Here is a 57,671-nt window from a genome sequence, read left to right as displayed (position 1 = left end):
TTCCAGCCCCAAATGTTGCCAACAAACCTTTAGCACTTGAGATAATTCATAAAAGGCATTTTTACGTCTTTCTTCAACAGTTTTTATCCACACGGCTCTCCCCGCTTGTACCATGCAAGAAGATGGTTTTAATTAATTCAACCGAGAACAGATTTGGAATAAGAGAATCTTACGTTATTCGAGATCCTTATTCAGTATAAAATAATTAAATTATTTTTATAAATCAAAGTGTTATTCAGAAAAACATTCATCACACACTCGAGAACAAAAAACACCTCATACGTAAAGTTTTATATGCGCTCCACCGCTCAACATGATAATATCACGACACAATTAAGATAAAAAAATAACAAGGAAAAACCTTGCAAACTCAGAAAAGAGAGGAGAAAAATGAAAAGATGTGGAGAGCGCTCAATTCCTCACACATCCAGCAAAACCGTCCTAGCAAAACTGTCTCACAACTTAACTAATGTTATAATATTCTCAAATCAAAAGAAATTTTTTAAAAATAGTTTGAGAAAAACATTTGAGTATGAAACGATAATAATTCTATTCAGAATGTTTTTCTCTTTATTAAAACAGAGAACGTAATTTCCAAACAAATGTTTCCTCCTAATTTTTCCGAAATTAGCCGCAACACTTAAAGACGATCTTAGTGTGATGAAACATTTATTTGTGATAAACGCAAAAAAACACCCAAAGATAGATTTAATCTCATATTTTAAATACATGTAACCAAAACATTAAAAAATTAGCAGTAACACGTAACAACTCATTGGGAGGCAATACTATCTACAATTGAAAGCACTTTTGAGCTGAACAAATGACAGTATAGCATACGTTTACACAAAGAGTACTGATCGTAAACGACTAATTCTTGAAGCCATAAAAAGACTCTCTAAAAGTTAGAGAGAGCCTAAAAACGCAATAGAATCAAGAACTAAAAAATTCCTTATTTATTGAACTGTATGTTTTTAATTAATGCCAAACATAAGTTCCATATATGCTTGTCTGGCATGTTGGCAATTTTTAGATTTCTCCATAGAAGATTGATCCAGCTTTTCACATTTTTTTGCCCACTCTTCGAGTAATGTTTTATCTTTCTTAAATTCCGCTACGCTGTAGTTTTTTTCGCAACCAGCAACGACAAGTCCAGTACAAAGCAGCAATGCTGTAATAATAACTTTATTCATGATTTAATTTCCTTCCTTTTTCTCTTCAGTTTTTTTCTCGTCATCATGTACAAAGCTTGAACCAGGCCAATCTCGGGCATGAACTTCACGATACGCTTTATCTGCGTTTTTACAATTTTGAGAATCTAAATCCTCTGATATCATGCATTTCATTGCCCATTGCTCGAGTAATTTGGGATCCTTCTTAAATTCCGCTACGCTATAAGTTTTTTCACAACCAGAAACGACAAGTCCAGCACAAACCAGCAATGCTGTAATAATGGCTTTATTCATCAATAAATTCCCCTTTTTCAAATTTACAAAGTTTAGGACACAATTTAGGGCCTTAAAAAAAGTTCTACATATGCTTGTCGAAGGTTTTTACAATTTTGAGAGGATTTGAGCGGTGAATCATCGTTCTCACATTTCTTTGCCCATTCCTCGTATAATTTTTCATTTGTTTTAAATTCTTTTACACTATAAGTTTTTTCACAACCAGTAACAGCAAGTCCAGTACAAAGCAGCAATGCTGTAATAATGACTTTATTCATAATTTAATTCCCTTCCTTTTTATCTTCAGTTTTTTCTTGGTCGTCCTTTCCAGAGCCAAAAATTCCCCATTTTTTACGAGTTTCTAATTCAGCTTGTTCTGCGTTTTTACAATTTTTTGAATCAAAACTTCCTGCAATAAAACATTTCTCTAACCACTGATTGAGTAATTTGGGATCTTTCTTAAATTCCGTTACGCTGTAAGTTTTTTCGCAACCAGCAACGAAAAGTCCAGTACAAACCAGCAATGCTATAATAATGGCTTTATTCATCAATAAATTCCCCTTTTTCAAATTTACAAAGTTTAGGACATAATTTAGCACCCGATTAAAATTGTACATTCGGTTCATTGTGCATTTTCAAAAATTTTAAAATCCACTTCTGTACGCGAATATTTTATTAACAATATCTTTGGGTTCACATCCCCTCCTATATTGTGACCTTGCGTCTACTTTCCTTTGCAAATACGTACACTTCCAACGCAAACATGTTAAATCATGAAAACTGCCTTTCATTTATCAGACTTGCATTTGTAACATTATCTGCACGGCAGCTCTTTGTATTTGAAGTGTTAAAACTTCAGCAAAAATTCTGATATCTTGACATTCTCAAAAAGCTTTTTAATCATTTCTTTTCCTTCAAGAACCTTTTGGTAACGAGAAGCAGCACGATATCTTACCCAAAATTCGTCATGCCTATACCCATTGCAAATTCCCTGCAAACGAAAGAATACAGCTTTTAATCAACTAATTGCGCTCTTATCATTTCTAAACCACCGGAAAAGAAAGAAAGCTTTAAGTCCCCCTGTACTTTTTAAAAGCCAATAGAAATGCTAAAAAAGCGATCTTATACATTCCAATTGAAGAAAAAAGCCTATTGCCTTGCGTACCATTACAACTGGCATTAAATATTTAAGACTATAAAATCATATAAATGTAAGAAATATTTTCTATAATATACTCAATGACTTCTTTTGTTTATTAGGAAAAATTATAGCGCGTCAATATCAGTAAATTTTACTTATTTTTATCCCCCCCTTTATAAACAATGAATATAATTTAATAAAACGGATTGCTGCATAACAGAAAAAAATAATCAAGGCTACTCTTAATTACATTATTTACGCATGTATTAAGTACAATAAACAAAAAAATAACCTGATGTTTAAAATCATTATCAAGATAATTTTTATGGAAGAATAAACTTATCTACTCATCTAGCGGATAAGATCACAAGTAGTATGATGATTATCACATTTATAGGGAAAAGTTTGAAACGGAGAATTTTTCGCAAACTCATAGCTCTTTCATGCGATGATACAGAACCTTATGAAAAACAACTTGAATGAAGCAACCATCGTGAAAAAGGAAGAGCACTTTTATTATTAACTTCGTATAAAAACAATCGATATCATCTCTAGAAAAAGCATTCAAAGCAACGAAATTATCGTATCATTTTTTACACTTTTCCGTATTTTTGTGAAAGCAATTCGCGGACCTCATCAGCTATTTTAGTTCCACGACTTGCACAACTGACCTTAATCAACCGATGCAAACTTTCTGGTATATCAATCGTGAGGCGCTTCATACCTCCACTCATGCTCCCTTTGTGGCTTCCTACCCATGCATCCGCTGTTAAAGGGATTGATTTATTCGTTGGTTTTGTGCCGATTTTAATTTTTTTATTCATCGTGCTAACTCCTTGATTTCCGCTGCAACCGCTTCAATCTCTGCTGCTGCTGGTCCTTGCTTATCAACTTCATAAACCGCCTTCCCCTGTGCTGCTGCTTCTGCAAAAATCACACGCTGCGCAACGCTAGAAGAAAGAACATGTACGGGGTATATGCCAAGAGCTTCGTTCACATCACGCCCTATCGCTGTATTGACGATTTTACGATTAATAACAAAAGCAGATTTGAGATTTTCTTTATAAACACGTGCTTCGTCAATCAGCTTTACAATTCCATCCGCTGCCCAAATATCATAGGGACTAGGCAAAACAGGGATAAGCACCAAATCCGAAGCCATAAGAGCACTACGAGCAAGATCAGTTACACGCGGAGGACCATCGATAATAATATGATCATAACCATGACCAATCTGTGTAATCTCTTTGTGAACCGTTGCACGCGGTAAACCAATAACCGAAAACAAAGGTGCATCTTCACGCGCAGCAGCCCAATCCAATGCGCTTCCCTGTGGGTCAACATCAATAAGCAATACCCGTGTACCAGTACGTGCAAAACTGGCAGCAAGATTAACACTCAACGTCGTTTTTCCGACACCTCCCTTTTGATTCAAAAGTCCAATGATCATCCATTACGCCTTTCAGTATTATCGTTTTTACGATTATACTGAAAGTAATAAAAGAAACAAGCATCCAATACGTGCAAAATAATCATTTCTCCCATTTTCAGGATAAATAATAATAGCCCGCAATTTTTTATAATATTCTTTAACATGAGCAAAACATTATGAAGATGATATTCTTGAAAATAACAAAATAAATTTAAAAGAGGCATGCTCTTCCCCCCACCCTAAAACGAAGATTCTTAAATCCATGTCGATCTGTAAACAATGCGCTGTAAATGATCCAGCTTCTTATTTTGCACCGGCCTTTTGGGATTCTCCCTTCATGCAATCCACTTAATGCAACTCTACAAACAAGCTCCACTCTGAATATACAACAAACTATAAGGAGAATTCATTGTTTTGCACGTTGAATGAGAGAGCCGAAATCAGGAAGATTCTCTCATTTCATGCCTCTTATATTAAATTAATCAAAATCATATCTCTTGTACGTACAAGCAGGGCTGGCGTGTGGGTAAAAACTGTACAAGAAAGGATTTAAAATGCTTCTTATGCAGAATCTCAAGTACCAAGAACTATTACAATATTGGAGGTTGGCAAATATAACAATGGTACCGACTTCCTTCTTCATAAGCGTAAAAAGGGTGGTGATCCATGAATTTTATACTCTTTGACGCTCGACAGAGTAAAATGGGCTTAAGAGAAATAAGGGTACCTCTAGCAAGCGCGTAAACAAACAACACAATGAAATGTCTATGCTGAGTAAACACTATAGATTATCCATAAAGACCAAACATCCGTCTTTTATAAGATCGCATAACGAACATGTTGCGGAGTGAGATATTTTGCATCTTACAGCTCATTTTTCCCAAATAGATCTTCTCGACAAAAAGAATATTTTTGTTAAGATGCCACTGAAAAACTTACCTTCATTATGTTCTTTCTATATACCAGACCAGAGGGTATCGTGAAGATCGTGCAATTGGGAATAAACAAAAATGAATTTACAACAAATTGAACCTGATATTTTTATCAGCGCCCAACTTAGCATAGAAAATATCAAAACATTGGCACAAGCTGGTTTTAAAACAATTATCTGTAACCGCCCCGATCACGAAGAGCTCCATCAACCTGACTTTTCTAGCATTAAAACGGTCGCAAATGAATATGGCATAAAAGCCTATCACATTCCCATTTCTCCTCCAACTATAGAAAAGTCAGCTGTTGAAGCCATGCAAACAATTTTAAAAACAGCCTCTCTGCCTCTTCTTGCCTATTGTCATCACGGATCACGCTCGCTGCATCTTTATCGTTTAGCGCGTCTTTAAACAGAGGGTTCGCACATTTCCTACGCACCTTAAAAGACGAAAATTCTTAAATACGCATCGATTTGTAAAAAACAATCTGTCAATAATCTTTGTTTTGCGCCTTTCCTTTGGCTTGCCACTTCATAAAACTCTACAAGCAAGCTTTGCTCCTCAATATACAACAAGCATACACACCCGAAGCCATAAAAATGCGTGAAAATTCATATGATGATCGAAGAAAATTATTTTCACCTCACCTTTTATCACTGCTCCACCTTCTTTTTCTCTTCCTTTACCAATACGAGCTCATTCGTACGCCACAGACACCTAAAACGACAGTAAAACCACTAAGAAAACCCATATTCCGAATAAACGGCATGCAGAGTATTTTATAAAAAAGCCGTAAGCCATAATCTATGATTAACTGCGACATATTGATTTATAACAATTAATTATTTTGCACGTTGAGTGATAAATCCTAATACCGTAAGATTCTCTCAAGTCTATTTATAGTGAATCAATCAAAAGCGTGTTTCTTGCATGTCACAAGCAAGAAATATTCGTGTGAAATAAAACGAGTTAAGAACAAACTCTCATAAACGCTCTCAAATAGCCAAGACTGTACAACACTAAAGGCTTGTCAATATAACGGATGGTGTCGGATTGCTCTTTTATTAGGCATAAAGATGATAGCGCTCAACGGAGCTTTCAAGATACCATTCATGAGAGCCATCATGAAAATGAATATGAGAAGCGTTGAGAGATATTTCTTTAAAAGAAGTGCATAAATTAGCAAAACAAGGATATTCCAGCATTTTATTTTACCTGTAGGGCGTGATATCCTATTCAAAGAACAACAAAAGCCTGAAGCTGTTATTTTCATGATTTAAGAGATATTGCTCTGAACCCTTTTGAAAGTAGCAAAGCCTAATTTAAAAAAGACTGTCATCTGGACTGATTTTCCCCTTTATAACTTCATATTTTTCCCCAATAAGGCTGTAAACCGGTTTCAGAGATTATCCAAATGAATATAGCAATAGACTCTCCCCATCTGGTATACAAAAGCTGTAACAGCAGAGAGAGCACTAAAGCGTTTTAATCTTTGTCTCAAACATACTGCTCGCGTTGAGGAACACTAAAGAAAAAGTTTTATAAGAAAAACAATACGATACAGTCACGAATAGACCGAACATAGATTGGAAAGATGTTCTAACTTTTATCCAATATTTCTATCAAAAAACAACAAAACATTATTGGCTTTGTATTTTCATATCCTTACAAGACTGTCTTTCCTTTTCATTATGGGCGTTACATTTGTGAAAGACAAAGGAAATATATGGATAGTTTTTAACTTGAAAATCTGAAAGATTGACGTGTTACGACAACAAAATTGTGCCTTTATCCATCAAAAGCATTAGAAATTTTGAAACAATACACCTGCTTTCTCGCAATGATTTCTTTTATCTACAATCAATCGCAGTCTCCTTAATATGCATTCCCCATCACAATATACAAGAGAAACGAAACTTAAAGCATTTTCCAGCAGCTTCATTCTCGTTTACGTGATTGGTCAGCACGAAAACTGCTGCTGACCACTAATCTTCTTCACAAGACTCGACAAACAAAACTTTTTTAAAAATATTCATTACATAATACAAAATATCACATGCGTAAGGTTACACGAACCAACTCTCATCATAAACGATGATACAGCATAAATGACATAATAAGCCAAATTAGAAAAAAGAAACAATAACCTTTTAAAATAAAAAAAGTCATCAATTAAATTTTATCAAACTATAAGCTTAAAATCGCAAGAAATTTTAAAAACAGCCTTTCTCCTTCTTCACGTCTATTATTGCTAAATAGGCTGGTTGCTTATTCTTTACTGCATCTTTTATGACGAGTTTTAACGGATCAGAAAGAAACAAGCAGTAAAGTTTTGAATGACAACAAAAACCATAACGTTAACTTTGAAAAAAATGATGCCAAAATCAGATCTTCAGATATTCGATTCTCCCTCTCAACAACGGAAAAAACATATATTCCACGATGTTTTGGAATATATCTTTGTGATTATAATCACTTTAAGTGCTATTTTTACAGCTCTTCTCTCTTTTTCAGATCAGTTTAGGACATATTTTTAAAAGTAAGCAGCCTATCCAACGTTGATAATGGTTGTACTGTCTTTAAAATTTCTTTTGCTTTTTTTTCATCACGATGCATTTGCGCAATCAAAGGTTCAAGCCCATCAAATTTTTCTTGTCCTCGCAAAAACTGGAAAAAAGAAACGATACAGCTTTCCCCATAAAGGTCGTCGTTAAAGTCAAACAAATAGGTTTCCAAAAGGGGCGCCCCATCCTTAACAACCGTTGGACGACAACCAAAGCTTGCAACACCATCATACAAAACACCGTTCGCACGACGCAAACGTACCGCATAAACACCATGAGCCAAACGAACTTGGGGAGGCAACATTTGATTAGCGGTAGGAAATCCCAAAAGACGTCCAAGTTTTTCACCTTGAATAATATTGGAGCGTATCCGATAGTGATACCCTAACAAATGGGCTGCTTTGTCCACTTCCCCTTGTGAGAGAAGTTGCCGAATAAAACTCGAGGAAATGATCAAAGATTGTGACTCTTGAGGACGAGCAACGCAAGGAACTTGCACAACCTCAAATCCATATTTCTCTCCTCTTTGGCAAAGAAGATGTACATTTCCACTTTTCTGATGACCAAATTGAAAATTTTCGCCTGTCACCACAACTGAAACATCAAAAACTTCCTTTAAAAACGACTTAATAAATTCGTCCGCTGAAAGAGCGGCAAACTGTGCATCAAAGGGCTGTTCAATCACGCCGTCAAAACCAAGGGTTTTAAAAATTTCAGCTTTTTCAGCTGCCTCTGTCAAACGATAGACAGGAGCTGAATGTTGAAAAAAACTTCTTGGATGGGGTTCAAAAGTTAAAACAACAGCTGGTTTCTTTTTTATACGCGCGAAATCAAGTGCTTTTTGCAACACCACCTGATGCCCACAATGAACACCATCAAAATTTCCAAGTGCCAACACTGCTCCCCGCCAAGCCGAGGGAAACATATGAATTCCCTGAAGACGCAAAAAATTAGTCATTACTGAAGTGCCCACATGATTGCTTGTGGTTTATAACCATGATGTTCAAGAAAAGAATGCAAAGCTTGCTTATCAACCACACCCTTTTGCGTATAATCATAATGATGAATCCCCCCCATAATATAAAGGGCATCAAGACCAAAGTGAGCCGCCCCCTTAATATCCGTTAAAAGACCATCACCAATAGCTAAAACTTGACTTTTTTCTACTGTTCCCCGTATTTTTTGAAGTTTTTCAAAGGCACATTCATAAATAGGCGCGTGAGGTTTTCCAGCAATGCGCACTTCCCCCCCTAATTGTTGATAAAGACGAGCCAATGCACCAGCGCACCAAAATTCTTTATTTCCATAATGGACAATCACATCTGGGTTCGCACAAATAAAAGGTAAATTCCGCGACCGCATGCGACGAAACATCTCCTCATAAGCAGAGGGTTCTTCGTCAAAATCTTCAAGAAAACCGCTACAGACGACAACAGAAGCCTCCCATTCTTCAACAAATTCACACTCTAACCCTTCAAACAGCACCAAATCACGTTGTGAACCAATGAAAAAAACTTTACGTGGAGCAGTCTGAATGAGATCGCGCGTTACATCCCCTGAAGTGATAATGGCATCATAATAGTCGCTATGAACATTCATGCTTTGTAATTGAGCAGCAACATCTTCCCGTAGCCGAGGAGAATTAGTTAATAAAATGACAGTTTTTCCCATTTGTCGGATTTTATACAACGCCTTCAACGCTGGTTCAAATGCATGTACACCGTTATGCACAACACCCCACACATCACAAAAAACAGCATCATAATGCGCTATAATAGTCTCAATATGGGTAAGTTCATTCATGGAGCACCTATCTCTATTTGTCATTTAAAGCTGTCTTTTACTTCAAAACTACTTACCGAAAGATAATACTTGTGTCATCTGCTTTCTCAAACCATATCCCAACTTTTTATCGTCTATAGAGATCATAAGAAATGATAAAATAACTAAGTTATCATTAAGTTGTGCAAAATTCTAAAATGCTTGATAGCAAAAGCTTATCATTCCCCAATGCTATTTTTCTCATAAAAATTTTAATTCTAACAACAACGACGTTGATAGAGTTTTTTATCTAAAATACTCAAATTCTTCACTGAGAAAATAAACGTATCCCCCTCTTAAAAACATGCATCATGAGAAAGCCCAATATATTTTCTCATTTCAAATTTGTTTATATTGAATCAATCAAAACCTATTCGCTTACATATTATAAGCAGAGAGCGTACAGATAAAAACACGTGAAGAAAGAAAAAATAGCTCTTAGGCTCCCTTTCAAAGGCAAAAACTGTCGTAATATTTTGAACTGGCAGAGAGTATGTGCCGTCCGAGCATCTTTTTTTCAGTAAAGATAGCAATATAGCTTTTATCCCATTCATAGAGGCTTTTACGCTACATACTTTACGAAGCACCATTGTAAAATAGGCGCTAACATTGAGAAATATCTTCTAAAACAAACATGTGAATATACAACAATAAGATCTATAATGTTTTGAGTTTATTTTGCATGAGGGCTCTTTACTCATAAAAGCTTTCCCCTATCATCATGATATCTCAGACGCATCAAAACAAGTCATTTTGATTATTGGTTAAGGACAGCACCGTAAGCGGTGACTTGAGCTTAAAAACCAAGGTTTACCTTCGTAAAATGCATATCTGATGTCATGAGTTGAGTAAGCAAACCTTAAAACTTTGAAAGGCAAACAACCTCCTATTTTAAAAAATCTATCCGTCTCAAGAAAAACTATTTTTATTGCCAATCTCCTAAAATTACTTTATGAATCGAAAAATGTTTTGATCGCATACGCAACGATCAAAAGGGGTCTTGAAAACCCGAAACCCTAGCGTAAAAATAAACCCACTATGTGGGTATCCCGGAATTCCGGGAGATTTTGCTATGTCCAGGTGCTCCAAGCACTAAAAGCAAAATGCTGACTAGGGTTCAGTGTTTTCAAGCTCCCGGAATACCAATGCGAGGGCGCTCGCACCTGGAGGGGGAAAATGCAAGCTCAAAATCTTAATATTGATCTTTTTGTAGGCAAAAAAATTCGCTTTAGGCGAAAAGTGCTAAAAATGTCTCAAAAAACATTAGGGCATCATTTAGGTGTCACTTTTCAACAAATCCAAAAGTATGAAAAAGGCTTAAATCGCGTGAGCGCAGAACGTTTAAAGGAAATTTCCGATATTTTGAATGTTCCACTTGCCTTTTTTTACACTGATATCATCAAAAAAGACAACGCCTCGTACCATTATGATGAAATCGCCTCGAGCAAAGAGGAATATTTGCTTTTAAAAAGTTTTAGAGTCCTCACATCTGTCAAGCAGAAAGCGATTTTAAACTTAATTTGTGATCAAAATTAAAACGCTTTAAAGCATAGCTATAAAGTGCTACACACCCTATTCTTGTCTTTCTCCCCACACCCCAAAAGGATGCCCCCCTCCTCAAACCGATTGATAAACGATCCGCCTTTTCAAAAATAGCTCCTTCTCAGCTTCCCATTTCATATGGTTCCTTTCACAAAATTATATAAACAAGCCCTCCCTTGAATATTCATCACACTCTCTTATCAAAACACCCCATGTATAAAGTTTTATGTCTTATATCACCACACCCGCAAACAATAGCGTTTTACAGCACAACAGAATAAGTATTTATCTGTATTTAAAGAGTGGCCCCCTTTTCGCTATGGACGCTCTATTTATTTTAAATGATGTACATTTAATATACCTGCTATTAAAGACTTAGTATCTGTTATAGAGTCTTAAAGGCATATTTTCCCTCTAAAATCTCAATGCTACACCAACTCTATCATAAGGCAAAACATTGATTTATAAAGACAATTTATTATTTTACATGTTGAATGAGAATCCAGAATATCGTAAGATTCTTTCATTTCAGACTTGTTCCATGTTGAATCAACCAAAACTATATCTCTTGCAGGTTACAAGTGGGAAGAGGCGTATGGATAAAAACTATTAAGTAAGAATTAAAAATGCCTCAAACGAACCGTCTCAATTACCAAGAGCTGTAAGCAACACCCACAAGCTGACAAACTGTGTGATGGTGCAAGGCTTACTCCGTTATGAAGCGTAAAGATGGGGGGCTCAATGGATTTACCGTTATACCCTTTACGAACAGCGTCGCAAAATAGGCTTGGATACCTTGAGAAATATTTCTATAAGACAATGCTATCCTGTTTTCTCATGATCATAATCCTCAATCTAACAAAGATGAAACAAACAATAGGATTGCGAATATGATTTGGGGAGCTCATTTGAAAGATGAAAAATGATAAAAAATCCGCTATAACAATTGAAGAAGCGAGCATTCGTTGAGCCGTAACTTTTTTATTTTAGAATTTTTATATCACACTTTACTGTTGAGATGCATGACCACGGTCTGTAACATCAAGCTTTGGCGAGAAAAACATTTCAGTATCTGCTTGTAAAACATTTTGACAGTTTTTAGATTCCTTAACAGCTTGTCCTGAAAGAGAACACTTCGTTCCCCATTCTTCTCTTAATTTTGCATCTTTTTTTAAATCTTCTACGCTATAGGTTTTTCACACCCCACGACGAATAATAGAGTCATGCATAATAAATAATTTTTTTCATTTTACTCCTCTTTAAATACCTTATCTGTTAATATCATCCCCCCAAATGAGGGTTGAATTTTCACACTGTATGAGAATACAGCCTCACTATCACTTGCTTGCTTTCAAAGTGAATACTCTGAGTAAAATAACGCAAGAAGAGCTCACAATAGCCATCGTATGAGTTTGTCATAAAATACAATGAGAAGGGAAAGAGCCCAAACTGAATACAAATGATGAAATCAGAAGACGCATTAATGCTTTTGTCCAACTGATTTCAAATAGTTACATTGCAATAGGCATCGCCCCTAACCCTATAGAAAGCCTATGAGCATTATAATACTTAAGTCTCACGATCAATGGACTATGCAGCCATAACAAAAAAGTATGAACTCTTTTTACCTATTTGTATGTTGATTATTGTTCCTCCATCGAGGCCTAAATAGAAACGTTTTGTGATATATAGAAAACAATCAGCAATGCAAATCATTTTACGAAGATTTCTTCGTGTAGAGTCTATTTGAAATCCATCCATCATTTGGAAGTCTGAATTTAAAAGCAGATAATTATGAAAGCTTTTCAAGGAATGCAACAGATTGATCACTTTTAAAGAAGAAAAAAACGTGATCCAATCCTGAAGACAAAATTCTGATGAAAAAACTTTTGCTATGAATTCTTTTAAGGCATTGTGAAAGATTTTATCCATTATATCAAACGTTACACCATTTTTGGGTCTGTTTATTTTTTACTTTTATCAACACCGCTCTAGAAATCCGTTTCTTGAGCGTTTTTTATCGCCTCACTTCTCCTTCAAACACAAATACTCAAAAATGCTTTGCCACCAACAATGACATTTTCCTGCTTTTATAAAACACATAAGTAAAAATAGAGAAGTGATTTTGAAAGCAACCCTCCCTTGAAAAGGGAATTACCATCCATTTACTTCCTAAACGAAAATAATCTCACCGTTTATTCAAATTTGCTCTACGATTTGGTACAATTTTATTGATAAAGTTTTCTCTATAAAAATTTAAGTAAATATGTTCGTTAAAACCAATCATGGACTAGCAAAGGGGTTATAGGATCCATTATCTCGCCGCCATTTTAAAGGTTCAGTGAAATCACTCGACCAAAGACCAATCTTATTGCCACGTGCTTTTTCTTCCGCATGATGATACTGGGCTGGAATAGGATTTTTCCCCTCTTTTGAGAGTACCAACATACCTTCTTTAAGACCTTCCTCAGCTAAATCAACCCCTTGAACAAAACATTGTGCATAATAAACACCATTGTGCATCAAAGCCTGTTTACAGGATAAATCCTGCCCAAGTGTTTTGGTGACAAGCCAAGCCGTTGTAACCGCACCACAGGGCCATTCTTGATCATTTAATCTTGCTTTTTGACGGGGTGCACATGTGTCCACACCATAAAGATGAATATCACGGGAGATATGTGAGCGCCAAGATTGTGCAGCAGGCGTCAGTAATTTAAATGTAACCCCACTTGTAACAGAAGCCTTACCATGAAAAACAACAGCATTATTTGCAACATCATTTAATGAAACACTCTTCTGCAAATCGAGAGCTGGTTCATTTTTTTCTAATTGCTGTTTGGTGATAGATCTACCCAACTTTTTTTCTTCTCGATAGAGATCGACAATATCTTGGATATCTTGCGTCTCAAATGTTTTAAGAATGCTGAAATCCATTTTATCTTTATATTGGCTTAATCCCCACACCGTAGCCCCCATAATGTAAATAATAACAATCAATTTAAATAGCATCTCTTAACACGCTCGCTCAAAAAATTCGTTTTTTTCCTATCATGTCAGATTATTGATTAGCAATCCCCTTGTTTTTAAAGAAAAAATCCAAATATAAGTGTTGCAGATTAACTACATTTTGTAAAGAATGATATTCTTTCTTTCATTATTTTAATATTGTTATTTTTACCAATATACACAACTTAAAATTGCCATTTTCATGTAACACAATCTCAATTTGAAAAGACTTCTGTCTCTTTACGAAGAAGAGCTTGAGAGTGAACAGATCCACGATCAAGGCTTTTAAAACAAACAAACGAGAAGAATTAAACTGTCATCAAATGACAGCACTTTCCAGTTTGTTAGAGGCAATGGAATGTCGACATATGAACAAATATTATTTGTTAAAGAGAGGTAAAATGACAGATAATAGATTCCAAAACATCATTTTTATCGTGACCATGCTGCTTTTTACGGCAGTTTTTGTATCTGATTTTTCTTATGCTGCTTCTTCTACTACTGGTGGAGGTGGTCTGGGAAATCTTGATGGTGTTTTAGGCAACATTGTCACAATGATGACGGGTCCAACGGCAAAGCTTATTGCTATTATATGTGTTGCTGCTGTGGGGATTGGCTGGATGTACGGCTTTATTGATTTACGCAAAGCAGCTTACTGTGTTCTGGGGATTGCTATTGTTTTTGGTGCCCCTGCTCTTGTCGGTAAATTAGCGGGCACAACATAAATGAACGAAGATACTCTTTTCCTTGCCTGTACGCGCCCAGCCATGTTTGCTGGTGTTACAATGGAAGCCATGGCGCTCAATGTCATGGCGACATCCATTCTTTTCATTTTGACCAGTGATTTTACCATGTTTGGTCTTGGGATTGGGATACACTTTATTTTGCGAGAAGTGACAAAGTACGATCACAACCAATTTCGCGTATTATTTGCATGGCTCAATACCCGAGGAAAACAAAAAAACCTCAACCGATGGGGAGGAGGTTCAACCTCCCCTTTACGCCTTATCCGCACTTATAAGGAACTAAGCTGAAGGAACGAAATTGGTGAAACAGATGTCAATAATGAAACGGGAAACTTTGCCTGAAGAATATATTCCCTATATACGCTACATCAACCAACATGTCGTTGCTTTAAATTCACGCTGTTTAATGGTTGTGATGGCTGTTGAAGGTATAAATTTCGACACCGCGGATATTGATCAATTAAATTCTTTACACAACCAATTAAACACCCTTTTAAAAAATATCGCAGATGAACGGCTTGCTTTATATTCTCACATCATCCGCCGCCGTGAAACGATATACCCAGAGGGTCATTTTCTTTCATCTTTTGCAACAACATTAGATGAAAAATATAAAAAGAAAATGGTTTCGCAAGAACTGTATAGAAATGATCTATTTATTTCACTGCTTTGGAATCCGGCCGCGGATAAAACAGAAAAGCTGGTTTCATTTTTTCAGCGCTTGAGCAAAGCCAAGAAAACACAATCTGAGCCCGACGAGGAAGCTATTCGTAAACTCGAAGAGTTAAGTCAAGATCTTATGCAAGGTTTGGAAGAGTATGAAGTCCGTCTGCTATCCATCTATGAACATGAAGGACTTTTATTTGCCGAACAAAGTGAATTTCTCCACCAGCTAGTAGGGGGAAGACGTGAGCGTATTCCTCTCACATTTGGAACTATTGCTTCAACAATTTACTCGGATCGTGTTATTTTTGGGAAAGAAATTATCGAAATTCGCCATGAAAGCAATGAACGCTTTGTGGGCATGTTTGGATGGAAAGAGTATCCTTCTAAAACACGCCCAGGTATGACTGATGGTCTGCTTACGGTGCCATTTGAATTCATCTTAACACAATCCTTTGTCTTTAAAAGTAAGGCAGCCGCCAGTGCGATTATGAGCCGCAAACAAAATCAAATGATCAATGCAGCTGACCGTGCTAGCTCACAAATCGATGCACTGGATGAAGCGCTAGATGATTTAGAATCAAACCGTTTTGTTTTGGGAGAACACCACATTTCTTTAGCTGTTTTTGCTGATCATCCTAAAATATTGTCTGAAAACTTATCAAAAGCACGTTCCCATTTAACCAATGGAGGAGCCGTGATTGCCAGAGAAGATTTAGGATTGGAAGCAGCATGGTGGGCACAGCTTCCTGGAAACTTTAGCTATCGTGCGCGTTCAGGCGCCATTACCAGCAGAAATTTTGCCGCTTTATCGCCCTTCCATTCTTTCCCTGTTGGCAAACTGAACGATAATGTTTGGGGAGCTGCTGTCGCATTGCTAAAAACACAGGCTGGTTCACCTTACTATTTTAATTTTCATTATGGCGATCTTGGCAACACATTTGTTTGTGGTCCATCAGGATCTGGTAAAACAGTGATTGTTAATTTTCTTCTTGCACAATTACAAAAACACAATCCAACAATGGTTTTTTTGATAAAGATCAAGGAGCAGAGATTTTTGTACGGGCTGGAGGAGGGAAATACAAACCTTTAAAAAATGGGCAGCCCACGGGTATTGCTCCCTTAAAGGGCATGGAATACACCGAAAAAAATAAAATCTTTCTTCGTAATTGGATCTTAAAGCTGGTGACCGCTGAAGGGCAAATCGTAACAGAAGAAGAGCGACAAGATATCGCCAAAGCCATTGATTCCTTGGAAAACTTACCCCCAACCCAGCGCTCTCTTGGTGCCCTTCAACTGTTTTTTGACAACACATCCAAAGAAGGAATTGCCATACGGCTGCAACGCTGGATTAGAGGCAATGATTTAGGATGGGTTTTTGATAATGACCAAGATGATCTCAATTTAAATGCGCAGTTCATTGGCTATGACATGACCGATTTCTTAGATAATGAAGAAATTCGGCGCCCCTTAATGATGTATCTCTTTCACCGCATTCTTGATCTGATTGATGGGCGGCGCATCATTATCGTCGTTGATGAATTCTGGAAAGCTTTAGAAGATGATTCATTTAAAGCTTTTGCGCAAGATCGGCTAAAAACAATTCGTAAACAAAATGGCATGATGCTCTTTGCAACACAAAGCCCTAAAGATGCTTTGAACTCAACAATCGCGCACACAATCATTGAGCAATGCCCCACCCAAATATTTTTTCCAAATCAAAAAGCAAATTACAATGATTATGTCGAAGCTTTCAAACTTACTGAGCGTGAATTTGAACTGATACAGTCAGAGTTAAGCAGAGAGTCCCGTCGTTTTCTCATCAAACAAGGACAAAGTTCCGTCGTTGCAGAACTTAACTTACGTGGAATGAATGATGAGATCGCCGTTTTAAGCGGCACAACAAAAAACATTGAACTCATGAATGAAATTATCAACGAATATGGAGCTGCCCCTGACAAATGGCTGCCCATATTTTATCAAAGGAGAAAAAATCAATGAAAAAATATGGCTTAGTTACACTGTTATCTTTTTCTTTTATTTCTCATGCAATAGCGCAAACAACATCTGATGTGGATGAATATTATAAACAAGCACTCGAGAACACACAAAAATTAGATGCTGCAAAATCAGAAACAGCTGAAAACATTTATAAAAGCGCAACTGAAACTGCAATAAAAATCAAAGACATAAGTCAACAACTTGAAAATATTAAATCAAAACCAGACACAAAACCAGAAGAATTGCAAGCCCTTCGACAAGATCTTCAAGTAAAGCTTTCTCTTCTTCAAGCCGATCTTCAAGTAGCTTCTTTAAAACTTCAGTCTCTTGATATGATTCAAGCAAGAGATACGAAGACAAAAGATGAATTACGTGAAGAAAAGGAACAAAAAAAGCATAAATATCTTGAGGCACAATTAAAAGAAAAAGAAAAAGAATTAAAAGAAAAACTTGAAAGTACAAGTACAAATGTCAGACTTTAGTTTTTCTCCCTTTGAAAGCGTTTCTGGGTATATTTTAAAACCCCTTGATAATGTGATGGACACGACGGTGAGTGGGCTGTCTTCTGCTATTTCAGCGCCCTTAAATCTCGCCGCAATCATTTTTATCTTTCTTTATGGCTATAATGTTATGACAGGTCGCGTTGCGCTTTCCATGCATAGTCTTCTCAATAATGTTGTTAAAATCGTTGTTGTTACAACAATGGCAACGAATGCGGATACATTTAATACTTATGTCAAGGATATTTTCTTCAATGATTTATCCAATGCTATTGGGAATGCGCTTAACAGTAATCCTGCAAGCTCCAATGTTTTTGATTATATTTTGTTAAAGGCAAGTTCGCGTTATCAAGAAGTCTTATACAATGCTTGGTTTTTTGAAAAGATCATTGTGGGTCTTCTTGGTTCTATCATGCTTCTCGCGGTTATTCTTTTTTGTATAGGTGGTTTTATTGTGCAAATGTTTGCACAAGTTGCACTCGTCATGATTATAGGTCTTGGGCCTCTATTCATTAGTTTGTATTTGTTCAATGCAACGCGAAAATACTCCGATGCATGGATTACAACTTTGATCAATTTTACCATTTTACAAGTTCTCGTAATCATGCTTGGAACCATTATATGTCAAGTTATCCTACAGGTTCTCAAAGTTTCATATGAATCAATTTATGTTCTTTTTCCCCCTGTCATCGTCATTTCGATCATAGGAGTTATTATCTTCCGTGCGCTTCCTGGTATTGCAACAGCGCTGGCCTCTGGCGGACCATACTTTAACGCTGGTGTCTCTTCAGGAGGACAGATTTTTACAATGCTTTCCAATGGTGCAAGAGCGAGTGGCAATGCAGTAAAAAGTGCCACTTCACAAATCTCAGGAGCTGCCGGTAACGCTGTTAGAAGTGCGGCAGGGGCAGCAGCAAAAGCAGGTAAATCTGGAGGCGGTCGTGGTCGATTTTAAGATAAAGCACCTCTTTAAAAGAATAAGCATTTTTGTTTTTGCCTTGTGTGCGCCCTTTGGCGTACACGCCATGATCCTGTTCCAGATAAGATCTAACATCTTGGGTCTAACAATAAAACCAATCAAAACCTTGCATCACATAAACTTGTAAAAATGTTCAGAACAAAGGCTCTCATGCATTGTATTCCAAGATATTTGTGAGTTCAAAAAATGAAACGAAAAATAACTTTTGTTATGGTCCTAACAATCGCTCTTACTGGTTGTGCCTCTTTGAGTGGCCCTAAAAAACCACCACGCTGTAATGGCAAACATACACGCGCTTTAAATAAAGATAAGTGGAATTGGGACAATAAAAACATTGTCTACCCAGAAAAGAGTGTAAAGCCTGTTACCACTCCCATCATTCTCAATACTTTGGAAAGTGAAAAAGTAACAGCCAATTCAGCTTTATTAAAGCCGGTTATTCATGAAGCACGATCTGATAAAACTGTGGAGGTTATGCGTGAAAAGTGATGCCCTTGAAGAATATATAAAAGAAGCGCGCTCATTTGACATTGATCGCATGCATAGCATGCGCGTGCGGATGAAAATCTCCATGGCTTTAACAGTGCTTTTTGGATTGATGACAATTGCGCTGGCTTTAGCTGTCGCAGCTTTGACACCTTTGAAAACGGTAGAGCCTTTTGTTATCCGCGTTGATAACTCAACAGGCATTATTGATACTGTAAGCGCCCTAAAAGAATCCCCTAACGACTATGATGAAGCGATAACGCGTTATTTTGCCAGCCAATATGTTCGCGCTCGTGAAGGTTTTCAAGCATCAGAAGCAGAAAACAATTTTCGCTTAGTCTCTCTTTTATCTTCTCCAAAAGAACAAAACCGTTTTGCAAAATGGTACGCGGGCAATAATCCAGAAAGTCCGCAAAATATTTATCATAACATGATTGCTACGATCACAATCAAATCAATCTCTTTTATAAGTAAAGATCTTATCCAAGTTCGTTACTATAAAACGATCAGAGACTTGAATGAAAAAGAAAATATTTCCCATTGGATTTCAATCTTAAATTTTTCCTACGTGAACGCACACATTTCAACGTCTGATCGTCTTATCAACCCTCTTGGTTTTCAAGTATCGGAATATAGATCTGATCCAGAGGTGATAAAATGATCAGACTTTTACAAACAATCTCTTTAATTTTTACGATCACTGTCAGCTTCCACACAGCTCTCTCACTTGCGGAAACAGCGCCTGTCAGTGCACGTAAAGATAACCGCATCAGATTTGTCAATTATGACCCCTACAACGTCGTACAAATCATTGGCTCCATTCGCTCTTCGGTTCAACTAGAATTTGCCGTTGATGAAGAAGTAACCTATGTAGGAATTGGAAATTCGGTTGCTTGGCAAGTTGCACCGGCTGGACACTTTGTTTTTCTCAAACCACGTGAAGTCCAGCCTGTGACAAATTTACAAATTGTCACAAGCCGCCAAGATGGAACACAACGCTCTTATCAATTCGAGCTACAAGTCCGTGAAGGCGATGTTTCAGCCGGCAATGAGACGTATTTCTTGGTAAAGTTTCGTTATCCAGAAGATGAAGCCTTACGTAAGAAATTAGCCGAAGCAGAAAAAGAAAAACAACGTGAAGAAAACTTTGTCAATGATATTTTAAATATCCATGAAGATTTTGGACCACGCAATTGGGCTTATGAAGCTCAAGGCTCATCTCTTATTGAACCTGCTTCTGTCTATGATAATGGGAAAACAACAACCTTTACCTTTTTAGGCAACATTGAAATCCCTGCCATTTACATTGTATCGCCTGATGGGCAAGAAGCGCTTATTCCCAAATCGATTAAAGGCAACAAGGTTATTGTTCATGCAACAGCTGCACAATTCACGCTACGACGTGGGAATGAAGTATTGTGCATCTTTAACAAAAGGTTCGTACCAAAAGGAATTAATCCTGAAACAGGTACGACATCACCATCTGTACAACGTAAAGTGAACCTAGGAAGCAGCCATGAATAACACCGTGGATGAAAAAAGCATTAATGATCGCGATACAATAAAAAATGCTCAAGGGAAAAGTCAACAGAACAATGTGGGGAAAGCTATTGCTCTTATTATTCTTTTCAGTGTCTGTCTTTATTTAACCTATTCAACACTTGTTACAGACAAAAAGCAACCAATTGAATCTTCAAAAGAAGGAAAAGTTATAAAACAAACAGAGCTTTTTCGTCCTGCAAAGCCTACCCCTCCCCCCTTTGAACAGCCTCAACGAAATAACGCTCTATTACCAAAAGTCGAGCTACCAACACCAAACATCAATCAATTAAATTCTGATAACTCACTGCTGGAAGCAGCACAACGTGCTCCTGTATTAGCTTATGCAAGTACACAACAAGGCAAAATAGATTCACAAACAAATAATGGTGCTTTGCCTCACCAACTTGAAAGCAAACCTGATGAAACGACACAACGTTTTAATCATCTTCTCAAACCCACAGTGCTTGAAGGTATTCGTGCTTCAACCCTTGGCAATCGAAACTACATCATCGCGATGGGAACTTCTATTCCTTGTATTTTAGAAACAGCCATCAACAGTGATCAACAAGGTTTTGCCAGTTGTATCATCTCCAGAGATATCTTATCAGACAATGGTCGTGTTGTGCTTCTTGATAAAGGCACCCAAATTGTTGGTGAATATCGCGCCGGATTGAAAAAAGGCCAAACACGTCTCTTTGTACTATGGAATAGAGCAAAAACCCCCAATGGTATCATTATATCTTTAGCTTCACCGGCAACGGATGCTTTAGGGCGTTCTGGTATGGATGGAGATATTGATAACCATTGGCTCGAGAGGATTGGGTCTGCGCTTCTTGTCTCACTAATAAAAGATGCAACACACTATGCCAATAAACGTTTATCAAAAAAACAGGAAAAAGAAGAAACTGAAACAATCTCTTCAGGACAAAACATCGCAAACATTCTCGTAGAAAATTACGCCAATATTCCTCCAACATTATCCAAAAACCAAGGGGAAATGGTGAATATCTTTGTTGCCCGCGATTTAGATTTTTCCAGCGTTTATAAATTGAAAGTCATCGAAAACAAAAAACAGATTATCAATCGAGCTGTTTCAAGAAACTTTTACAAAAATTCGGCGGTAACTTTAGAATGAACTCAAACTTACATACCATGAGCGATGAAACCGTTGCGATTGTTCTCACAAAACTTGAACCCATCAGTGCTTTTTTGAAAGATGATAGACTCTTTGAAATTGTTATCAATCGTCCCTATCAAGTCATGACTGAAGGATTTGATGGATGGAAAACAATAGAAGCACCGGGGCTCTCTTTTAATGAGCTTATGGGGATTGCGAAAGTTGTCGCATCCTATTCCAAGCAAAACATATCGGACAAAAACCCAATATTATCTGCAACGCTACCAGGCAATGAGCGTATTCAAATTGTCATTCCGCCCGCTGTCGAAAAAGACACGATTAGTATGACAATTCGTAAACCGTCATCGCAGAGTTTTTCTCTCGAAGAGCTCGCAAATAAGGGCCTCTTCTCGCTCTGTGAACAGATCTCTTTCACACCCTTGAATGACTATCATTCTCGTTTTAACGAACTCAAAATCATCGAGCATAAATTAGCCAATGCCTACTGTAATAAAGACTTTGTCTCTTTTTTAAATCAAGCTGTAGAATGCCAGAAAAATATTTTAATTGCGGGAAAAACCGGTTCGGGTAAAACAACATTATCAAAAGCATTAATCGCAAAAATCCCTCAAGAAGAGCGTATTATCACCATCGAAGACACACAAGAATTGGTGATACCACACCCTAACCATGTCTCAATGTTCTATTCAAAAGATGGACAAGGCTTAGCCTCCGTTGGCCCCAAAGAGTTGCTTGAATCATCTTTACGGATGCGTCCTGATCGTATTCTTTTGCAAGAACTTCGAGATGGTACAGCCTTTTATTATATCCGCAATGTCAATTCAGGCCATCCAGGTTCCATTACGACGGTTCACGCATCAACAGCACTTGCAGCCTTTGAGCAGATGACCCTTTTGGTCAAAGAAAGTGAAGGCGGTGGTGATTTAGAGCGTGATGATATTCGAGGCCTGTTGATTTCAATGATTGATATCATCATCCAATGCAAACGGATTGAAGGAAAATTTAAGGTCACAGAAATTTATTACGATCCCTTCAAACAACGAAACATCTTTGGAGGTGACTAAAGGAAGATCACACTGGCTGCCAAAGGCTCTTTTAAAGAAACGATTGCAAATAAAAGGAAAAATGCGTGAAAACCAAAGAAACAGAAAACAGAGAAAATCTTTTATCGATGACAGAAGAAGAATTGAAAAAACGCCGTGAAGCCGTTGAAGCAGCCATCAGCACCCATGCAATAGAGGGAATAGCGCTTCATTCCAAAACGTTGAAAATTTTAGAAGAATACGCAAAGGGGAATATTTCACTCGAGGAATTTAATACTCTTATGGACAACACGACATTATAAGGAAGCTACAATGCCAAAAGAAAAATTAAAAAAACAGATGTGACATCCACAGTGCCTTCCCCTGAACATTATATGTATCCTAAAAGCAAAACATTAAAAAATAAATATGGAATAACAAACCTTGACGCTTTTACGGCAAGATGTGCGCATGATTCAGCAAAAGCGATGGTTAATCTGCGTGAAGCCCCCTTACCAGAAAAGTTTGATAGCTCCTATCTATGCCTTATTCATCAATGTCTATTTGAAAATACCTTTGAATGGGCTGGACAAACCCGCAATGTTCCCTTTACATTTGAAGATGGTACTACTGCCGTCGCTCCAGTAATGAAAAAAATAACAAATTTTGCAGTCGGTAGCGAATTACAAGAAGGTTTACAAAAATTAGATCAAACGCTTGCCGAAAAAAATAATTTGCAGGATTTATCATGCAAAGAATTTGCTTATGAAGCAGCCAAAATATTTGCCTCTCTCAACTATACACACCCCTTTAGAGAAGGCAACGGACGTACACAACGGATCTTTTTTGAAAATCTTGCCAAAGCCGCAGGGCATCAGCTTGATTTTTCACTGGTTACAAAAGAACGCATGTTGGTTGCTAGTGTTGCAGCAATACAAAATGACAATCTAGAACCAATGCAACATCTGTTTGACGATATCTCTAATCCCAATAAAATACCTCTTTTAAAGGAATTCATGAGCAACACGAAAGAACTTGGGCGTAGTGTGAATGATCGCCCTGTTATGGTCACAAAGGAAGGTGAAACCTACACGGGCACCTATAGAGGTGCTGGTCTTAACAGCTTTGCCTGCAATGTAAAAGGAGCTTACATTATCGGCAATAAAGAACATCTCACACCAGAACAACTCAAAACATTAAAACCCGGTGATAAATTTACCTTTACCGTTCCCAAAACAAAAGAGCTTGAAAGCATTCTTATTCCAGAAGAGAAATTAGCCCCTTTGACAAAAAATGAAACGGCCCAAATGGTTGCAGAAGATGCCTGTGTCCACGTAAGCCTAAAACAGGTCCAGAAACTGTCAAAAATTGTTTATGGTAATACAAAAACATTAGACAAACAGATGGTAGAAATCATCAAAAATCCAAGCTTAGGCCAACAGCTCGCCAACAAGATTGAAAGGGCACCGAGCTCTGTTTCTCGTCTTGCAGGTTTCAGTTTATGTGGACTACAAAATCAGGCACGTGCAAACGCTAAAAATCATATTGGTATGCTCTGTACTGCCGTTGCAAATTTCGCGTATGCTGTAAAATATGCTGAAAAGGAAATCACGCAAGAACATGCAACAGAACAAAGTCGCCTTGCAAAAACAATAGAAATGCCAAGTCAAAGCTTGCAAGATCTCCTCGCCTTGCCAAAAGAATTACAGCAAGAAGCTTTAGCAAAAAATTCTTTATGTCAAAAAGAGCTCAGCAACTTTGTAAAAAAGATCAACACCCGTCTTTCACCAAATGAACATAAAGCAGTTCAAAATAATGATTATGAAACACTGGCTCAAAGCATTGGTGTATCAGAAAATAAAGCCAAACAAATTACACAAATTATTAAGCAAACCAAAGAAGTACATCAGCAAGCACAAATATGCACAATGCGCCATTCCAAAGCATTCGCTATGGCCTGCTAAGAATGGATAAAACCTTCCTCCTTGATGAGAAAGGCTCATAAACGAAAACTGTTTGGCGTTATCTGCACCTTTGCAAAAAGAGATGAGAGTTAATATCACGTACCTGAAAAAGAGCATTTCGCAACATATTCTGATAGAATTGAGAGTAAAATACAATGAAATATACCAAAACACAAATGGTACTTATTTTAACACCAATCGCTTTAGGTGCTTTAACGATATTCCTTGTCCCTCATTTTTTACTGTTAATAACAAATGGACTAAAGAGCGATCAAATTTATTGGACTCTTCGTTCTGAGCCTTTATTAGTCTTAGCACTAACGGCTGCTGTTTCATTGTTGTATAGTCTGTCGCAAAAACTGCACTTACGTAAAATAATCACTTTTGTCTCCGTTGTTTTTTTTGGAACAACCGCTCGTTACTATATTGGTGGTGAAATAAAACGTTTAAGTCCCTATGTTGGCCATCAAGGAATAACGTGGAGCTATGCGCTTCAATTCATGGACCCCATGGTTGTTTTTGGCATCATCATTGGTGTTTTTTTTCCATCATTCAATTCGTAACAACCCTTCCCCCTAAAAGTAAGGTCAAGCGTGCAAAAAAAGGTATTTTTGGTGAGGCCGCTTGGATGAATTTAAGAGAGGCAGCAAAAATCTTTCCTGCCAATGGGCAAATTGTTGTGGGTGAAAGATACCGTGTCGATCAAGATAATGTGTGCAACATTCCCTTTGCACCTGGCAATAAAACAACATGGGGAAAGGGTGGAACAGCCCCTTTGCTAACCTTTAATCTTGATTTTGGTTCAACTCATATGATCTTTTTTGCTGGTTCTGGTGGCTATAAAACAACAAGTACAGTAGTTCCTACGTGTTTAACCTATCCAGGGTCTATTATTTGTCTTGATCCTTCAACAGAAGTTGCCCCAATGGTCAAATTTGCGCGTCAAAAAATGGGAAATAGAAATGTCATTGTTCTCGATCCTAACTCATTGTTAACAAAAAACTTTAATGTCATCGATTGGCTTTTAGACGACAGCGTACCACGCACACAACGCGAAGCAAATATTGTAAGCTTTTCAAAGTTGCTTCTTACAGATAAAAAATCAGATAATTCTTCAGCGGAATATTTCTCAACACAAGCCCATAATCTATTAACAGCTCTTCTTGCTCATGTTGTATTTTCTGATGAATATGAAGACAGCGAGCGCAATTTAAAAACATTGCGTGGTATTCTCTCTCAATCAGAAACAGCTGTTGTTAATCAATTACGCATGATTCAAGAAACAACACCTTCTCCTTTTATTCGTGAAATGGTTGGTATTTTTACAGAAATGGCAGAGCAAACCTTTTCAGGGGTTTATACCACCGCCTCAAAAGACACCCAATGGCTTTCTTTATCCAATTATGCAGATCTTGTCTGCGGAGATGATTTTTTTTCCTCAGATATTACCAATGGCAATACAGATGTTTTTCTCAATCTCCCCGCAAGCATTTTAAACAGTTATCCAGCTATTGGACGTGTGATTATTGGCGCCTTTCTCAATGCCATGGTTACAGCAGACGGTAACTATAAAAAGCGTGTTTTATTTGTCTTAGATGAAGTTGATCTTTTAGGCTATATGAATATTTTAGAAGAAGCCCGCGACCGTGGACGTAAATACGGTACATCCTTGATGCTCTTCTATCAATCCTCTGGCCAGTTGGTCAACCACTTTGGAGAAGCAGGAGCACGTTCATGGTTTGAAAGTTGTTCCTTTGTCAGCTATGCTGCCATTAAAGATCTCCAAACTGCCAAAGACATTTCAGAACGCTGTGGCCAAATGACCGTTGAAGTAACCGGAACAAACAAATCAAGAGGTTTATCTTTAGGAAAGAGTTCATACAACGTCAATTACCAACAAAGAGCCCTGATTTTACCCCACGAAGTTATTCAAGAAATGCGTCAAGATGAACAAATTATTCTGATGCAAGGACAACCCCCTTTGCGATGTGGTCGCGCCATCTATTTCAGAAGAAAAGAAATGTTAGCCGCAGCTGCAAAAAACCGCTTTGCCCCAAAAGCACAGAAAAACTAAAAAACACCCTCTAATGGAGGTCATGCATCAAAACAAAAACATCAAAGGATAAAAGCAGAGATTCTATCTCATAAAAGCCTATAAAGAAGGAATTCCCGCTTGATACAACAAGAAAAATATGGGGAAAAGTCTTTAAATGATGGTATTATGCCTGTGCTTACCAATGCCAATTTTCTTTATAAAGCACTCTCCTCATCTCCAAATAATAAATACCAATCATATCTATGCCTTGAGAATCCTATCAGGAAACTTTTGAAGGCACCGCTTTTATAGGGAAATTTTTCTACAAAAAAATTAAAAGACAATATGCATGAAAACAACCCAAATGAACCATTCTCTCTCAGTAAAAGAAAAAAATGCCAAGATAAAGATTGATACACTCAAAAACACCTACGAATTTGAGGGATTTTTTCCTCACCCAAGTCTCAACATCTCAAAACAATATGCGTGGGGGATTTTCAAACAAAAAGTTTAACACACTCTCATAGACAATGTAACATTATAAGGAATGTAACAATGCCCAAAGCAAAAGAAAAAACAAAAGGAATTCCCTCACCCCATAATTATATCTATCTTGGTACCAAAATTCTCAAAAATAGATATGGAGAAACAGATTTAAAACGCTTTCTGGAAAAATGCTCACATGATAGGCAAAAAGCCATGATCAATCTGCGTGCAGAACCCCTGCCAGAATATTTTAATTCAACTTATCTATGCCATATCCACCAACAATTGTTTAAAAATACCTTTGTATGGGCTGGACATCTGCGCCATATCCCCTTCGCATTTACAGACGATAGCATTGCCGCCATGCCAGAAATGAAAAGAATGGAATGGGGCAATAATTTTGCAACCGGTGAAGAAATCCCTGAACTCTTACAAAAATTAGATCAAACGCTTGCCGAAAAAGACAATTTGCAAGGCTTAACACGCGAAGAATTTGTCAAGGAAGCAACGAGTCTATTTTATTCTCTTCACAAAATCCACCCATTCATAGATGGCAATGAGCACACAGAACAAGTCTTTTTTGAAAATCTTGCCAAAGCTGCAGGACATCAGCTTGACTTTTCGCTTGTCACACAAAAACGTATGATGGCTGCCTGTAGCGAAGCAATACAATATAGCAATACACAACTGTTGAAAGATCTTTTTGAGGATATCTCCAATCCCCCCAAAATACGTCTTTTAAAAGAATTTATGGACCACATAAACAATACGGGACGCAACGTGGATGATCGCCTTGTTATAGCAACAAAGGCAGGAGAAACCTATATAGGAACTTATAAAGGTTGTTATTCAGAAGGTTTTATACTCGATGTGCAAGGAACTTACATCATTGGTAGCAAAGATGATCTCACACCAGAACGATTAAAAACATTAAAACCTGGTGATATCATTACCTTTACCGCCCCCAACAGCAAAGAGCTTGAAAACACGCTTATTCCAAAAGAAACATTAGCGCCTCTCACAAAAAGTGAATGTGCCAAAACAGTTGCGCTAGATAGTTACGTTCTCAAAGCTCAAAAGCAAGTCCGAGCTTACGCAAAAGCTGTTTATGGTGACGCAAACGTATTAAACGAACAGATAGAAGAGATTATTAAAAATCCAGAATTAGGCAGACAGTTTGCTAATCAGATTAAACAGGCACCGCACTCTGTTTCTCCTCTTGCAGGTTTTAGTATATGCGGTCTACAAAATCCGGCACGTGTACACGCTCGAAATTATCTTGATGTGTTCTCTCTTGCAATTGAGAATTATGTGTATACTGTAGAAGCTACCTATAATATAGTCACTCGAGACCATAAAATTAAACAAGAACGCCTTGGAAAAGCGGTAGAGAATCCCAGTCAAAACTTGAAAAATATTTTTGCTTTATCACCGGAAAAACAAAGAGAAATCTTGTCTCAATCTCCTCAATTACACCAAGAGCTCCGTACTTTTATAAACAGTTTAGAACATCGTCTCTCATCAAACGAATGTAGTGCGATCACAAACAAAGATTATGAAACACTTGCACAAAGTATTGGTATATCAGAACAGAAAGCACGAGAAATTACCGACATTGTTCAAAAAGCAAGGAACGCTCATAGCCAATTCTACACACGCACACAAAATCGTTCAAATACACTTGCTATGGCCAACTAAAAAATATGAAACTTTGTTTTTTTGATTTAAACACCTATGTGGAAGAGATATTTTAATATTCTTATCATACATGCAAAAAACAGACTACTTAAGCGCCCTACCACCAATTTTGCACATAGCATATACACCATATCCAAAGCAATTGGACAGGATAATTGTTAATTCCTTTTAAACGTCATGATTACTACCAACGAAAGCTACAAAAGCCTATTTTATTTGTCTTAGATGGAGTCGATTTTCGTGGTTATATGAATATTTTAAAAAGAGCACTCATTTTACCCCACGAAGTTATTCGAGAAATGCGTCAAGATGAACAAATTATTCTGATGCAAGGCTCCCCTTCGCAATGTGGTTGCGCCATCTATTTCAGAAGGAAAGAAATGTTAGCCGCAGCTGCAAAAAACCGCTTTGCTCCACAAAAGAAAAACTAACTTCCTATTATGAGATCTTGACTATGAAAAGTCCAACCACAAAAACAACATACATTTCTATTTTTTAAAAACCCGTTAACAAAAAGTTTTTGACCGCTTCTTCACACATAAGGAAAACATGATAAAAAATCCGTGTTTTTTCCTTTTTGTATTTTGTGTATCGTTTTACCAGTACCCATCGTCTTTACAAGAAAGTCCACCCCCCTCAAATCACCTATAACCAAACCAACATTTCCACTTGAGAACGTCCTGCAAATACATTCCTACAAAGCTTTTTGTTTATAATTTATCCCCTACAAACAAGCAAAAACATTTCACAACGCTAATCACCAATATCAAGACTTAAAAAAACGGTTGATCTTTGAGACAACAACTCTCAAAACACCTACACTCAAGAACATCGATTTTTTCCCAAAAAATATTTAAGATATACATCAAAATGAATAAATCATTCTTATACAAGCTTTCCCCCCTTTACGATATCATAAAGTGTTCTATTTTAATGATAAAGCGCTGAAAAAGGCTTTTCTCCCCAACCAAAGAAAAGTTTTTATTCTCTTATGGGTCTTAAATCTTAAAGCAGCGCACACAATAAGAGCAACAACACAAAGTAAAAAACATTTTGTTGCAAAAATACACAAAAAAGATGTTCGTATGGCAAGATATTCATATGGAGCAATAAAAAAAATATAATGGAGAAAAATTTTTGATGACTGCTTTTGCCCATAGATTCACCAATCTGAGAGCTGTGTATGAAAAGTACCAGCACCATCCACTAACCAAGAGCGATTACACCCGCTATATCCACGCCCCTCATCAAAGCGCTCTTGCAAACAACTTTGTTAAAGGAAAAAACAACAATTTTAAGCAACATTTTTCTTTTTGACCTCTTCCTTACACCTCAAAAAACGAAGATTTTACCCAGAGTCAATTTATAGAAAATCCATTTTCTGACCACTCATGGGCTTCATATCAGCGCCCTAAATACCAGCATTTTACAGTACAAGATAATAAACAAAGGAAACATCAGAAAAGCTTTTCAAAAGCATCACAAAACGATTGATACAACATCCATACACTGAAGGGAAAAGCACTCCCTCTCATAACAACCAAAATCTCAAAAGAATACGCGAAGGGGAATTTTTCACATGCAGCGTTTAAGACGCTCATCAACCATCACCCTACCTACTTAGGAGAGATTACATGTTAGAGCAAAATTATCTATATAAAGGAACCAAAACACTCAAAAATAAATATGGCATCAAAGACCCTAAAAAACTGTATCAACGCAGTACCCATGACGTCACTAAAGCAGCCGTAAATTTTCGCCATGAACCACCCCCACAAAAATTTGATGCTTCCTATCTAAAACTAATCCACTGGAGCCTCTTCTACGAAACTTTTGAATGGGCGGGCCACACCCGCGATACATCCTTTACATTTGAAGACGGCACTTCTGCCCATATGCCGGCGATGCGTCCCAAAGGTTATGAAGTTCCTTTTGCTATTGGACCGAAGATTCAAAAAGAACTAAAACAACTCGAAAAAACACTTAATGAAAAGAACAATTTAAAAGGTTTATCGCGCCAAGAATTTGCTGAAAGTGCCGCTGAAGTTTTTATGGCGCTTGAACACGCGCATCCTTTTAGAAAAGGCAATGGGCGCGTCAATCGAATGTTTATGGAAAAACTTGGACAAGCAGCAGGGCATACCATTGACTTTTCTTTCATCACAAAAGGACGCATGACAGCAGCTTGTATTGAAGCCATGCAATATGGCAATCCTCAACCGATGAAAGATCTTTTTGAAGATATCACGCATCCGCAAAAATCCCTTGTTTTAAAAGAATTCATCTCCCAAATGAGAAACGCTGGATTGGATGAAATTAACAATCGTGTTGTTGTTGCTGCAAAAGAAGATGTAACCTATGAAGGCATCTTTAGAGGTTTTTCAGCAGAAGGTTTTGTCATGGAAGTAGAGGGAGCTTTCGTCGTCGGACACAAAGATGATCTTCCCCCAGAACAAGTCAAAACATTACAAAACGGTGCCCGCCTCTGCTTTCAAAAAACCAACGTTCAAAGCTTAAAAGAAACACTGATCCCAAAAGAAACTTTAGCCCCTCTTACCCATGAAGAGTTATTTGAAAGGATTTCAAATGACGCTTATGTTGAAGCATGCCGAAAAGAAATCGAAAATTTATCAAAGACTGTTTATGGTAAAACCCAGTCCTTAAAGACAACATTAGATATCATAACGGCAGCTCCAAACTTAGGAAATCAGTTTGCCGATGAAACTTTACAAAACCCTCAATCAATTTCTAAATTTGCTGGGAGTAAAATACTTGGCATGAAAAGTTCAAATCGCAGACAAGCCGAACAGGCTGTTCCACAACTCAGCCAAGCCCTTAAAAATTATGGCGCAATAACACAACAAACAAAAGATGCAATTCTAGAGCAACACCAAAGAGAACAAAATCGCCTGAACCACACTGTCGAAAAACCTGGAAAAAATTTACAAAACCTTTTTGCCTTACCAGAAGAACAACAAAGGGAAGCTTTATTCCATTCTCGTTCACTGCGACAAGAACTCCATACCTTTTCACGACAACTACACAATCGTCTATCCTCAGAAGATCGTAAAGCCATACAAGAAAAAGATTATACCAGACTAGCTTGCCTCCTTGGGACATCGGAAAGCAAAGCAAAAGAAATTGCGAATACTGTAAAGAACACCCAAGAAGCACAATGCCAAGCTCGCAGCTTGAAAGTTAGTCGTTCCTCATCGCTGGCTCTTACCGGCTAAAAACGCGTGAACTTTTGCCTTCCAACAGAACTCTTTATACCAATCATTTTATCTCCATTACGCCCACCAATTGTTTTAAAATGTTACAAAAGATAGTCCTAAAAATGAATCCTGTAATCTACTATAACTTATTGATAATATTTCATAAAAAAACTGTATAAAAGACATAAATGTCCATTACATATCAATATGAATAGCGCGAAGTCTTTGGATACCATTCAGTTTGATATTCTTCTTTTGTCTTAAAAAATATCAAAAAGTGGGAAATGCGCCAAAGAGGTTTTCTAAAAATATTGAAAGGAAACAGCCATGAAAAAAAGTCACCCAACTCCTTCTACCAATGTAGAGGAACTAAGACGACAATTTGAACAACAAAACCTAGAAGCTTCTAATGTAGAAGACCTCTACGCAAAGGTTAATAAACCACCTAAAGAACAGCGCACCTCACCTCAATATACACTTCAACAACCACCAGAAACGGTCTATGCTCCCAAAAAGCCACTTGACCAACAAAACCTAGGAGCTTCTAATGTAGAAGACTTCTACGCAAAAGTTAATAAGCCACCCAAAGAACAGCGCACCTCACCTCAATATACACTTCAACAACCACCAGAAACGGTTTATGCTCCCAAAAAGCCACTTGACCAACAAAACCTAGGAGCTTCTAATGTAGAAGACCTCTACGCAAGGGTTAATAAGCCACCCAAAGAACAGCGCACCTCACCTCAATATACACTTCAACAACCATCAGAAACGGCCTATGCTCCCCAAAAGCCACTAGGAAATCCCTATGACAGACTTGGTGAAAGACCAAGTGATGGGCGACGCACCGACAAACTCGTAAACCCCTATTCAATAACGGATTTGGCAGCACAAGGTTGGCAAACACCCTACGACACAGTTGGTGAAGGTGCACAGGGTGGACGACATCCCCATGAACCAGAACATCTCTATGCAGAGCTTAACTTTGATGAACGTGGTGAGCCCTCTCCCCAAAGACCACTCGAATCTGTCTATACAACGGTTGGCATGGGGGCTGAAGGCGGGCAAGAGTCTGAACAACTAGAAAATCCCATCTATCAAGGCGTTGGCGGAGGCAGAATCTCCCCTCCCAGAACCCCAAAAGATGTGGTTACAACAAAGCTTTTAACAAACGTAGACTTTCAATATGGTGTAAGAGAAATCCAAGAGCGATGCAGAGTTGTTTATAAAAACGAACATGCTTTGAATGGACCACTTGCGAAGATCCTTGATGATCCTCAGGGTGCAGAAAAAGTCTTACTGGAGCTTGCAGAAAACCCTGAAAGCGCTGGTAAGCTTGCAGGTCACAAAATACTTGGTGTAAAATCTCCAAGCCGCAGAGAAGCTGAAGATGAGTTTACCCACCTTTGCTCAGCTCTTGAGAGACATATACATAATACACAAAAGCTCCATAAACAGTTTACACGGGAGCAGGAAAGAGAAAGAAGTCAAAGACACGAAAGTCCAGAAAGAGACCCAGAACACAGACATCACCACCATCATCATCACGCAAGAGGACGAGAATACAATAGTCCAGAGCCCAGCCCACAACAACAAAGACATGGAGAAAAAGGAATGGCTTTTGCCATGTAAGGAGAGCATAAACATAAAAACAGATAGTTTTTGTTTTTCATGTAATCTTTTTTTCAGTGAGTTTCTTGGTGCAAATCATTTTATCGTGATTGCACCAAGAGTTGTTTTAAAATATTACAAAAAATAGTTCTAAAAAAGAATCCTATAATTTATCATAACTTATTGATAAAATTTCATAAAAAAACTGTATAAAAGACACAAAGGTCCGTCACACTATTCTCGAATAGCGCGAAATCTTTGGAGGTCATTCGGTTGGATATCTTCCTTATATAAAAGTTATCAAAACTAAAAGTGGGGAATGCACCAAAGAGGTTTTCTAAAAATATTGAAAGGAAATATGTATGAAAAAACATCATTCACATCCTTCTGCAAATCCAGAAGCCCTCTATGCAACAGTTAATAAACCAAACAGAGGAAACCAGCGCGGACCAACCCCAGAAGAGGAAGTTCTATACGCATCCGTTAGCAGTATTTCTCCTTCCAAAGGGAGACATCCTGATCGGGGAAGAGAAAGTCCTGAAACCGACTATGCAACGGTTGCTCCCCCAAAACGTGAAAAGGAAGTTCTATACGCATCAGTGAGCAGCGTTTCTCCTCTTTCAAGAGGGAGACATCCTGATCGGGGAAGAGAAAGTCCTGAAACCGACTATACAACGGTTGCTCCGCACCAAAGAGGAAGATCTTCATCTTCCCTCACAACGGAGCAAATAAGTGTCATGCTTTTAAAAAATCCACACGTCCAAGCACATGCAGAAGAGATCATGCATTGGGGTAAGATTGTTTATGGCAATGACAAGCTTTTCCAAGAACACTTGCAAGGAATACTTACAGATCCCAGTAAAGGAAAAGAGCTTTCAGATCGACTTGCTGAAAATCCTGAATCTATGCATAAGCTCGCTGGCCATTCCGCACTTGGCATAAAAAGTCAAGCACGCAAAGCAGCTGAAGACGGTTTTAAACCGCTCATTGATGCCATTGATGGTTATACAAAAGCTGTACAAGACGCAACAACAAGACTATCGCAAACCCCTATGGCAGAACAAAGACGTCGTCAAGAAAATTCTCAGCAAGTTGAGAGACACCATCATCATCGTCATCATCACGCAAGAGGACAAGAACAAAATAGTCCAGAGCACAGCCCTCAAAGACAAAGACACGGAGAAAAAGGAATGGCTTATGCCATGTAAAGGGGCGTAAACATAAAAACAGATAGTTTTTGTTTTTCATTTAATCTTTTTTTCAGTGAGTTTCTTGGCGCAAATCGTTTCATCGCGATTGCGCCAAGAATTGTTTTAGAATGTTACAAAAAATAGTCCTAAAAATGACGCCTGTAATTCACGATAAATATTGATAACTTATTGATAATATTTCACAAAAAAACTGTATAAAAGACACAAATGTCCATTAAGCTGATTGCAAATAGCGCAGATCTTTGGAAGCTCATTCAGCTCGATATTTCTTTTGTCTCAAAGCGATCCAAGCATAAAAGGCAAGAATGCACCAAAGAGGTTTTCTAAAACAATTTTTGAAAGGAAACATGCATGAAAAAAAACACCCTCATCCTTTTCCATCCTCTTCAATACAAGAACTTATAAAGCTCTATGAACAAGCGGCGGCAGAGGTCTCAGGCGCTGCAGCCCCCCTTCCTAAAGAAACGCCTTCAAAAAGCAAAAGACTGTCATCCATACCGGAAGAAGATGAGGAAAGACAATCTCTTTTAAGCGAAGAAACTGTATATGCATCAACAAATCGAACAGCTTCGTTAACAAGAGGCGGCTCTACCAAAAGACCGCAAGAAGCTGAAACGACACACTCAACAGTTACTTCACAAATTACCCAAAGGACAACAAGAGTTCTCTCAGAGGAAGAAATCATTCTATTGCTTCCACACCATTCATTGGTTCGAACCTATCAAGAGGAAATCCAACATTTATCCGAAAAAGCCTATGGTAACCCAAACATTTTGCAAGAAAAAATGCAGGAAATTCAAAAAAATCCTGCTGCAGGAGAGGAGCTCTCATGGCGCATGGCAGCTCATCCTGAAAGCATCACTAAACTTTCCGGCACCAACATGTTGGGCTTTAAAAATCGAACGCGTAGACAAGCGGAAGAAAGTTTTTCTGCTCTCAGTGTCACCGTTGATTGTTATACAGAAGCCGTAAAACAGGCAAGAGAGAGCCTCTTACAATCTCCAGAGCAAGAACTCAAAAACTATGAACGCTTAATGGGGAAGGAAGCTGTCACTAAACTTCTACAAAAATCAGATCAACGCGAAAAAGAAACGCTTTCAGAGACAGAAATTTCTACCAAAATTCACCAACATTCAAAAGTCAGAAGACACCATGCCCAAATCCAATATTGGTGCGGAGTTGTTTTTGGCAACACAAACATTTTGCAATCACAGGTGGAAATGCTTTTCCAAAACCCTGAAACAATAGAACAGCTGGCACAGCAACTTGCCGGAAATCCTCAATCTTTTCACAAGTACGCTGGTCGTAACTTTTGTGGCTTCAAAAATAAAGCACGCAGACATGCTGAAGCGGGTCTTTCTCACCTCATTGACGCCGCTGACAATTATGCAACAGCTGTAACACAAGTAAGAGAGAGCCTTTCAAAAACTCAGCAGACAAAACAAGAACACAATGAAGCATCTTCTGAGAGAGCGAAAATCTTGCATCAACAACAAAGCGTCTCACAGCCTGCTCAACGCGTTGAGCTTTCAACAGTAACGCATGAAGGAGCAACAACCTCTACTCAACAAAGAGAAACAGATATTCGTCCTCGCAAAACTGCCGCCCCAAAAGCGATGGCTTTTGCCAGCTAAACAGACATAAGTTTTCACGTTGAATCTAACGTCTTGGCGCAACACAGGAAAGAGGTGTTTTCGCCAAGAAAGAGAGAAAATTGAAACAAAATTTATTTTTCCGTCCCTTAACCCAAACACTGGAGAAAACAATCTTTAGAGAATGATTATGATCTGAGCCAAGAGAGTCAAATCATGCGAAGCCATTCAGTTTCATATCCTCTCTCATAAAAGCAAATGAAAAAGCATAAAACAGAATAAAAACCAACGTACATTTTTAAATAGTATTTAAAAACAATATTGGAAGAGTTTGAAAGGAACATGCATGAAAAAAAGAAATCCCTCCCCTTTTATCACCGAAATGATGGAAAAATTTCAACAACAGGCTGAACAATCCCCCACCAGAACCCCTCCTTCCCAAGTTTCTCAAAGTTTGCCAAAAGCAACTGTAGAAAAACGCCCAGAAAATTTATCCCCCCACCCAAAGGTTGCGCCACCGCCACCCCCCCGCATGAGAGCAAACACTCAAACCAGCACAATGCTTCCTAACGCCAAAAACCAAGAGACGCCTCCCCCACAAAAAAAAGCAGCTCCACCAAAACCTCCGCGTGTAAAAGAGAGACAACAACATAAACAAACAGTTCAAGAGTCCCCCTCCCTACAGACAAAAGTGGCTCCGCCCCCTCCTCCACGCATGAGAGAAAAAACACAAACCAGCACAACAATCTCCAACTCAAAAAACCAAGAAAGCTCCTCCACGCACACAAAAGCAGCTCCACAAAGACCCCCGCGTGCAAAAGAGAGGCAACAACATAAACCAACAGTTCAAGAGTCCCCCTCCCTACAGACAAAAGTGGCTCCGCCCCCGCCCCCACGTATGAGAGAAAAAACACAAACCGGCACAACAATCCAAAAGCATGAAACCCAAGAAAGCCCCTCCACGCGCATAAAAATGGCCCCACAAAGACCACCGCGTGCAAAAGATAGAGAACAAAATAAACCAACTGCTCAAGAATCCCCTTCTCTACAGACAAAAGTGGCTCCGCCCCTTCCCCCACGCATGAGAGAAAGAGCACAAAACGGCACAAAAATTCAAAATCCTGAAACACACGAACCAAGTGTTAGACCCAAAATATCATCACATATGAAAGTCAGGCAGCAAAGCAGTTCATCATCACAAGACAGTGGAACATATGCCGTCCCGCCTTCAAGAAAACCGCACCGTATACAAAACAGAAAACAAAGCGATACTGTCGTCCCAAAAACTTCCTCTCCACACACAGCAATTGAACAACCAAAACCGTCTCACGAACAAAAACCATCTATTAATACAATGGAAAGAGAGCTATTGCTCGTAGCATATCAAGAAGAAATACGATTTTTGAGTGAAAAGGTTTATGGCGAACGGCTTATTTTAAGTGAAAGAATAGAAGCAATCAAAGAAAACCCCGATATGGGAGAACAGCTCTTATGGGATGTTACAGAACGGCCTAAGTCTATTTCTAAGCTTGCTGGTAGAAAAGTTCTTGGCATAAAAAATCATGCGCGCAAACAAGCTGAAGAAACTCTTCCCACCCTATGTGCTGCTATTAACGGTTATGTGTATACTTCAAAATATACAAAAAGTGAAAATATTTCTCAAGGTCCTCACACGGAACAACAACATCAGCGACAAGCACAGGAGGAAGAGCTAACAAATCAACATTTACAAAATCCGCTCAATTCAGAAAAGAAAATAAAGCCTCTCTCAAATGAGGAAATTGCCCGCAGAGTTCAACAAGATCCATCGGTTCAATATGGTCAAAGAGAGATCCAATATTGGTGCCAAATTGTTTATAATGATCCATTTATTTTGCAATATAGAATAGAAGATATGCACAAAATTCCAGATATAGGAGAAGAAATTGTATTTCAAATTGAAAAGGATTGTACATCTTTTGCTCCTCTTGCTGGTAAGCAAGTCCTTGGCTTAAAAAACGGAGCACGAAAAGCTGCTGAAGAAAATCTTCCTACCCTTTGTACCGCCATTAAGGATTATGCTGATACGATAAAACAGTTAAGAGAAGCAATTGTGCAAAACCATCAGGCAGAACAACAAAAACGTCATCAACCGCTTAACGATCTCGATAAAAAATTGCAACAGCAGCAAAACTTATCGCAGTCCCCGAAGCTACCTGAACGCTCAACAGCAAAGCGGCATCAAGAAGTTACAGAAACTTCTAGACAAGAAGACCAGCCGCAGGTTCGACCGCGCAGAGCCGAAACATCAAAAGCAATGGCTTTGTCGTGATAAATCTCCTAATTGTTGGCTTTTTATCCAAAACTTTGGTGCAATTATCTTGCCAAGATTGCATCAAAGACGGTGTGTGAAATACAGAAAACTTTGAATAAGACACCCCATTATTTTACAGAATTCATTGATAAAATTTCACGATAATACTTCAAAATTATAAACTTTAACTTTGTTCCATGCGAATAAGGTCAATTTTTTCAATCATTCAAATAGGCATTCTTCTTTGAAGAAAACGCTATGAAAATAACATAAGGCAAAAAATGTAAACAAAGAAGATTTCAAAAAATAATGTTACCATTTGAAAGGAAATATGCATGAAAGAAAACACAGAACATTGTGCCTCCTCTACACAGGAAGAATTGCAAGAACAACACTCTGTAATTAATGCAGCCATTTCAAAGCAAATCAATGAAGAAGCGCAAAATTTTTTCTACCCCAATAGCAAAGTGCTTAAAAATAAATACCGCATCAAACATAAAGAAATATTAAAAGAATGCTGTTCTAATGATGTAAAAAAAGAAATGATAAAACTGCATCAAGAACCTCTACCAGAGCAGTTTAATGCCTCTTATCTAAAATACCTTCATCAACGCCTCTTTTCCCGTACATTTGAATGGACCGGACAAACACGCGAAAAGCCTTTTACATTTGAAGATGGCTCTGTTGCTTCTATGCCCATTTTGAAAAGAAAAGAATTTACAAAACCTTTTGCGATTGGCAGAAAAATACAGGAGGGACTAGAAAAGTTAGATAAAACGCTTGCTGAAAAGAATAATTTACAAGGCTTAACGCACGAAGAATTCGTTGAACAAGCAGCTGGTATAATGATAGATTTGCACCACTTGCATCCTTTCAGAGAGGGCAATAGGCGCACAAAGAGACTGTTTGTTGAAAAACTCTCTCAAGCAGCAGGACATGAGCTAGACTTTTCTCTTGTGAGCAAAAAACGTAAAGACTTTGTCCGCGCCGCTGCCATGGAACATGGTAACCCAGAGCCTATGAAGCATCTGCTTGAGGATATCTCAAATCCAGAAAAATTGCTCCTCTTACGAGAATTCACCAACTCTATGAGAGAGCTTGGATTGGATGAAAAAAATTATTATCTCGCTGTCGTTGCAAAAGAAGGAGAAACCTATCATGGTACCTATAGAGGCAGTGGACCCAATGGCTTCATGCTTGATGCCAACGGCATTTTCATCTTGGGAAATAAAAAAGATCTCACCCCAGAGCAAATACAGACATTAAAAATCGGTGATGCCCTCTCCTTTACAGCACAAAAAGTTCAAAACCCAGAAAAAAACCAGCAAAAAACATTGCTTCCAGAAGAAAAAGAAGAAAAAAGAGCCACTCTTAAAAACGATGAAATAACTGAAAAGAGCAAAGACAACGCATCCATTCAAACAAAGAAAAAAGAACAAGCCCATTTTTCACCGTGGATTGCCCCTCATGCTTTACATGACAGCGTTGAAGTTATGCCCCAAAGTTTGCAAGAACAAGAAAAAGAACAAATGGCACAACCAATTGCTCAATCGGCTTCCGCTATGAGGCAAATGCAAAAAGATTTTCAAAAAAACATTTTACAGAGCAGTAATACAGCGACAAATAATCCAATATCTGTCAAAATGACAAAGGAAACACGCTCTGATCATCAAGAAAGAACAAAACAGCCCCCAAAAAAAGCAATGGTATACTGGGATACTGGTACAAGAAAAACGGACACCGTCCCTCTCACCTTACAGGAGAAATTATCATCACCGCCTGAAACCGAAGAAAATAAGACAATGTACCGTAATTTCTTTTGCCCTAATAGTATCACCTTAAAAAATAAATATGGTATAAAAGACTATAAAAAATTAAAAGTGCAATGTGCCCATGATACAACAAAAGCAATCATTCATCTACGCCAAGAAGCGCCACCGCAAAAACTAACCTCCACATATCTCCAATATATTCATCACACCCTATTTAAAAATACTTTTGAATGGGCCGGACAAACACGCGAAAAACCATTTACATTTGAAGATGGTACCGTTGCTTATATGCCAATGATGAAAAAAGCTGGTATTTCTTTTGCCTCAGCAAAACAGATACAAGAGAGACTAGAAAATTTAGATAAAATACTTGCTGAAACGAATAGTTTAAAAGGCTTAACCCGCGAAACATTTGTTGAACATGTCACTGAAATGTTGATACAGCTCAACTATACACATCCTTTCAGAGAAGGCAATGGACGCACGCAACGAATGTTTTTTGAAAAACTTGGGCAAGTTGCTGGCCACACACTCGACTTTTCTCTTGTAACAGAAAAACGTATGAATCTTGCCAGCATTGCATCGCTAAAACATAACGATAAAGAAGAAATGAAACATCTGCTTGAAGATATCACAAATCCAGAAAAAATACTTATTTTAAAAGAATTCATGGACAGTATGAAACATATCGGGCTTGAGAGTATTCATCATCATCTTATTATAACAGCAAAAGAAGGTCATACCTATAAAGGCTTTTACAGAGGCAGTGGACCCAATGGCTTTATGCTTGATGCTAACGGAATTTTCATCTTGGGAAATAAAAAAGATCTCACCCCAGAGCAAATACAGACATTAAAAATCGGTGACGCCCTCTCCTTTACAGCACCAAAAATTCAAAACCAGCAAGAAGTGCTTATCCCCGCACAAACAATAGCCCCCCTTACCAACAATGAAATTGCCACAAGGATAAAAAACAACGCATCCATTCAAGCAAGAAGAAAAGAAATAGAAACTTTGTGCCAAATCATTTATGGCAATCGTCATATTTTGCGGGAAAAAATTGAGATGATCCATGAAAATCATACTGAAGGAGAACAACTCACCTATCAAATTACCACCTCTCCCCAATCGATTTCTAAGCTTTCTGGTAGCAATGTATTTGGCATAAAAAACAACGCGCGCGCCCATGCTGAAGAAAATATTTTGCCCCTCTGTAGAGCCATTGATCGTTATATCAATATTTCTAAACAAACAGAAAGAGACATTCTCCATACCCATCATGTAAAACAAAGGCGGTGTGAACAGTCGGTAGAAATGCCTAAGGCTTGGATGAAAAATCTCCTTTCCTTGTCAAAAGCACAACAGCAAGAAATGTTATCAAACTCTCCTGAATTAAGGGGGGAGATAAGGACTTATATCAAAAAAATTAATGAGCGCTTATCTTCAAACGAGCATGAAGTTATAAAAGAAAATAATCCTGAAAGACTTGCGAAGAGTCTTGGCACATCAACCATTAAAGCAAAAGAGATTATGGAAATAATCAAGCAGATAAAAGAGATAGAACCGCATATACAACCCATGTATTTTTATAACCATAAATTCGATGAGCGCTTCGCACCAAACCAGTATCAATCTATCCAGCATCAATCTATAAAGAAAAACAATGAAGAAAAATGTTCCAACACCCTTGATAAAGAAGCAATTAAAGTGCAAAAAATGACAGAAAACGTCAATCAGAGTCCCAAAAGACAAGAAAATATTCAACCTCACAAAACGGCGCACGCAAAAGCAACGGCAATGAATGTCTAAAAGGTTCATAAACTTTAACTTTTTCGCCCCCTCTGGTAAAAATGATAGCCTTTATCCCCTTGCCTTCATCGGCAAATCAATCGCACCTCAACGAGAATGGAAACCATGAGAGAGCAACTTTATCTTATTTTCTCAGATTTTATCCTCATCAACTGTGAAAAGAAACCTGAACAAGAAAAATGCTGTTGAAAGATCATGTCTTCCTATCCTCTTGTTTATGTAATCTCTAAAATGGGAAGGCAGCCACATTTGGGGAGAACATAAAGCCGTAAAAGTGAAAAGTAATCACCAGCTTTACCATCACCTTTTAGCTTAGCCTTACGACTTTTTAAAACATCTAAAGCGCTGTTTTTTTTAATAATGAATAAATAATGGAAATTACGTATTGCTCCACGCTTTTATTTTATTTGCATTCTTTTAATAGGCTCACACCCCTCACATAAAACAGAACGGTATTGGGTTGCACTATTCACGACATCACCCATAGAGAGAAATTATCATTATATATCCCTTCAAACTGTTATGATATCACTCGCATATTTCAGTTTGAAAAAGAAATTTTAATTATTTTATGGCAACAATAAAAATTTTAATACAACAGTAAACAAGGAGCATAAAAAAGTCTTCAAGCACCATTGTTGACAGAAAGATAAACACCGTCGTAAAACGCTTTCAAAAAGTATCCTTGATTAGGATAGAGATCAGATTTTTACGATTTAAAACGCTTTATTTCTCCTGTCATCGCTTCTCTTTTACAACAAAGCTGATATATCTTTATGACATTGATTAAAAAAATTGCAACAGTTGCTTCCGGAACCCTCATGAGCCGTATTTTTGGCTTCGTACGCGAAATGCTTATGGCAGCAGCCCTAGGGACAGGTCCTGTTTCTGATGCCTTTAACGCTGCTTTTCGTTTTCCCAACACATTTCGTCGTTTTTTTGCTGAAGGTGCCTTTAACGCTGCTTTCATTCCTCTTTTTGCAAAAAAAATCACTGAAGAAGGTCACGAAACGGCATGCAAATTTGCAGAAGAAGTCTTTGGCGTTCTCTTTTCGCTGCTCTTACTGTTAACGATTGCGATGGAACTGAGTATGCCTTTTTTGGTACGAACCATTATTGCCCCAGGTTTTACCGAAGATGCAACAAAATTTAACGCTACAATTCACTTTACTGCAATCATGTTTCCCTATTTAACCTGCATGTCGCTTGCTGCCATGATGGGGGGCATGCTTAATGCTCTGCGACGCTATTTTATTGCCGCCATTGCCCCACTCTTTTTAAACATTATTCTGATTGGTGTGCTTGCCTATGCTTGGATCTATAAACTTGACGCTTGGCATATCGGCTTAAATCTCTCTTGGGGTGTATTGGCAGCAGGGCTTCTTCAACTCACCTTAATTGCCCTTGCTTTGCGTCAAAGTGGAATGAAAATTTCCTTCCGCCAGCCCCATTTAAGTCCTAATGTTCGTAAGCTATTAACTTTAGCATTCCCCGCAGCCATCACAGGTGGCATCACGCAAATTAATTTGCTTATTAATACCAACATTGCTTCTAGTCAATCGGGTGCTGTCTCTTCTTTGATGTATGCTGATCGTCTTTATCAATTGCCTTTAGGCGTAATTGCCATTGCCGTTGCAACCGTTCTTTTACCAGAGTTAACACGCGCTTTGCGGAGCAAAAAGCATAAAGAAACCCACCATTTACAAAATCGCTCTATTGAATTAACATTGTTGTTAACACTTCCAGCATCCATTGCTTTTTTGCTGCTCTCCACTCCCATTGTCAGTTTGCTCTTTGAGCGAGGACAATTTACCAGTCAATCAACACACCATGTTGCACAATTACTAGAACTTTATGGATTAGGACTTCCAGCTTTTGTTCTTATTAAGGTCTTTATTCCTAATTTTTTTGCCCATGAAGATACCAAAACACCGATGATTTTTACAGGTATTTGCGTTTTCATCAATATCAGTCTCGCCTTAACATTATTTCCTATTCTATCTGCACGAGGCATTGTTATTGCTGAAATTACCTCTGGATGGGCCAACACCCTTTTGCTGTGGAGTGTCCTTATCAAACGCGGTTATTGGAAATACGACTTCCAACTGATAAAACGAATATTATGTCTCATGATGGCAACTCTTTTGAGTGCACTAGCCCTCTATTACGGATTGAATGTGTTTGGTTTTTTGTCTTTTCCTTTATCCTCACAAGCATCATTTTTCTTGCGCGCGATCACCTTAGCTGGGATCATGATTGGCATATTTTTGATCTATTTTAGTGCCTATTTTTTATTCAACACCCGTTCCTTTTTTCACACGCTTAAAAATTTGAAAAAACGCTCATAATATCTATACTTTGTCAAAAACAATAAAATGAATAACCTTAATTGAAGAAAGAGCACTCCTATGGATACCTTCACACCACTTGTCTTTTCCGGCGTACAACCGAGTGGTCATTTACATCTTGGCAATTATCTTGGAGCCATTCAGCGTTGGGTTGAACTGCAAAACTCTCATCACTGCCTCTGTTGTGTTGTGGATATGCATGCGCTCACAGTCAACCCAGATCCCTTTACTTTACGCGAATCCACCAGAACAGTGACAGCAGCTTTTTTAGCCGCCGGTATTGATCCTCAAAAACACATTATTTTTAACCAATCACGTGTTTTTCAACATGCTGAACTCGCCTGGATTTTTAATTGTGTTGCCCGTATCGGCTGGCTTCAACGCATGACACAATTTAAAGATAAAGCGGGAAAAGATCGCGAAAAAGCATCCATCGGGCTTTTTGCCTATCCCACTTTGATGGCTGCTGATATTTTAGTCTATCGTGCAACGCATGTTCCAGTAGGCGAAGATCAAAAACAGCATGTTGAACTCACACGCGATATTGCACAAAAATTTAACAACGACTATGCACAGCGTATTGCCGAATTAAATTTTGGCATCTCTATGCAAACAGATGAAGAAAAAAGACAAGGCTTTTTTCCTCTTCCAGAAGCACTGATTGGAACAACAGCCACACGCGTTATGTCTTTGCGCGATGGGACGAAAAAAATGTCAAAATCAGATCCTTCAGATTTTTCACGCATTAATTTGACCGATGACGCTGATCTTATCGCAAAAAAGATACGCAAAGCCAAAACGGATTCGGCTCCACTTCCCGATACCCTTGCCGCTTTAAAAGAACGACCAGAAGTAGATAACCTGCTTGGTATTTATGCCGCCTTTGCCAAAGTTAGCAAAGAAAAGATTCTTTTAGAATTTTCTGGTCAACAATTTTCGCATTTTAAAACAGCTCTAGCCGACCTTGTTGTCCATAAGCTTGCCCCTATAACAGAAGAATTACGTCGCCTTCATCAAGAAAATGATTATATCGACTCTGTTTTGCATGATGGCGCTAAACGTGCTAGTATGCTCGCAGAAGAAAATATGAAAAAAATTCGTGAAATTATTGGATTTTTGCACGATACATAAAAATAATAAAACTAAAAACTGTAGAGAGCAAAAAAATCGTTTGTACAAAATAGAGAAAGTGCATGATTTCCAAACCCCAAAATCCGAAAAAAGAACCAAAGAAAAAAAACTTAGTTATTATCGATGAAACACCAGAGTGTCGGCGTGCCGTTGCGTTTGCCGCACAGCATGCCCAAAATACCAGTAGAACATTGGTATTACTTTGTGTCGTTGATAGTGTAGAATTTCAACATTTTCTGGGTGTAAACAACGTTATGCGTACAGAATCAAAGCAAAGTGCTCATAAAATATTAGGAGACATTGCCAGTGAAGTCCGCACCACCCATGCGCTTGAAACAGAAATAGTAGTGCGTGAAGGAAAAAAAATTGATGAGATTTCTAAACTGATCGACGAAGATAAAAGGATTGCACTGATTGTTTTAGCAGCCAGTGGACATACAGAAGGACCAGGACCCCTTGTTCAATTAATCGGGAATAAAGGAACAGCTTTTTCAATCCCTGTCATTGTTATTCCTAGCAATCTTGCCGATGAAGATATTAGATCTATTGCCTAAAAAATATAATATTCTACAATGTAAGATCTTCCCAAGCCTTCGTTATAAAAGGAGAATCTATGTTTATACAAACTGAAACCACCCCAAATCCTGCAACTCTTAAATTCTTGCCAGGACGCGTGGTTCTTTCTGAGGGCGTATTAGAATTTCGTGACCCTGAAGAAGCAGCTAAAAACTCACCTTTGGCGGCTAAACTGTTTAATATTCCCAATATCAATGGTGTCTTTTTAGGCTATGATTTTATCACCGTAAGCAAAAAAGAAGGGGAATGGCAACATCTCAAGCCCGTCATTTTAGGCACAATCATGGAACATTTTCTATCCAATGAGCCAGTGATCACTACCAACGCTACAACACAAGCACAAACCCATGCCCTTAACGAAGAATTTTATGACGAAAAAGATGTTGATATTGTCTTAACCATTAAAGAGCTGCTTGAAACGCGTATCCGCCCAGCGGTTGCCAATGATGGTGGAGATATTACTTTTCGTGGATTTGAAAATGGTATTGTTTATCTCAATATGCGCGGCTCCTGCGCTGGATGTCCCTCTTCAACGGCAACCCTCAAACATGGTATTGAAAATCTTTTACGCCATTTTATCCCTGAAGTTTTAGGCGTTGAAGCCATGCCACAATAAATATTGACCTCAATAGGTAAAATAACCACACCGATTGCCCCTCTTCAACAGTGCTCAAACATGGAATGTAAAGATCTTACGTCATTTTATTCCTGAAATTCTCGAAGTAAGCCATGCAGCCATAAAAATAGAGTACTGTTAAAAAAATCTGTCCAATAACGATACCTTCACTCACCTTTCACCTCCACATATGCCTTAAAAAGCTTTCTGCCCTTTTAAGAGCATAAGTTGTTTCAATAAACCAATTTATACGTACACAGAAGTACAATGCATGGATGTGCACTTTAAATTTATTTTGTTTTATAATCTTGTCATGCAATTTTAACGAGGAAAACACGACCTCGTTACAAAAAAGAAAACATTGCAAGATAGAGTGCCCATTTGCTTCATCTTTCTCAGTGCTCCCAACGACAAATCACGCAAAATACTTCTTGTAGCAAGCCGGCACCATCATCATATCTGCCAGCCCCTAATGATGCGACAGCTCTTTCATTAAGACGATTCATAAGAGTCATTTTTACTCCTTTCTTTCCTCATTTTTACCCACACGCCAGCCCCGCTTGTGGTGTGCAAGCAAGTGATTTTAATTGATTCAACATGGAACAGATTTGAAATGAGAGAATCCCACGTTATTCGGGGTTCTAATTCAATATGAATAACGCTAATTTATTATTATAAATCAATATGTTGTTTCAGCCACTCGACAAAGATCACATTTTGCAACTTGAATGAGAATTCTGACATTTTTCTTATTTCAATTCTGTTTTTATTGCATCAATCAAAATCGTCCGCTTACACAGCACAAACTGGATAATAACAAAAACTATTTTTAATAGCTCTTATGTACACTTTTATAAGAGACTGTTGCAGCACTAAGAGCTGAAAAATGAATGACAGTACGACCTTATCAAGGTCATAGCGTCCTTTTTCCATTCTTAAAATCAAGAATTTCCTCTATCATTTTCAATCTCATTTCCATAAATATGACGCAAAAGGTGTAACTACCCATAAAAAATAAATACATTGAAGCCAGATCTATTATGGTTGTTTGAGAAATTATCTGATAAAAAAATGAGAATATTTTTTCAATTCAGCAGAAATAAGTTTGTCTACTTTACGGCGTTGTTTTTCTCATAAAGCGCACACTTTTATTGTTGCTTATGAGTCAACATCCAGTCCCCTCATAACCCCATATTAAAAGAAAAGAAAGAGTCGCTATTTCTCTGCGATACATGGCTTTGCAATAAAGGAAAACATATTGCTCCTATCTGATTGGTGTAATCTATGAAACAAGAAAAGAAGCCCATTGGAGAAAAATATGCCCAATTAGAGAAGAATGTAAAAATAGAAAACCAACGAAATGCAAAAACAATTGCAAGAAGATAAATGCCTAAACTTTTTTCACAAACTCCGACTTTAAACTCATCTGACCGATCCCAGGAATTTTGCAATCGATATTATGATCCCCATCCACCAAGCGAATATTCTTTACCTTCGTCCCCCCTTTTAAAACAGATGAAGCGCCTTTTACTTTCAGATCTTTTATCACCATAACGGTATCTCCGTTTGTTAAAATCTGACCATTGGCATCATAAACAGTATTGGCAAGAACCGTATCATCGTTTTTTTGTGGCCATTCATGCGCGCATTCAGGACACACAAAATTTTCACCATCTTCATAAGTATAAAGACAATCACAACGAGGACATTTGGGATATTGGGTCATAAATTTCCCTTTTTTAGAAAAAACATTCATTATGACTGGTCATAAAGCAAGAAGTGCTTATTGTCCATTATTTTAGAAAAATGTTTCCCTTTGTTTCAATCCTCATCTGCCAACTGTATTCATGAATGCTATCATCACATACTATACACAAGTTTATAAAAATGATTGATCATTATACAACTCAAATAAGCCCCCCGCATATCATAAAATTTACTCACTGCATTCTCTCTAATAAATTAATCAAAATCATTTTCTTATACATCACCAATGCAATTAACGAATGGATAACAAAACAATTAGAAAAGGAACATCTCTGAATAAAACGTTCTCAGAGAGCTAAAAACTATTGCAGCATTGAGAAACAAGAAAATGATGTCCCCAACTTAACCTTTTATTTAAGTAAAGATAACAGTCATAATGTTAGAGAATAGACTGATTTATGATCATAGTTAATGGTTTTGTATATTGAATGAGAGCCGATAAATAAGCTGAGCTTCTCTCAACCCCTTTTACATTGAAACAACCAAAGCCTTTTGCATGTTACAAGTAGGAAAATCCGTGTAAAACGATTATCCAAAATACTAAATACTCTCAAATATAAGAGCCAACATTGAAAGCGGGCAAAGTGAATAATGGTGCCGTCTTACTCTCTCATAAGCGTAAAAATGGTGCTGCTCAATGGATGGATGGCCGGTTATCCCTTTCAAAGCAACACGCATAAGATGCGTTTTTAGTGTCTTGAGAGAGAAGATTCTTTAAAACAAACATATGAAATGTGCAACAATGATCGTATTTTGTTTTGTATGAGAAACATTCCCCTATTAAACAAAAATTGCTATCAAGCCATTGAGCAAACCCATTGGACATAAATGATCCGATTATGCTCGATTATAATTTCCTACAGCATTTAGTTTTAAGAATCCCGCAGTTTTAGGAATCCGATTGATATGGAAAGGTGGAAAAAACAAGTCTCGCCTAAAAATAGAGTTAAGCTCTCCCTTATGCACATAAAATCACACCCCTAAAATCACATCCATGTGATCAATCATCATACCTTTACAAAAAAACATTCCAATGATCTTAGGTGATAATATCAGGACGATCTCGCCCCAATGCTTGTTGTATGTTTAACAGTTTTAGTGCTACCTGTTGCAAAGGTTGGAGAACTTCTTGCGGATTAAAATTGTGTTTGCGCGGATCTCTTTCATACTGTTCAAAATAAAGTCGTAAAGTAGCACCTAGCGTCCCTGTTCCCGACAAACGAACCACCAACCTTGCTCCATTCTCGAAAAAAATACGTATACCTTGCCGCGTGCTAACGCTCTGATCAACGGGATCATGATATGTAAAATCATCTGCTTTTTTGACGAAAAATCCAGAAATTTCAGTTCCTGCATGTGGTAAGTGCGCACGCAAATGCTCTAGTAATGCCAAAGCTTTATCTGCTTCGACTTCTTCATAATCATGCCGTAACGTGTAAAAACGCCCATAGGTGGACCAATGCTGTTGAACAATCTGTGCGACAGTTTTTTCTGTTACCGCTACAAGATTTAACCAAAATAGGACAGCCCATAAACCATCTTTTTCGCGGATGTGATGAGAGCCCGTTCCAAAGCTTTCTTCACCACAAAAGGTTACTTTTCCCGCATCCAAAAGGGTTCCAAAAAACTTCCATCCCGTTGGCGTTTCAAAAAAATTTAATCCGTGTTTTTCCGCAACTAGATCAGCAGCACGCCCCGTCGGCATAGAGCGCGCTATCCCCACAACACCTTTTCGATATCCTTTAATAAGGTGTGCATGTTCAGCCATAATAGCCAAAGAATCCGAAGGCGAGACAAATTGTTGACGACCAATAATGAGGTTACGGTCTCCATCACCATCAGAGGCGGCGCCAAGATCTGGTCCTTGCTCTGACATCAATAAATCATAAAGATCCTTAGCATAAACCAAATTGGGATCTGGATGACCGCCTCCAAAATCTGGCAAAGGAATACCATTAACCACCGTCCCTTCAGAAAATCCTAAGCATTTTTCAAAAATTTCATGGGCATAAGGCCCTGTTACCGCATGCATGGCATCAAACCGTAAAGTAAGACCTCGAGCAACAGCCTTGGCAATACAGTCAAAATCAAAAAGCTCCTGCATCAAAGCAACATAATCAGCGACAGGATCAATAATATCAATCCGCATGGCTCCCATAAAGATCGTACCTTGCCTATCTAAATCAATATCTGGTGCTTCAAGAATTTTATAAAAAGAAAGACGTTGCGATGTTGCAAAAATAGCATCACATAAAGAATTAGGAGCGGGTCCCCCATTGGAAATATTATATTTAATACCACAATCTCCTTCTGGACCACCAGGATTATGGCTTGCAGAAAGAATGAGTCCACCATGGGCATGAGTTTTACGAATAAGATGCGAAACAGCAGGTGTAGAAAGAATACCGCCCCTTCCCATTTTAACACAAGAGACACCATGCGCCGCTGCCATCTTCAACACAATCTGAAGGATAGTACGATTAAAAGTGCGCCCATCCCCCCCAAGAATCAACATTTTTCCTTCAAGAGGCCCAATGTTATCAAAAAGAGACTGTATAAAGTTTTCTACATAATGGGGTTGTTGAAAAACAGACACTTTTTTGCGCAAACCAGACGTTCCCGGTTTTTGCCCCTCAAAAGCCGTGGTTAAAACTGTCTTTATGGTCATATCAATACCTTTATATGATTTCCTATAATTTTAAGGTGAAGAGTATCCAAAGTCGACCATTAATTCTACTTGACGGAAGTGTGAAATATTTGCACACTCGTTAGAAGTAAGAATTTTTAAAGAAGCCCTTTTATTTAAAACGCTTTTTACCATATGTTTTTAAATACAAAGGCTGTTTTAAAACAAAATTTTCGTAAAAGAATACAGGAGCATCATGATGATGAAAAAAACAGTTCCCAATGTAACATTCCACACACGCGTACGCGATGAATCAGTGGCTGGAGACAATCCTTATCGGTGGCAAGAAGTTAACAGCGATGCTTACTTTAAAGGAAAGCGTGTTATTCTTTTTTCTCTTCCTGGAGCTTTTACCCCTACTTGCTCAACCTTTCAGCTGCCTGATTTTGAAAAGCTCTATGATGAATTTAAACAAGCGGGTATTGATGAAATTTATTGTCTTTCCGTCAATGATGCTTTTGTCATGAATGCTTGGGGAAAAGCACAAAATATCAAAAACGTGAAGTTAATTCCCGATGGCTCTGGTGAATTCACACGCAAAATGGGTATGCTGGTTGCAAAAGACAATGTTGGGTTCGGCATGCGATCATGGCGCTATGCAGCTGTTATTAATGATGGTGTGGTTGAACAATGGTTCGAAGAAGCAGGTTTTTCAGATAATTGTGCAACAGATCCTTATGAAGTTTCTTCACCACAACATGTTTTAAAAGCATTGAAAAGCTAATTCCCCCAATCGTCTATTTAAACAAAATTTTACGACACAAATTTTCTGAGGAGGAAGATTTGTGTCGTTGACTTTTTACAACATCTATTCGTGAAAACAGACCCGATAAGTTGATTGTACGCCTTCTGTGAAAAAAGATTACAGCAATAATTTTTTCAATAAATATTTTATGTTTTAACTGCTTTGAAAAAGCTTGGAAAATTGCCGATGAAAAATCCCGTTGTAGCGCTAAAAAATCAAAGAGTTAAAAGCTGTTGCACGCTATCAAAAAATGGGGATGCAATTGCCAAATGCGCAAATTCATGCAAAACTCTCTCAGAAACATCAAGGACTAACGTATTGATGAAATATGCAAGATCAATGCTAAATTTCTCATACTGAGAAAAACTTTGTATTAAACAATACTTTGATTTATAAAGATAATTTATAATTTTGCATATTGAATGAGAGGAGCCGAATATCATAAGATTGTTTTATTTTATCCCTTCTTATATTGAATCCCTTAAAACTATTTTCTTGCTCATTAGCAAGCGGGATTGGCATATGAATAAACGATTAAAAAGAGTAAAAATACCTCTCGTAAACGCGCCAAAATACAAGAGCTATGAACATCATTACTGCAAAGTTCACAAAAGTACCAAGAAAGAAAATACAGATCAAACATTTGTTTGAAGAGGTGCACAGTTCAAATTAACTTATGTCTCATAAAAAGAAGAAAATATGGCATAAAAACCGCTCTGCATAAAGAACCATTCATGGAGAATATTAAATCAAAACAGATCCCGCAAACATTCCAATTCACATACCCTAAACAGACTCATTGCTGTTCTCATAGCCATTTATTCTAAGCCTTTATTTTTCTCTAAGAGAAAAACGATTAAAGGAGTTGTTTATTCGGGTATTCTACCGTAAAGTGTGCTTCTATCTCTTCCTCTTCATCGAACTCAAAATCTTCATCACATTCAGGAAGACCAAAAATATCTGGATTGATGAAATAACAATCTTTTTTTGTCCCCTTCGCTACAATTTTATTCTTTTCTAATTCTTTGATACCTTCTTTAAAACTTTCAAAATTAAGATATTCTGGTTCTTGAATTGAAAGATCGCAAGTCAAAAATTCTTCAAGAATATCATGATCCAATGTTATCTGATCAAACCATAAATCCACATCATCCCCCTCATCTAACATTTTCCCTACCTGCCACAACATCACAAAAAATGCTTTCATACCACTAAATGATAACCCAAAAATCATACGCCGACACGACGAGGCGCCTGAAAAGGTAATTTGCGGAAGATCTTCAAATCCGAAATTTGAAGGAGGAAGTTTAAATGATTTTCCAATATTCTCAGGTCTTTCAAGAATAAAGGGATTTCGTTCATAGAGCAGAGTAAAATCATATTGGACCATTTTCATTTCTCCGTTAAAGAATTGACTTTATGAAAAATGCATATTATCAGTAAGTTACCATTATGGCAGCTTACAATTCATCCAAACATGCTCCTGTAAAAAATTGTTCGATTTAAGTCATTCCATTGTTTTTTGAAGCTTAAAAAGTCTTTTAGGATAAAACGCTCTAGTTCTTCCTCCTTTTGCAATAAGGCTAAATTTTGTAATGTCTAAGAAGAGAACATCAAAGGATTTGATACTCATAGATGAGAATTCAAAGATGAAGCCAATATGAACTTGTCAATATTTTTATAAACTTTTGGGAAAGCGTTGCGTGAAACCTTTTAATTTTCTCAGAGTTTTTGTTCGTTACAATTTTTTTGCTCATTTTAACGCATTATCATCGCATCCTCAGAAGGGCACGTTTTATAGCAAATAGTGCTTATTTATCTCTTAAAAATCTCTCTTTTATGCCGCACGCACTTCAAAACCCCGCTTTTGAACGCGTGCACCAACACGTATAAACGAGCAAAGCACAAATTTTAAAAATTGAATTTCAAATTTCCAAAATATTTCAAACAATCACTTCGATAAAGACTTTTACCATTATCATTTTTGGGCGGCTAAAATATCCTGTACTGTTTTGACCAATTGATCTTCATCAACCGTCACTTGTGCTGGTCGACTTTCACGCCATGTTTGATTATCCTTAATTTCATGAGACAAACGCGCCCCTTCAATCAAATCTTTAATCTGTATTTTTCCGCTCTCACGTTCTTGTGAGCCTTGGATAACCACACAAGGCGCTTGGCGTCGATCTGCATATTTCATCTGCGCTTTTATCCCCGATGCCCCCAAATAGAGCTCAGCACGAATTCCCGCACCACGCAACTGCATCACCATTTTTTGATAACCAGCAACCGCCTCTGGCTCTTTATCCATCATCAGCACCACAACCGGCCCTGTTGTCTCCTTCATAGGCAACTTTTCAAGATTTTGCAAAGCAGCGATCAAGCGTGAGACCCCGATTGAAAAACCTGTTGCCGGAATATTTTCACCACGAAAGCGTGCCACCAATCCATCATAGCGCCCACCACCACCAACGGAGCCAAAAACAACTTTCTGCCCATCATCATTGAAAACATCAAACAGCAACGTAGCCTCAAAGACAGGACCTGTATAATAATCCAGTCCACGCACCACCGATGGATCAATCTTGATACGATTCTGAAAGCCATTTGCGGCAAAAATTGCTTGCATTTCCTCAAGCTCACGAATTCCCTCACGCCCTTGAACATGATCACCAACCACTTCTTTAAGAGCCTCAAGCGTTTCTTCTGCTGTTTCAGCTCCAACAGCAGTTAAGGTAAGAATACACTCAATCTCTTTTTCCTTAAGCTCCGCCCCTTTTGTAAAGTCACCACTTTCATCCAAACGCCCTTTTCCCAAAAGCAAACGCACCCCTTCAGAACCAAATTTATCCAGTTTATCAATTGCTCTTAAGACAGTTAAGCGCTTTTCAGCCTGCTCATTTCCCCCCAAACCAATTTTCTCTAAAACACAATCGAGAATTTTTCGGTTATTCAGACGAATGGCATATTCATGATGCTGAAACCCTAATTTTTCCAAACTATCGGCTGCCATCATGCAAATTTCGGCATCAGCCGCTACCGTTGGTGTTCCAACAATATCCGCATCAAACTGTATAAATTGCCGAAACCGCCCTGGACCTGGTTTTTCATTGCGAAAAACAAAGCCAAGACGATAACTGCGATAAGGCTTTGGCAAAACTTCAAAATTCTCGGCAAAATAACGAGCAAGAGGCGCGGTAAGATCATAGCGCAAAGACATCCATTGCTCATCACCATCTTGTAGCGAAAAAACGCCCGCATTTGGACGATCTGAATCCGGTAAAAACTTACCCAGCACATCTGTATATTCAAAAATTGGTGTTTCCAGTGCTTCAAAACCATAAAGTTCATAAACTTCACGAATTTGCGCAATCATTGTTTCAGTTGCATACAACTGTGCACTTGTACGATCAACAAACCCACGGGGTAAACGGGCTTTGGTTTTTTCTTGTTTTGATAACATATTTTTCTCTAACAACAATATATATTCACCGATAACGTGTGTCTATCTTATAGAAACAAACGCTGCAATAACTTTATCAACTGAAAACTGGTAACAATATGCATAAGCTTTTGCTTTTAAAAGATGCAAACCTTTACCCTTAAGGCAATCTACTGAAAATATTTGTACTTTCAATAGGAACATAGCCTCCCGCTCAACATGAAATGCCCGCTTAACATTCAATGAAAAGACATCTGTGCTTGTTGAAAGAAACCTCAAAGCGACAGTTGATTCTTGATAAATCGGAAGCATCCCCCTCAAAACCCCTCCCTTTCAGAATTCTTCAGATTTATTACAGATGCAAAAATCCTCAAGACATCAGTGTGCTTTGCGCTTGTTCTGCAAAATGATTGATAACATTTTTTAAATCAACAATATTTCGTCCAGCATCTGTAATAGAGCGTGATACAGAGGGAATAACATTCTGCCAAAGTCTTTGTGGAAATTGATTTGCTAGTTGTGTCATTGTTCCACCTTGAGCGCCAATACCCGGAACGAGAAACAGACTATTTTTTAACTGCTCGATTGTGTCTTTTGATTCAGATCCTAATGTCGCTCCTATAACCGCACCTATGGGGCCAATATTATGATGAATAACCGAAGACTGACTATTATAATCACAAATACACTGTGCAAGATGAAGAGAGAGTGTCTGATCACCAATAAGCGCATTTCGTATTTGTTTCCCCTCTGGATTAGAAGACTGAACAACCACAAAAACCCCTGCTCCTGTTTCTTCTGCAACCTTTATCAGAGGAATAAGAGCATCAAAACCCAAAAAAGGATTAACTGTCATGGCATCCACCTTGAACGCACTACTTGGACCAAGCCAAGCCTTACCATAGGCTTCAGCAGTAGAGCCAATATCCCCCCTTTTTGCATCCGCCAGAACCAATATGCCTTGTTCGTGTGCATTTTCAATCAGTTCTTTGAGAGCTTGAAGACCTTCCACACCATATAATTCAAAAAATGCGACTTGCGGCTTTATAATACCTACTTTACCAACAACTGCTGTTAAGAGAATATCACAAAAATCTTTTAGACCTTTATAATCAAAGCTTAGTTTCCACGATTGCAAAACTTTATGGCTCGGATCAAATCCAATACAAAGAGGTCCATAGATTTCACGATTTTTAAAAAAAGTTGAACGAAACATTTTATATCCTAACAAGGTCTCTCTTTAAACTTTTTGATACAATCAAAAAGAAAAGCATTTGTCAAAAGAATACAATAGCGCAAACACAAAGAAAGAGCTCTCTATACAAAATGTGCTTTTATTTATGAAACATAAATATATTCCCATTCGTAACGCTTATCATATGTTTATCAACCAAAACATTGTCATGAGATAAAAATTCAAATTCTATGAAAGAATATAAACAAAACAGCATCTATATTATAATGACCTCATAAAGCCCTATAGACATGCCTTGTCGTTTTCACCCCCCTTTTTTATGATCAACAAAAACTCTCTATGAACGCGCTTTAAACAAAGTTTCAAAAGAAAATGCCCCACCATGATGATCTCGATCTTAGCTTTAGATCTTTCCTATTCCTTTTTAGCGGCTCTATATCCCTTTTGGAACATAATTTGCAAAAAGGCATTGTATCTCCAGCATATTCAAGGAGATAAAACATGGAAACTCGCATTCCTGAA

39 protein-coding genes and 5 pseudogenes are annotated in these 57,671 nt (G+C 37.9%); 28 read left to right on the top strand and 16 right to left on the bottom strand.

The annotated features are described in order from the left end of the window. Positions 1–974: 974 nt before the first annotated feature. The 6 genes from ACFIMM_RS06670 to parA form a co-directional block, all read right to left on the bottom strand. Positions 975–1,193: an EexN family lipoprotein gene (locus tag ACFIMM_RS06670; protein ID WP_375613558.1), complete on the bottom strand. Its 219-nt coding sequence runs from the start codon at positions 1,191–1,193 to the stop codon at positions 975–977. A gap of 3 nt (positions 1,194–1,196) precedes the next feature. Beyond that, complete coding sequence (locus ACFIMM_RS06665; protein WP_375627922.1) at positions 1,197–1,466, bottom strand: EexN family lipoprotein; 270 nt, start codon at positions 1,464–1,466, stop codon at positions 1,197–1,199. A gap of 44 nt (positions 1,467–1,510) precedes the next feature. After that, on the bottom strand, positions 1,511–1,723 hold the full coding sequence (locus ACFIMM_RS06660) for an EexN family lipoprotein (RefSeq protein ID WP_375621543.1): 213 nt from the start codon (positions 1,721–1,723) through the stop codon (positions 1,511–1,513). 3 nt (positions 1,724–1,726) lie between these two features. Beyond that, positions 1,727–1,993, bottom strand: a complete 267-nt coding sequence (locus tag ACFIMM_RS06655) for an EexN family lipoprotein (RefSeq protein ID WP_375627920.1) — start codon at positions 1,991–1,993, stop codon at positions 1,727–1,729. 1,186 nt (positions 1,994–3,179) lie between these two features. Continuing rightward, entirely contained in the window at positions 3,180–3,410 is a 231-nt protein-coding gene (locus ACFIMM_RS06650) for a plasmid partition protein ParG (RefSeq protein ID WP_273790969.1), read from the bottom strand. Next, positions 3,407–4,036 (bottom strand): ParA family partition ATPase, encoded by a 630-nt coding sequence (gene parA / locus ACFIMM_RS06645; RefSeq protein WP_375653186.1) that lies wholly within the window; start codon positions 4,034–4,036, stop codon positions 3,407–3,409. Before parA ends, ACFIMM_RS06650 begins: the two co-directional genes overlap by 4 nt. A gap of 992 nt (positions 4,037–5,028) precedes the next feature. Here parA and ACFIMM_RS06640 point away from each other — a divergent pair. Continuing rightward, a complete protein-coding gene (locus ACFIMM_RS06640) occupies positions 5,029–5,358 on the top strand; it encodes a TIGR01244 family sulfur transferase (protein WP_375610590.1) in 330 nt (109 codons plus the stop codon). A 2,109-nt stretch (positions 5,359–7,467) separates the two neighbouring features. Here the strand turns inward: ACFIMM_RS06640 and ACFIMM_RS06635 are convergent. Both ACFIMM_RS06635 and ACFIMM_RS06630 read right to left on the bottom strand, forming a co-directional pair. Beyond that, entirely contained in the window at positions 7,468–8,469 is a 1,002-nt protein-coding gene (locus tag ACFIMM_RS06635) for a bifunctional riboflavin kinase/FAD synthetase (protein WP_375674947.1), read from the bottom strand. Beyond that, complete coding sequence (locus ACFIMM_RS06630) at positions 8,469–9,314, bottom strand: TIGR01459 family HAD-type hydrolase (protein ID WP_375612197.1); 846 nt, start codon at positions 9,312–9,314, stop codon at positions 8,469–8,471. Before ACFIMM_RS06630 ends, ACFIMM_RS06635 begins: the two co-directional genes overlap by 1 nt. A gap of 1,194 nt (positions 9,315–10,508) precedes the next feature. Here ACFIMM_RS06630 and ACFIMM_RS06625 point away from each other — a divergent pair. After that, positions 10,509–10,868: a helix-turn-helix domain-containing protein gene (locus ACFIMM_RS06625; protein ID WP_375682795.1), complete on the top strand. Its 360-nt coding sequence runs from the start codon at positions 10,509–10,511 to the stop codon at positions 10,866–10,868. 1,013 nt (positions 10,869–11,881) lie between these two features. Here the strand turns inward: ACFIMM_RS06625 and ACFIMM_RS06620 are convergent. Then, a pseudogene (locus tag ACFIMM_RS06620) lies at positions 11,882–12,010 on the bottom strand (hypothetical protein); the annotation flags it as partial. Between the two features lie 1,147 nt (positions 12,011–13,157). Beyond that, positions 13,158–13,883: a hypothetical protein gene (locus tag ACFIMM_RS06615; RefSeq protein ID WP_375638527.1), complete on the bottom strand. Its 726-nt coding sequence runs from the start codon at positions 13,881–13,883 to the stop codon at positions 13,158–13,160. Positions 13,884–14,281: 398 nt separating this feature from the next. Here ACFIMM_RS06615 and ACFIMM_RS06610 point away from each other — a divergent pair, with 398 nt between their 5' ends. From ACFIMM_RS06610 to ACFIMM_RS06490, 25 genes and pseudogenes are all read left to right on the top strand, one after another. Then, on the top strand, positions 14,282–14,605 hold the full coding sequence (locus tag ACFIMM_RS06610) for a TrbC/VirB2 family protein (protein WP_375613587.1): 324 nt from the start codon (positions 14,282–14,284) through the stop codon (positions 14,603–14,605). Next, positions 14,606–14,914 (top strand): type IV secretion system protein VirB3, encoded by a 309-nt coding sequence (locus ACFIMM_RS06605; protein ID WP_273723684.1) that lies wholly within the window; start codon positions 14,606–14,608, stop codon positions 14,912–14,914. 22 nt (positions 14,915–14,936) lie between these two features. Continuing rightward, positions 14,937–17,290: pseudogene (locus ACFIMM_RS06600) on the top strand (VirB4 family type IV secretion/conjugal transfer ATPase). Continuing rightward, positions 17,287–17,772 (top strand): type IV secretion system protein VirB5, encoded by a 486-nt coding sequence (locus ACFIMM_RS06595; RefSeq protein WP_375692676.1) that lies wholly within the window; start codon positions 17,287–17,289, stop codon positions 17,770–17,772. The pseudogene ACFIMM_RS06600 and the gene ACFIMM_RS06595 overlap by 4 nt, the downstream one beginning before the upstream one ends. Then, entirely contained in the window at positions 17,759–18,745 is a 987-nt protein-coding gene (locus ACFIMM_RS06590) for a type IV secretion system protein (RefSeq protein WP_375610597.1), read from the top strand. Before ACFIMM_RS06595 ends, ACFIMM_RS06590 begins: the two co-directional genes overlap by 14 nt. A 210-nt stretch (positions 18,746–18,955) precedes the next feature. Next, a complete protein-coding gene (locus ACFIMM_RS06585) occupies positions 18,956–19,258 on the top strand; it encodes a type IV secretion system protein VirB7 (RefSeq protein ID WP_375610598.1) in 303 nt (100 codons plus the stop codon). Next, positions 19,212–19,916 (top strand): virB8 family protein, encoded by a 705-nt coding sequence (locus ACFIMM_RS06580; protein WP_375610599.1) that lies wholly within the window; start codon positions 19,212–19,214, stop codon positions 19,914–19,916. The genes ACFIMM_RS06585 and ACFIMM_RS06580 overlap by 47 nt, the downstream gene beginning before the upstream one ends. Then, positions 19,913–20,779: a P-type conjugative transfer protein VirB9 gene (gene virB9 / locus ACFIMM_RS06575; protein ID WP_375612192.1), complete on the top strand. Its 867-nt coding sequence runs from the start codon at positions 19,913–19,915 to the stop codon at positions 20,777–20,779. The genes ACFIMM_RS06580 and virB9 overlap by 4 nt, the downstream gene beginning before the upstream one ends. After that, a complete protein-coding gene (gene virB10 / locus ACFIMM_RS06570; RefSeq protein ID WP_375632458.1) occupies positions 20,772–21,932 on the top strand; it encodes a type IV secretion system protein VirB10 in 1,161 nt (386 codons plus the stop codon). Before virB9 ends, virB10 begins: the two co-directional genes overlap by 8 nt. Continuing rightward, positions 21,929–22,999 carry a P-type DNA transfer ATPase VirB11 gene (gene virB11 / locus ACFIMM_RS06565; RefSeq protein WP_375627906.1) on the top strand — a complete coding sequence of 357 codons (1,071 nt, stop codon included), beginning with the start codon at positions 21,929–21,931 and terminating at the stop codon, positions 22,997–22,999. Before virB10 ends, virB11 begins: the two co-directional genes overlap by 4 nt. A gap of 107 nt (positions 23,000–23,106) precedes the next feature. Continuing rightward, positions 23,107–23,280, top strand: a complete 174-nt coding sequence (locus ACFIMM_RS06560; RefSeq protein WP_275065231.1) for an antitoxin VbhA family protein — start codon at positions 23,107–23,109, stop codon at positions 23,278–23,280. A gap of 72 nt (positions 23,281–23,352) precedes the next feature. Beyond that, the gene (locus tag ACFIMM_RS06555; protein WP_375692677.1) at positions 23,353–24,921 is read left to right on the top strand and encodes a BID domain-containing T4SS effector; all 1,569 of its coding nucleotides are present in this window, start codon (positions 23,353–23,355) and stop codon (positions 24,919–24,921) included. Between the two features lie 155 nt (positions 24,922–25,076). Continuing rightward, positions 25,077–26,995 (top strand): annotated as a pseudogene (gene traG / locus ACFIMM_RS06550) (Ti-type conjugative transfer system protein TraG). Positions 26,996–27,511: 516 nt separating this feature from the next. Beyond that, the gene (locus ACFIMM_RS06545; protein ID WP_375682797.1) at positions 27,512–29,140 is read left to right on the top strand and encodes a BID domain-containing T4SS effector; all 1,629 of its coding nucleotides are present in this window, start codon (positions 27,512–27,514) and stop codon (positions 29,138–29,140) included. Positions 29,141–29,388: 248 nt separating this feature from the next. Then, positions 29,389–29,571 (top strand): annotated as a pseudogene (locus ACFIMM_RS06540) (type IV secretory system conjugative DNA transfer family protein); the annotation flags it as partial. 1,203 nt (positions 29,572–30,774) lie between these two features. Further along, a complete protein-coding gene (locus ACFIMM_RS06535) occupies positions 30,775–32,373 on the top strand; it encodes a BID domain-containing T4SS effector (RefSeq protein WP_375682798.1) in 1,599 nt (532 codons plus the stop codon). A 309-nt stretch (positions 32,374–32,682) separates the two neighbouring features. Next, complete coding sequence (locus ACFIMM_RS06530) at positions 32,683–33,987, top strand: BID domain-containing T4SS effector (RefSeq protein WP_375682799.1); 1,305 nt, start codon at positions 32,683–32,685, stop codon at positions 33,985–33,987. 341 nt (positions 33,988–34,328) lie between these two features. Then, on the top strand, positions 34,329–35,174 hold the full coding sequence (locus ACFIMM_RS06525; RefSeq protein WP_375682800.1) for a BID domain-containing T4SS effector: 846 nt from the start codon (positions 34,329–34,331) through the stop codon (positions 35,172–35,174). Positions 35,175–35,524: 350 nt separating this feature from the next. Beyond that, positions 35,525–36,811 carry a BID domain-containing T4SS effector gene (locus ACFIMM_RS06520; protein ID WP_375682801.1) on the top strand — a complete coding sequence of 429 codons (1,287 nt, stop codon included), beginning with the start codon at positions 35,525–35,527 and terminating at the stop codon, positions 36,809–36,811. 304 nt (positions 36,812–37,115) lie between these two features. Further along, positions 37,116–39,080 carry a BID domain-containing T4SS effector gene (locus ACFIMM_RS06515; protein WP_375682802.1) on the top strand — a complete coding sequence of 655 codons (1,965 nt, stop codon included), beginning with the start codon at positions 37,116–37,118 and terminating at the stop codon, positions 39,078–39,080. 317 nt (positions 39,081–39,397) lie between these two features. Continuing rightward, positions 39,398–42,643, top strand: a complete 3,246-nt coding sequence (locus ACFIMM_RS06510; RefSeq protein WP_375692675.1) for a BID domain-containing T4SS effector — start codon at positions 39,398–39,400, stop codon at positions 42,641–42,643. Between the two features lie 776 nt (positions 42,644–43,419). After that, complete coding sequence (murJ, locus tag ACFIMM_RS06505; protein ID WP_273790944.1) at positions 43,420–44,991, top strand: murein biosynthesis integral membrane protein MurJ; 1,572 nt, start codon at positions 43,420–43,422, stop codon at positions 44,989–44,991. Between the two features lie 60 nt (positions 44,992–45,051). Continuing rightward, a complete protein-coding gene (gene trpS / locus ACFIMM_RS06500; RefSeq protein ID WP_375682804.1) occupies positions 45,052–46,122 on the top strand; it encodes a tryptophan--tRNA ligase in 1,071 nt (356 codons plus the stop codon). 62 nt (positions 46,123–46,184) lie between these two features. Next, on the top strand, positions 46,185–46,676 hold the full coding sequence (locus tag ACFIMM_RS06495; protein ID WP_375612177.1) for a universal stress protein: 492 nt from the start codon (positions 46,185–46,187) through the stop codon (positions 46,674–46,676). A gap of 59 nt (positions 46,677–46,735) precedes the next feature. Further along, the gene (locus tag ACFIMM_RS06490) at positions 46,736–47,314 is read left to right on the top strand and encodes a NifU family protein (protein WP_375668492.1); all 579 of its coding nucleotides are present in this window, start codon (positions 46,736–46,738) and stop codon (positions 47,312–47,314) included. A gap of 434 nt (positions 47,315–47,748) precedes the next feature. Here the strand turns inward: ACFIMM_RS06490 and ACFIMM_RS06485 are convergent. The 3 genes and pseudogenes from ACFIMM_RS06485 to ACFIMM_RS06475 form a co-directional block, all read right to left on the bottom strand. Next, positions 47,749–47,829 (bottom strand): annotated as a pseudogene (locus ACFIMM_RS06485) (DUF4102 domain-containing protein); the annotation flags it as partial. A gap of 875 nt (positions 47,830–48,704) precedes the next feature. Then, positions 48,705–49,040 carry a zinc ribbon domain-containing protein YjdM gene (locus ACFIMM_RS06480; protein ID WP_273790940.1) on the bottom strand — a complete coding sequence of 112 codons (336 nt, stop codon included), beginning with the start codon at positions 49,038–49,040 and terminating at the stop codon, positions 48,705–48,707. A 1,080-nt stretch (positions 49,041–50,120) separates the two neighbouring features. Then, entirely contained in the window at positions 50,121–51,749 is a 1,629-nt protein-coding gene (locus ACFIMM_RS06475) for an alpha-D-glucose phosphate-specific phosphoglucomutase (RefSeq protein WP_375681357.1), read from the bottom strand. A 217-nt stretch (positions 51,750–51,966) separates the two neighbouring features. Between ACFIMM_RS06475 and ACFIMM_RS06470 the strand changes: the two genes are divergently transcribed. After that, complete coding sequence (locus tag ACFIMM_RS06470) at positions 51,967–52,491, top strand: peroxiredoxin (RefSeq protein ID WP_375613588.1); 525 nt, start codon at positions 51,967–51,969, stop codon at positions 52,489–52,491. Positions 52,492–53,368: 877 nt separating this feature from the next. On the opposite strand, the gene ACFIMM_RS06465 is transcribed toward ACFIMM_RS06470, so the two are convergent. The 3 genes from ACFIMM_RS06465 to pyrF all read right to left on the bottom strand — a co-directional run bounded on the left by ACFIMM_RS06465 (position 53,369) and on the right by pyrF (position 57,170). Next, on the bottom strand, positions 53,369–53,902 hold the full coding sequence (locus ACFIMM_RS06465) for a replication protein (protein WP_375613583.1): 534 nt from the start codon (positions 53,900–53,902) through the stop codon (positions 53,369–53,371). Between the two features lie 588 nt (positions 53,903–54,490). Continuing rightward, a complete protein-coding gene (gene hisS, locus ACFIMM_RS06460) occupies positions 54,491–55,975 on the bottom strand; it encodes a histidine--tRNA ligase (protein ID WP_375682805.1) in 1,485 nt (494 codons plus the stop codon). 349 nt (positions 55,976–56,324) lie between these two features. Beyond that, on the bottom strand, positions 56,325–57,170 hold the full coding sequence (gene pyrF, locus ACFIMM_RS06455) for an orotidine-5'-phosphate decarboxylase (protein ID WP_375627884.1): 846 nt from the start codon (positions 57,168–57,170) through the stop codon (positions 56,325–56,327). Positions 57,171–57,671: the final 501 nt, after the last annotated feature.

The sequence above is a fragment of the Bartonella sp. AP258QHHD genome, from assembly GCF_042196145.1.
Classification (GTDB): domain Bacteria; phylum Pseudomonadota; class Alphaproteobacteria; order Rhizobiales; family Rhizobiaceae; genus Bartonella.
Note: the sequence above shows the minus strand (reverse complement) of the source record. Positions and strands in the feature narration are given on the sequence as shown.

Bases quoted from the DNA above. Each gene is read 5' to 3' on its own strand.
- ACFIMM_RS06595 (WP_375692676.1), top strand. From the start codon at position 17,287: ATGAAAAAATATGGCTTAGTTACACTGTTATCTTTTTCTTTTATTTCT.
- ACFIMM_RS06515 (WP_375682802.1), top strand. From the start codon at position 37,116: ATGAAAAAAAGAAATCCCTCCCCTTTTATCACCGAAATGATGGAAAAA.
- ACFIMM_RS06655 (WP_375627920.1), bottom strand. From the start codon at position 1,993: ATGAATAAAGCCATTATTATAGCATTGCTGGTTTGTACTGGACTTTTC.
- ACFIMM_RS06610 (WP_375613587.1), top strand. From the start codon at position 14,282: ATGACAGATAATAGATTCCAAAACATCATTTTTATCGTGACCATGCTG.
- ACFIMM_RS06480 (WP_273790940.1), bottom strand. From the start codon at position 49,040: ATGACCCAATATCCCAAATGTCCTCGTTGTGATTGTCTTTATACTTAT.
- ACFIMM_RS06650 (WP_273790969.1), bottom strand. From the start codon at position 3,410: ATGAATAAAAAAATTAAAATCGGCACAAAACCAACGAATAAATCAATC.
- ACFIMM_RS06530 (WP_375682799.1), top strand. From the start codon at position 32,683: ATGAAAAAAAGTCACCCAACTCCTTCTACCAATGTAGAGGAACTAAGA.
- ACFIMM_RS06555 (WP_375692677.1), top strand. From the start codon at position 23,353: ATGTATCCTAAAAGCAAAACATTAAAAAATAAATATGGAATAACAAAC.
- ACFIMM_RS06625 (WP_375682795.1), top strand. From the start codon at position 10,509: ATGCAAGCTCAAAATCTTAATATTGATCTTTTTGTAGGCAAAAAAATT.
- virB10 (WP_375632458.1), top strand. From the start codon at position 20,772: ATGAATAACACCGTGGATGAAAAAAGCATTAATGATCGCGATACAATA.
- ACFIMM_RS06635 (WP_375674947.1), bottom strand. From the start codon at position 8,469: ATGACTAATTTTTTGCGTCTTCAGGGAATTCATATGTTTCCCTCGGCT.
- ACFIMM_RS06490 (WP_375668492.1), top strand. From the start codon at position 46,736: ATGTTTATACAAACTGAAACCACCCCAAATCCTGCAACTCTTAAATTC.
- parA (WP_375653186.1), bottom strand. From the start codon at position 4,036: ATGATCATTGGACTTTTGAATCAAAAGGGAGGTGTCGGAAAAACGACG.
- ACFIMM_RS06630 (WP_375612197.1), bottom strand. From the start codon at position 9,314: ATGAATGAACTTACCCATATTGAGACTATTATAGCGCATTATGATGCT.
- ACFIMM_RS06585 (WP_375610598.1), top strand. From the start codon at position 18,956: ATGAAACGAAAAATAACTTTTGTTATGGTCCTAACAATCGCTCTTACT.
- hisS (WP_375682805.1), bottom strand. From the start codon at position 55,975: ATGTTATCAAAACAAGAAAAAACCAAAGCCCGTTTACCCCGTGGGTTT.
- ACFIMM_RS06525 (WP_375682800.1), top strand. From the start codon at position 34,329: ATGAAAAAACATCATTCACATCCTTCTGCAAATCCAGAAGCCCTCTAT.
- ACFIMM_RS06495 (WP_375612177.1), top strand. From the start codon at position 46,185: ATGATTTCCAAACCCCAAAATCCGAAAAAAGAACCAAAGAAAAAAAAC.
- pyrF (WP_375627884.1), bottom strand. From the start codon at position 57,170: ATGTTTCGTTCAACTTTTTTTAAAAATCGTGAAATCTATGGACCTCTT.
- ACFIMM_RS06535 (WP_375682798.1), top strand. From the start codon at position 30,775: ATGTTAGAGCAAAATTATCTATATAAAGGAACCAAAACACTCAAAAAT.
- ACFIMM_RS06545 (WP_375682797.1), top strand. From the start codon at position 27,512: ATGCCCAAAGCAAAAGAAAAAACAAAAGGAATTCCCTCACCCCATAAT.
- ACFIMM_RS06560 (WP_275065231.1), top strand. From the start codon at position 23,107: ATGACAGAAGAAGAATTGAAAAAACGCCGTGAAGCCGTTGAAGCAGCC.
- virB9 (WP_375612192.1), top strand. From the start codon at position 19,913: ATGATCAGACTTTTACAAACAATCTCTTTAATTTTTACGATCACTGTC.
- murJ (WP_273790944.1), top strand. From the start codon at position 43,420: ATGACATTGATTAAAAAAATTGCAACAGTTGCTTCCGGAACCCTCATG.
- virB11 (WP_375627906.1), top strand. From the start codon at position 21,929: ATGAACTCAAACTTACATACCATGAGCGATGAAACCGTTGCGATTGTT.
- ACFIMM_RS06615 (WP_375638527.1), bottom strand. From the start codon at position 13,883: ATGCTATTTAAATTGATTGTTATTATTTACATTATGGGGGCTACGGTG.
- ACFIMM_RS06475 (WP_375681357.1), bottom strand. From the start codon at position 51,749: ATGACCATAAAGACAGTTTTAACCACGGCTTTTGAGGGGCAAAAACCG.
- ACFIMM_RS06580 (WP_375610599.1), top strand. From the start codon at position 19,212: ATGAAGCACGATCTGATAAAACTGTGGAGGTTATGCGTGAAAAGTGAT.
- trpS (WP_375682804.1), top strand. From the start codon at position 45,052: ATGGATACCTTCACACCACTTGTCTTTTCCGGCGTACAACCGAGTGGT.
- ACFIMM_RS06640 (WP_375610590.1), top strand. From the start codon at position 5,029: ATGAATTTACAACAAATTGAACCTGATATTTTTATCAGCGCCCAACTT.
- ACFIMM_RS06520 (WP_375682801.1), top strand. From the start codon at position 35,525: ATGCATGAAAAAAAACACCCTCATCCTTTTCCATCCTCTTCAATACAA.
- ACFIMM_RS06665 (WP_375627922.1), bottom strand. From the start codon at position 1,466: ATGAATAAAGCCATTATTACAGCATTGCTGGTTTGTGCTGGACTTGTC.
- ACFIMM_RS06465 (WP_375613583.1), bottom strand. From the start codon at position 53,902: ATGGTCCAATATGATTTTACTCTGCTCTATGAACGAAATCCCTTTATT.
- ACFIMM_RS06660 (WP_375621543.1), bottom strand. From the start codon at position 1,723: ATGAATAAAGTCATTATTACAGCATTGCTGCTTTGTACTGGACTTGCT.
- ACFIMM_RS06670 (WP_375613558.1), bottom strand. From the start codon at position 1,193: ATGAATAAAGTTATTATTACAGCATTGCTGCTTTGTACTGGACTTGTC.
- ACFIMM_RS06605 (WP_273723684.1), top strand. From the start codon at position 14,606: ATGAACGAAGATACTCTTTTCCTTGCCTGTACGCGCCCAGCCATGTTT.
- ACFIMM_RS06510 (WP_375692675.1), top strand. From the start codon at position 39,398: ATGAAAGAAAACACAGAACATTGTGCCTCCTCTACACAGGAAGAATTG.
- ACFIMM_RS06470 (WP_375613588.1), top strand. From the start codon at position 51,967: ATGATGAAAAAAACAGTTCCCAATGTAACATTCCACACACGCGTACGC.
- ACFIMM_RS06590 (WP_375610597.1), top strand. From the start codon at position 17,759: ATGTCAGACTTTAGTTTTTCTCCCTTTGAAAGCGTTTCTGGGTATATT.